Origin of the sequence: Mesorhizobium sp. B2-3-2 (assembly GCF_006442295.1) — a bacterium.
Classification (GTDB): domain Bacteria; phylum Pseudomonadota; class Alphaproteobacteria; order Rhizobiales; family Rhizobiaceae; genus Mesorhizobium.
This window is the reverse complement of sequence record NZ_VFWA01000016.1, coordinates 1-57671: the sequence shown is the minus strand read 5'-3', so window position 1 is coordinate 57671 and position 57671 is coordinate 1. Positions and strand designations below refer to the sequence as shown.

41 protein-coding genes and 2 pseudogenes (1 of these 43 running past the window's edge) are annotated in these 57671 nt (G+C 63.6%); 14 read left to right on the top strand and 29 right to left on the bottom strand.

Features of this window, described 5'->3' with window-relative positions; translation table 11 throughout:
- From FJ964_RS25790 to FJ964_RS25775, 4 genes are all read right to left on the bottom strand, one after another.
- A protein-coding gene (locus FJ964_RS25790; RefSeq protein ID WP_140553063.1) for a beta-ketoacyl-ACP synthase III crosses the window boundary here: on the bottom strand, nt 1-57 show its 5' portion. The gene continues 1065 nt to the left of window position 1, outside the view; 57 of the gene's 1122 nt are visible here — the first part of the coding sequence; it begins with the start codon at nt 55-57; its stop codon lies off the left edge, out of view.
- 207 nt (nt 58-264) lie between these two features.
- Nucleotides 265-1032, bottom strand: a complete 768-nt coding sequence (gene tam / locus FJ964_RS25785; RefSeq protein ID WP_140553061.1) for a trans-aconitate 2-methyltransferase — start codon at nt 1030-1032, stop codon at nt 265-267.
- A gap of 47 nt (nt 1033-1079) precedes the next feature.
- Nucleotides 1080-2729, bottom strand: a complete 1650-nt coding sequence (gene ettA / locus FJ964_RS25780) for an energy-dependent translational throttle protein EttA (protein WP_140495150.1) — start codon at nt 2727-2729, stop codon at nt 1080-1082.
- A gap of 177 nt (nt 2730-2906) precedes the next feature.
- Nucleotides 2907-3914, bottom strand: coding sequence for a ribonuclease (locus tag FJ964_RS25775; protein ID WP_140553060.1), 1008 nt, complete (start codon nt 3912-3914; stop codon nt 2907-2909).
- A 188-nt stretch (nt 3915-4102) separates the two neighbouring features.
- Between FJ964_RS25775 and FJ964_RS25770 the strand changes: the two genes are divergently transcribed.
- The 3 genes from FJ964_RS25770 (at nt 4103) to FJ964_RS25760 (ending at nt 7934) form a co-directional block, all read left to right on the top strand.
- Nucleotides 4103-5035, top strand: coding sequence for an alpha/beta hydrolase (locus FJ964_RS25770; RefSeq protein ID WP_140553059.1), 933 nt, complete (start codon nt 4103-4105; stop codon nt 5033-5035).
- An 80-nt stretch (nt 5036-5115) separates the two neighbouring features.
- The gene (locus FJ964_RS25765; protein WP_140553058.1) at nt 5116-6288 is read left to right on the top strand and encodes a CaiB/BaiF CoA-transferase family protein; all 1173 of its coding nucleotides are present in this window, start codon (nt 5116-5118) and stop codon (nt 6286-6288) included.
- On the top strand, nt 6285-7934 hold the full coding sequence (locus tag FJ964_RS25760; protein WP_140553056.1) for a thiamine pyrophosphate-binding protein: 1650 nt from the start codon (nt 6285-6287) through the stop codon (nt 7932-7934). Before FJ964_RS25765 ends, FJ964_RS25760 begins: the two co-directional genes overlap by 4 nt.
- A gap of 81 nt (nt 7935-8015) precedes the next feature.
- Here FJ964_RS25760 and FJ964_RS25755 read toward each other — a convergent pair whose 3' ends face one another.
- The 6 genes from FJ964_RS25755 to FJ964_RS25730 all read right to left on the bottom strand — a co-directional run bounded on the left by FJ964_RS25755 (nt 8016) and on the right by FJ964_RS25730 (nt 13000).
- Nucleotides 8016-8465, bottom strand: a complete 450-nt coding sequence (locus tag FJ964_RS25755) for a CHRD domain-containing protein (RefSeq protein ID WP_140553054.1) — start codon at nt 8463-8465, stop codon at nt 8016-8018.
- 183 nt (nt 8466-8648) lie between these two features.
- Complete coding sequence (locus FJ964_RS25750; protein WP_140553053.1) at nt 8649-9620, bottom strand: ABC transporter substrate-binding protein; 972 nt, start codon at nt 9618-9620, stop codon at nt 8649-8651.
- A 38-nt stretch (nt 9621-9658) separates the two neighbouring features.
- Nucleotides 9659-10813 carry an ABC transporter permease gene (locus FJ964_RS25745; RefSeq protein WP_140553051.1) on the bottom strand — a complete coding sequence of 385 codons (1155 nt, stop codon included), beginning with the start codon at nt 10811-10813 and terminating at the stop codon, nt 9659-9661.
- Nucleotides 10810-11688 (bottom strand): ABC transporter permease, encoded by an 879-nt coding sequence (locus FJ964_RS25740; RefSeq protein WP_140553050.1) that lies wholly within the window; start codon nt 11686-11688, stop codon nt 10810-10812. The genes FJ964_RS25745 and FJ964_RS25740 overlap by 4 nt, the downstream gene beginning before the upstream one ends.
- On the bottom strand, nt 11689-12216 hold the full coding sequence (locus FJ964_RS25735; protein ID WP_224713379.1) for a DUF559 domain-containing protein: 528 nt from the start codon (nt 12214-12216) through the stop codon (nt 11689-11691).
- The gene (locus FJ964_RS25730; RefSeq protein ID WP_140553047.1) at nt 12209-13000 is read right to left on the bottom strand and encodes an ABC transporter ATP-binding protein; all 792 of its coding nucleotides are present in this window, start codon (nt 12998-13000) and stop codon (nt 12209-12211) included. The genes FJ964_RS25735 and FJ964_RS25730 overlap by 8 nt, the downstream gene beginning before the upstream one ends.
- A 130-nt stretch (nt 13001-13130) precedes the next feature.
- Here FJ964_RS25730 and FJ964_RS25725 point away from each other — a divergent pair, with 130 nt between their 5' ends.
- Nucleotides 13131-13535, top strand: coding sequence for a cupin domain-containing protein (locus tag FJ964_RS25725; protein WP_140553046.1), 405 nt, complete (start codon nt 13131-13133; stop codon nt 13533-13535).
- 23 nt (nt 13536-13558) lie between these two features.
- Here the strand turns inward: FJ964_RS25725 and FJ964_RS25720 are convergent, their stop codons facing one another.
- The 4 genes from FJ964_RS25720 to FJ964_RS25705 all read right to left on the bottom strand — a co-directional run bounded on the left by FJ964_RS25720 (nt 13559) and on the right by FJ964_RS25705 (nt 18105).
- On the bottom strand, nt 13559-13936 hold the full coding sequence (locus tag FJ964_RS25720) for a hypothetical protein (RefSeq protein WP_140553044.1): 378 nt from the start codon (nt 13934-13936) through the stop codon (nt 13559-13561).
- Between the two features lie 2 nt (nt 13937-13938).
- Nucleotides 13939-15390 (bottom strand): dihydropyrimidinase, encoded by a 1452-nt coding sequence (gene hydA, locus FJ964_RS25715; protein ID WP_140553043.1) that lies wholly within the window; start codon nt 15388-15390, stop codon nt 13939-13941.
- A 64-nt stretch (nt 15391-15454) separates the two neighbouring features.
- Nucleotides 15455-16705, bottom strand: coding sequence for a Zn-dependent hydrolase (locus tag FJ964_RS25710; protein WP_140553042.1), 1251 nt, complete (start codon nt 16703-16705; stop codon nt 15455-15457).
- A 71-nt stretch (nt 16706-16776) separates the two neighbouring features.
- The gene (locus FJ964_RS25705) at nt 16777-18105 is read right to left on the bottom strand and encodes an aspartate aminotransferase family protein (protein WP_140521238.1); all 1329 of its coding nucleotides are present in this window, start codon (nt 18103-18105) and stop codon (nt 16777-16779) included.
- Nucleotides 18106-18332: 227 nt separating this feature from the next.
- Between FJ964_RS25705 and FJ964_RS25700 the strand changes: the two genes are divergently transcribed.
- The gene (locus tag FJ964_RS25700) at nt 18333-18968 is read left to right on the top strand and encodes a TetR family transcriptional regulator C-terminal domain-containing protein (RefSeq protein ID WP_140553040.1); all 636 of its coding nucleotides are present in this window, start codon (nt 18333-18335) and stop codon (nt 18966-18968) included.
- Between the two features lie 15 nt (nt 18969-18983).
- Here the strand turns inward: FJ964_RS25700 and FJ964_RS25695 are convergent, their stop codons facing one another.
- Entirely contained in the window at nt 18984-19856 is an 873-nt protein-coding gene (locus FJ964_RS25695; protein WP_140553039.1) for a helix-turn-helix transcriptional regulator, read from the bottom strand.
- Between the two features lie 101 nt (nt 19857-19957).
- Here FJ964_RS25695 and FJ964_RS25690 point away from each other — a divergent pair, with 101 nt between their 5' ends.
- Nucleotides 19958-20797, top strand: a complete 840-nt coding sequence (locus FJ964_RS25690) for an SDR family NAD(P)-dependent oxidoreductase (protein ID WP_140553037.1) — start codon at nt 19958-19960, stop codon at nt 20795-20797.
- Nucleotides 20794-21516 (top strand): SDR family oxidoreductase, encoded by a 723-nt coding sequence (locus FJ964_RS25685; protein ID WP_140553036.1) that lies wholly within the window; start codon nt 20794-20796, stop codon nt 21514-21516. The genes FJ964_RS25690 and FJ964_RS25685 overlap by 4 nt, the downstream gene beginning before the upstream one ends.
- 9 nt (nt 21517-21525) lie before the next feature.
- Here FJ964_RS25685 and FJ964_RS25680 read toward each other — a convergent pair whose 3' ends face one another.
- The 5 genes from FJ964_RS25680 to FJ964_RS25660 all read right to left on the bottom strand — a co-directional run bounded on the left by FJ964_RS25680 (nt 21526) and on the right by FJ964_RS25660 (nt 25751).
- Nucleotides 21526-21903: a DoxX family protein gene (locus tag FJ964_RS25680; RefSeq protein ID WP_140553034.1), complete on the bottom strand. Its 378-nt coding sequence runs from the start codon at nt 21901-21903 to the stop codon at nt 21526-21528.
- 69 nt (nt 21904-21972) lie between these two features.
- Nucleotides 21973-22431, bottom strand: a complete 459-nt coding sequence (locus FJ964_RS25675; protein ID WP_140495113.1) for a carboxymuconolactone decarboxylase family protein — start codon at nt 22429-22431, stop codon at nt 21973-21975.
- A 20-nt stretch (nt 22432-22451) separates the two neighbouring features.
- Complete coding sequence (locus FJ964_RS25670) at nt 22452-22961, bottom strand: Rrf2 family transcriptional regulator (protein WP_140553032.1); 510 nt, start codon at nt 22959-22961, stop codon at nt 22452-22454.
- Nucleotides 22962-23070: 109 nt separating this feature from the next.
- Nucleotides 23071-24384, bottom strand: a complete 1314-nt coding sequence (preA, locus tag FJ964_RS25665; RefSeq protein ID WP_140553030.1) for an NAD-dependent dihydropyrimidine dehydrogenase subunit PreA — start codon at nt 24382-24384, stop codon at nt 23071-23073.
- Between the two features lie 2 nt (nt 24385-24386).
- Nucleotides 24387-25751, bottom strand: a complete 1365-nt coding sequence (locus FJ964_RS25660) for an NAD(P)-dependent oxidoreductase (RefSeq protein ID WP_140553028.1) — start codon at nt 25749-25751, stop codon at nt 24387-24389.
- A 300-nt stretch (nt 25752-26051) separates the two neighbouring features.
- On the opposite strand from FJ964_RS25660, the gene FJ964_RS25655 reads away from it, so the two are divergent.
- The gene (locus tag FJ964_RS25655; protein WP_140553027.1) at nt 26052-26828 is read left to right on the top strand and encodes a VOC family protein; all 777 of its coding nucleotides are present in this window, start codon (nt 26052-26054) and stop codon (nt 26826-26828) included.
- A 72-nt stretch (nt 26829-26900) separates the two neighbouring features.
- On the opposite strand, the gene FJ964_RS25650 is transcribed toward FJ964_RS25655, so the two are convergent.
- On the bottom strand, nt 26901-27389 hold the full coding sequence (locus FJ964_RS25650) for a hypothetical protein (protein ID WP_181172624.1): 489 nt from the start codon (nt 27387-27389) through the stop codon (nt 26901-26903).
- A gap of 197 nt (nt 27390-27586) precedes the next feature.
- Here FJ964_RS25650 and FJ964_RS25645 point away from each other — a divergent pair, with 197 nt between their 5' ends.
- Entirely contained in the window at nt 27587-27979 is a 393-nt protein-coding gene (locus tag FJ964_RS25645) for a DoxX family protein (RefSeq protein ID WP_140516674.1), read from the top strand.
- A gap of 18 nt (nt 27980-27997) precedes the next feature.
- Here the strand turns inward: FJ964_RS25645 and FJ964_RS25640 are convergent, their stop codons facing one another.
- Together FJ964_RS25640 and FJ964_RS25635 are read right to left on the bottom strand one after the other, a co-directional pair.
- Complete coding sequence (locus FJ964_RS25640; RefSeq protein ID WP_140553023.1) at nt 27998-30439, bottom strand: FAD-dependent oxidoreductase; 2442 nt, start codon at nt 30437-30439, stop codon at nt 27998-28000.
- A gap of 64 nt (nt 30440-30503) precedes the next feature.
- Nucleotides 30504-32040 (bottom strand): annotated as a pseudogene (locus tag FJ964_RS25635) (trimethylamine methyltransferase family protein).
- A 217-nt stretch (nt 32041-32257) separates the two neighbouring features.
- On the opposite strand from FJ964_RS25635, the gene FJ964_RS25630 reads away from it, so the two are divergent.
- Nucleotides 32258-32848 (top strand): transglycosylase SLT domain-containing protein, encoded by a 591-nt coding sequence (locus FJ964_RS25630; RefSeq protein ID WP_140553022.1) that lies wholly within the window; start codon nt 32258-32260, stop codon nt 32846-32848.
- Nucleotides 32849-33371: 523 nt separating this feature from the next.
- Here the strand turns inward: FJ964_RS25630 and FJ964_RS25625 are convergent.
- The 6 genes and pseudogenes from FJ964_RS25625 to FJ964_RS25600 all read right to left on the bottom strand — a co-directional run.
- Nucleotides 33372-35573, bottom strand: a pseudogene (locus FJ964_RS25625) (ABC transporter ATP-binding protein); the annotation flags it as partial.
- A 53-nt stretch (nt 35574-35626) separates the two neighbouring features.
- A complete protein-coding gene (locus FJ964_RS25620) occupies nt 35627-36784 on the bottom strand; it encodes an ABC transporter permease (protein WP_140553019.1) in 1158 nt (385 codons plus the stop codon).
- A 12-nt stretch (nt 36785-36796) separates the two neighbouring features.
- On the bottom strand, nt 36797-37831 hold the full coding sequence (locus FJ964_RS25615) for an ABC transporter permease (protein ID WP_140553017.1): 1035 nt from the start codon (nt 37829-37831) through the stop codon (nt 36797-36799).
- Between the two features lie 150 nt (nt 37832-37981).
- Nucleotides 37982-39640 carry an ABC transporter substrate-binding protein gene (locus tag FJ964_RS25610; protein ID WP_140553015.1) on the bottom strand — a complete coding sequence of 553 codons (1659 nt, stop codon included), beginning with the start codon at nt 39638-39640 and terminating at the stop codon, nt 37982-37984.
- Between the two features lie 264 nt (nt 39641-39904).
- Nucleotides 39905-45958 (bottom strand): translocation/assembly module TamB domain-containing protein, encoded by a 6054-nt coding sequence (locus FJ964_RS25605; protein ID WP_140553014.1) that lies wholly within the window; start codon nt 45956-45958, stop codon nt 39905-39907.
- A gap of 2 nt (nt 45959-45960) precedes the next feature.
- Nucleotides 45961-47886: an autotransporter assembly complex family protein gene (locus tag FJ964_RS25600; RefSeq protein ID WP_140553012.1), complete on the bottom strand. Its 1926-nt coding sequence runs from the start codon at nt 47884-47886 to the stop codon at nt 45961-45963.
- Nucleotides 47887-48157: 271 nt separating this feature from the next.
- Here FJ964_RS25600 and FJ964_RS25595 point away from each other — a divergent pair, with 271 nt between their 5' ends.
- From FJ964_RS25595 to FJ964_RS25580, 4 genes are all read left to right on the top strand, one after another.
- Nucleotides 48158-53656 (top strand): alpha-2-macroglobulin family protein, encoded by a 5499-nt coding sequence (locus FJ964_RS25595; RefSeq protein WP_140553010.1) that lies wholly within the window; start codon nt 48158-48160, stop codon nt 53654-53656.
- A 210-nt stretch (nt 53657-53866) separates the two neighbouring features.
- Entirely contained in the window at nt 53867-55960 is a 2094-nt protein-coding gene (gene pbpC, locus FJ964_RS25590) for a penicillin-binding protein 1C (RefSeq protein WP_140553008.1), read from the top strand.
- Nucleotides 55953-56333 (top strand): M15 family metallopeptidase, encoded by a 381-nt coding sequence (locus FJ964_RS31545; protein WP_224713374.1) that lies wholly within the window; start codon nt 55953-55955, stop codon nt 56331-56333. Before pbpC ends, FJ964_RS31545 begins: the two co-directional genes overlap by 8 nt.
- A 211-nt stretch (nt 56334-56544) precedes the next feature.
- A complete protein-coding gene (locus tag FJ964_RS25580) occupies nt 56545-57570 on the top strand; it encodes a sulfate ABC transporter substrate-binding protein (RefSeq protein WP_140553006.1) in 1026 nt (341 codons plus the stop codon).
- Nucleotides 57571-57671: the final 101 nt, after the last annotated feature.

The following is a 57671-nucleotide window of genomic DNA, read 5'->3' as shown; positions in this document are numbered from 1 at the left end:
GCTGATCTCGGGCTCGGGGATTTCGACGCCGATGCCGCTGATGATGACGCGATGCATGTTCAGTCCGTCCCATCCGCAGGCGTTCAGGGGCTTTGATGTGGGCGCTAGGGAGGCCCGGCGCAACCCTTGTCGCATTGAGCCGGTTTATGCCAGCTTAAACCGGTTGCCGCGTCCCCTCACCATGCGCACAGTTTGGTGTTCGTCTGCGGGCTGTTCCAGCATGCGCCGTCGTGGCGGCCGCGCACGAACCGTACCAAGCCATCTTCAAGCCCGCTTGGCGACGATGAAGATGCGGGGAAAACGCAACAGCACCTTGCCATTAGCCGTCCTGGGATAGGCCCTGGCGATCTTGGCCGTGTAGCTGTCGAGGAACATCTTGCGCTCATCCGCACCCAGCGGATCGACAAAAGGTTTCAGGCCCGTCGACTTCACCCATTCCACGATCGCTTCGGCATCGGCCAGCGGATGATTGTAGACCGTGTGCCAGATGTCGAGCCGGTCCGAGAGCGGCGACAACAGATCATAGTAGAACGATACCGGCGGCAGCGGCGCGCGCGCCGCGCCCTTCATCTTGGCTGCGAACGGCATTTCGGCGGCCGTCTCACGCATCAGGCGGTGCGAATCCTCGCCCATGTTGTCGGGCATCTGGACGGCGAGCGCGCCGCCAGGCGCCAGAAACCCCATCAGCCGTCGGAAGACATCAGGATGTTCCGGCAGCCACTGGAACACGGCATTGGCGAAGATGACGTCGACCCGCTTCTCAGGCTGCCATGCGGCAGCGTCCGCCAGATCGAAAGTGACGTTGGGCAGGCGCGTCCTCGCCTTCTCGATCATGTCGGGTGAGGTGTCGAAGCCGCTGACCTCGGCATCCGGCCAGCGCTCGACCAGCAATTCGGTCGAATTGCCAGGCCCACAGCCGATGTCGACGACACGGCGCGGAAAATCCACCGGAACCTGGGCGACCAGGTCCCGCGCCGGCCGCGTGCGCTCGTCCTCGAATTTCAGATATTGGGCGGCGGACCAATCAGCCATCTAAGCTCCTCATATCGTCTTGAGAAATCCGCCGCCTTCGCAAACCTTTACCGCGTCAGCCTCTTATGCGTCATGCGGTGCGGGGCCGCCGCTTCCGCACCCAGGCGGCGAAGCTTGTCCTTCTCATATTCCTCGAAATTGCCTTCGAACCATTCGACATGCGCGTCCCCCTCGAAGGCGAGCATATGAGTCGCCATCCGGTCGAGGAACATGCGGTCGTGGCTGATGATGACCGCGCAGCCCGCATAGGCTTCCAGCGCATCTTCGAGCGCGCTCAGCGTCTCGGTATCGAGATCGTTGGTCGGTTCGTCGAGCAAAAGCACATTGCCGCCGCCTTTGAGCATCTTGGCCAGATGGACGCGGTTGCGCTGGCCGCCCGAAAGGTTGCCGACCTTCTGCTGCTGATCGCCGCCACGGAAGTTGAAGGACGAGCAATAGGCGCGGCTGTTGACCTCGTGCTTGCCGAGCTTGATGACTTCGGCACCGCCGGAGATTTCTTCCCACACCGTCTTGTTCGGATCCAGCGCGTCGCGGCTCTGGTCGACATAGCCGAGCTTGACCGTCTCGCCGATGCGGATCGATCCGGCGTCCGGCTTCTCCTGGCCGGTGAAGGTCTTGAACAGCGTCGTCTTGCCGGCGCCGTTCGGGCCGATGACGCCAACGATGCCGCCCGGCGGCAGCCTGAACGACAGGTCCTCGATCAAAAGCTCGTCGCCGAAGCCCTTGGTGAGCCCTTCGACCTCGATCACAACATTGCCGAGGCGCTCGCCCGACGGAATGACGATCTGCGTGTCGGTGGGCTTGCGGTTCTGCGACTGCTCGACCAGTTCCTCATAGGCCTTGATACGGGCCTTGGACTTGGTCTGGCGCGCCTTCGGCGAGGACTGGATCCACTCACGCTCGCGCCAGATCGACTTCTGGCGGGCGTCGTCCTCACGGCCTTCCTGGATCAGGCGCTTGGCCTTGGCGTCGAGATATTTGGTGTAGTTGCCCTCGTAAGGGATGCCACGGCCGCGATCGAGCTCGAGGATCCATCCCGTGACGTTGTCGAGGAAGTAGCGGTCGTGGGTGATGATCAGCACCGAGCCCGGATAATCGCGCAGGTGCTTTTCCAGCCACGCCGTGGTCTCGGCGTCGAGATGGTTGGTCGGCTCGTCGAGCAAAAGCAGATCGGGCTGTTCCAGGAGCAGCCGGCACAGCGCCACGCGGCGGCGCTCGCCGCCCGACAGATTGGTCACCTCGGAATCGGCCGGCGGGCACTGCAGCGCGTCCATCGCCATCTCGACCTGCTGCTCAAGGTCCCAAAGATTGAGCCGATCCATCTCGTCCTGGAGCTTGGCCGACTCGTCGGCCGTCTCGTCGGAATAGTTCATCATCAATTCGTTATAGCGCTCGATGATGGCGGTCTTCCTGCCGACGCCGTCCATGACGTTTTCACGCACGGTCTTGCTGTTGTCGAGCTGCGGCTCCTGCGCCAGGTAGCCCACGGTCGCGCCCTCGGCCAGCCACGCCTCGCCCTGGAACTCCTTGTCGAGCCCGGCCATGATGCGCAGGATGGTCGACTTACCCGAACCGTTAGGGCCGAGAATGCCGATCTTGGCGTCCGGGTAGAAGGACAGATGAACGTTATCGAGCACCTTCTTGGTGCCGTAGGCCTTCGACAGGCCGGACATGTGATAGATGAACTGGCGTGCCACGCGCGCTTTCCCTGAAAAACTGACTTGTTCGTCGATTTGAATGGAGGTTGGCCGCTATGTAGGCGATGCGGGGCCGAACGGCAATCGCTTTCGCCGCATCGAACCGATCACAGGCCGCACTAACAACGGGCATTGGCGTTGCCCCGGCCTGCCTCCCGGCTGGAATGAGCTCAGGATCTACTGGAACCCGATCGCGTCGACGGTTCCGGTCGGGCAACCGGCCTTGTTGGTTGGCACCGAGGCCAGCAGCAGGTCCTTGAGCGAGCTGTTCGGGCCGATCGGACCGGCGAGGCCGAGCGTCAACTCTCCGATCAGCCGCCGCCCGCTCGACGGATCGATGACGCAGGAAACGCGCACGCGATCGCCGGCGCCGGCGCCGAAAGCCCGGTCGAAGGCGCCGCGTATCTGATCCGCCGTCAGCTTGCCGCCGATGTTCTTGGCGAAGAGGTCGCGCACCGCCGAGCCGTTCACCGCACGCATCAGGCTGAGCGCGTCGGAAAAGTACTCCTGCTGGTTCTTGCCGTAGCAGGTGCCGTGCTTGATCCATTCATGCCGCTCCAACTGCGAAGCAGTGCCCGGCATGACCTTGTCGAGTTCCGTGCGCGTGCCGGCGTCCAAATTGACCGGCGGAAGATCCTTCCAGTGCGCCGGACTGTCGTTGGCCTTGTCCCCGGCCGGTACCTGGCAATAGAAATTCCCGTTCGGCTGCGGCCACAGGCCGTGCAAGGTGAAGTTGCTGGCATCGAATTCGTTCGGGTTTTGCGCCTTGCATTCGCTCTTGCTGGACTTGGTCTCGCAAAAAGCCGGCTGCCAGCTCAGCGCGAAGACATATTCGGGTTTTCCCGACGCCGCCGGCTTGCCCTGCCCGCCGGGGGTCGCCGGCAGCGTTGCTGCGCTGCTGCCGGAGAGATGTCCGCAACTGACCTTCACCCAGCGCCGATCCGGATCCGCGCTCGGTACCAAGATGAGATAATGCGTCGGCGCATCCTTGTTGCCCGCCAGAAGTTGATAGCTCTGGCCGGCATCGGTTGAGACATTGCCGGGATTCTTGCCGTTCTTGATGGCTTGCGTTGCCGGACATGAGGCATCGGCAACAAAGGTGCCGCTCATCCTGACGTCGGCATGGGCCGCGCCCGTCAATGATGCCGCCGAAATTGCCAATCCGAAAACAACAGCAATGCGCATGGGGAATCCCTGGCTGAAAAATGGTGGGCGACAGACTGAAGCTGTCTCCATGTCAGAATTGCGATATTCCACCGGCCAGACGCAAGAAACATCATCGCGAGAAATCCGGAATGGCGGATTGACGCTGAACCGGCCCCGGCGCAAACAAGGCTGGCGCCACCGAGGCGGGCCAGGGTGGAAATCACTGAATGTTATTCAGCCAGCAGCGCATGGTCCGTTCGCCGACCGGCGCCGACCTCAATCTTCTGGTCCGGCAGGCCGACGGCCATCCACACGCCGTCATCCAGATCAATCACGGGCTGGCGGAACATGCGGCGCGCTATGGCCGATTTGCCGATTTCCTGGGCGCGCGCGGCTTCCATGTCTATGTCCACGACCATCGCGGCCATGGCGCGACCAAAGCGCCCGACGCACCGCTGGGCAGGTTCGCGCATGAGGACGGCCCCGCCAAGGTCATAGCCGATGTCGGCGCCATTCATGATCTCATCGCCAGGGAGCAGCCGGGCCTGCCCGTCATCCTGTTCGGCCATTCGATGGGCGCCTCCGTGGCGCTGAACTTCCTCCTGGCGCATTCGAACCGCGTTCATGCCGCCGCCATCTGGAACGGCAATTTTTCGGCTGGCCTGCTCGGGCAGGTGGCACTCGGCATCCTTGCCTGGGAAAGGATGCGGCTCGGCTCGGATGTCCCATCGCGCCTGCTACCGAAACTCACCTTCCAGGCCTGGGGCAAGGCGGTGCCCAACCACCGGACCTTGTTCGACTGGCTGTCACGCGACGAGGCGGAGGTGGCGAAATACATCGCCGACCCGCTATGCGGCTGGGACGCCTCGGTGTCGATGTGGCGCGATGTCGTCCAGATGGCGCTCCGTGGCGGCAGGGACGCAGCTTTTGCCGGCGTTCGGCGCGATCTTCCCGTCAGCGTAGTGGGGGGTGAAAAAGACCCTGCCTCGGATCATGGCAAGGCGATCACCCATCTTGCCCAACGCATGCGCAAAATGGGCTTTTCGAATCTCGTTTCAAAGGTTTACAGCGAAACCCGCCACGAAAGCCTGAACGAGGTGAATCGCGACATCGTCATGGACGATTTCGCGGCATGGGCAGAGACGGTCCTGAAGCGGTGAAGCGTTGGCCCATTGCAAGAACCGTGACAGCGGCAATCTCTGTTGATAGAGGCTTCGGTTCCGACCAATTCTGGTGATCTATGGCTGAGCCCCCGCTGAAAGGCGTCCGCGTCGTCGAACTCGCCCGCATCCTGGCCGGGCCCTGGGCCGGGCAGTTGCTTGCCGATCTCGGCGCCGACGTCATCAAGGTCGAAAGCCCCGATGGCGGCGACGACACCCGCAAATGGGGTCCGCCCTTCGTCATGGGCAAGGATGGCGAGAACCTGTCGGCCGCCTATTATCATTCCTGCAATCGCGGCAAGCGCTCCATCGCCATCGATTTTTCCACGCCGGAGGGCGCCGAAACCGTGCGCCGGCTGGTGGGAACGGCTGACGTGCTGATCGAGAACTTCAAACTTGGCGGCTTGAAGAAATACGGGCTCGACTATGACAGCCTGCGCAAGATCAATCCGCGCCTCGTTTATTGCTCGATCACCGGCTTCGGCCAGGACGGTCCCTACGCGCCGCGCGCCGGCTACGATTTCATCATCCAGGGCATGGCCGGCATGATGTCGATCACCGGCGAGGCCGGACGCGAGCCGCAAAAGGCCGGCGTCGCCATCTCCGATATCTTTACCGGCCTCTATTCCGTCATCGCCATCCAGGCGGCCCTTCGCCACGCCGAAAAAACTGGCGAAGGCCAGCACATCGACATGGCATTGTTCGACACCCAGATCTCGGCGCTCGGCAACCAGAACCTCAACTATCTCGTTTCCGGCAAGTCGCCGGTGCAGATGGGCAACGCGCATATGAACATCGCGCCCTACGAGGTGCTGCCGGTCCGGGACGGCCACATCATCCTGGCGGTCGGCAATGACGGCCAGTTCGCCAGGTTCTGCGCGGTGGTCGGCCTGGACGAATTGCCCGGCAATCCCGATTTCGGCACCAATCCGGCCCGCGTCGCCAACCGGGTGAAGCTGCGCGAGCGGATCGTCGAGGCGCTGAAGACCAGGGATCGCGACCCTCTGCTGGCCAAGCTCGAAGCGGCTAGCGTGCCGGCGAGCCCGATCAACACGATCGGACAGATGTTCGCCGACCCGCAGGCGATCGCGCGCGGCATGCGGCTCGACCTCGACGACGGCCATGGCAATCTTCTGCCCTCGGTTCGCGCACCGATGATCATGTCCGAAACACCGCTCGTCTATGAGCGCCCCTCGCCCCGCCTGGGCGAACATACTGACGAAATCCTTGCCGAACTGGAGAGAGCAAAATGAAAACCGGCGGACAATTGATCGTCGACGCGCTCGAGGCCAACGGCACCGACCGTATCTTCTGCGTGCCAGGCGAATCCTATCTTGCGGTGCTCGACGCGCTGCACGATTCATCGATCCGCAGTATCGTCTGTCGCCAGGAAGGCGGCGCCGCCATGATGGCCGACTGCCAAGGCCGCCTCACCGGCAAACCCGGCATCTGCTTCGTCACCCGCGGCCCCGGCGCCACCAACGCGTCCGCCGGCATCCACATCGCCATGCAGGATTCGATTCCCGTGATCCTGTTCATCGGCCAGGTCGCGAGCCACGCCAAGCAGCGCGAGGCCTTCCAGGAAGTGGACTATGTCAGGTTCTTCGGCGACATCGCCAAATGGGTGGTGGAGATCGACGATGCATCGCGCATTCCCGAATTCGTCACCCGCGCCTTTGCCGTGGCGACCTCCGGCCGCCCCGGGCCTGTCGTCATCTCGCTGCCGGAAGACATGCTGACCAGTGTGGTCGACGCACCGGTCGCGCTCGCCTACACCCCGGTCGAGACCAGCCCCGCCGAAGCCGAACTCGACCGGCTCGAGGCGCTGCTCAATGCCGCCAAACGGCCGATCGCGATCCTGGGCGGCACACGTTGGGATTTCCAGGCTGTTCAGGAAATCACCCGCATCGCCGAGGCGTGGTCGCTGCCGGTCGGCTGCTCCTTCCGCCGCCAGATGCTGTTCGACCATCTGCATCCGAACTATGCGGGCGATGTCGGCATCGGCATCAACCCTAAGCTGGCGACAGCGATCAAGCAGGCCGATCTGGTGCTGCTGATCGGCGGCCGCATGGGCGAAATGCCATCCTCTGACTACACGCTCCTGAAAAGCCCCTACCCCGACCAGATGCTGGTCCATGTCCATGCCGATGCCGGCGAACTCGGCCGCGTCTACCGCCCAACGCTTGCGATCAACGCCTCGCCCGCCGCCTTCGTGCGCGCCTTCGCCAAACGGAAGGGACCGGCATCGCCGGGCTGGGCGGCGGATACGGCAAAGCTGCACGCCGCTTATCTCGACTGGTCGACGCCGCCGGAAAGCGGTCCGGGCGCCGTCCAGATGGGGCCGATCATGACCTATCTCGAAACGGTGCTCCCCGACGACGCGATCCTGACCAACGGCGCCGGCAACTACGCCACGTGGGTGCACCGCTTCCATCGCTTCCGCCGCTTTGCCACACAGGGCGCGCCTACTTCAGGCTCGATGGGCTATGGCACGCCTGCCGCTGTCGCAGCCAAGGCGCTGTTCCCGGATCGCACCGTGGTCGCCTTCGCCGGCGACGGCTGCTTTCTGATGAACGGGCAGGAATTCGCGACCGCCGTGCAGTACGGGTTGCCGATCATCGTCATCGTTGTCAACAATGGCATCTACGGCACCATCCGCATGCACCAGGAGCGTGAATACCCCGGGCGGGTGGTCGCCACCGACCTCAAGAATCCGGACTTCGCCGCCCTGGCGCGTGCCTATGGTGGCCATGGCGAAACGGTGGAGAGGACCGCCGACTTCGCCCCTGCCTTCGAGCGCGCCCGCGCTAGCGGCAAGCCGGCGATCGTCGAGATCAGGCTCGATCCGGAGGCAATCACGCCGACCCGCACGATGACGCAGATAAGAGACAAGGTCTGAAGGTCGGTGTCCGGCAGGACAGAGGGGGCGCTGCCCGCAAAGCTTTCAAGCTAATACGGGCGCCCCCTGAGCGACGGCGCGTTACATCGACGCCGCCGCCTTTTCGATCTGACCGCGGATCTCGCCGTCCTTATGGGCGGCGGTGTGGATGTTGACGTAATATTTGCCGGCCTCCAGATCGGTCACCTGCGTATCCGTCAATGTCGCCGACCCCTTGATCGGGCTCTTGAGTTTTTTGAACGGGATTACGGGGTCCGCATTTTCCCCCATCGCCGCCGGGCCATGAATATGCGCGGCCGTCGCCGGCCCGCTGAGGCCGGAATATTTGACGTTCCAACTGAGTTTCTTCTTGGCGGTGTCGAAGGTGAATGTGGCGGTTCCCTTGCCCTTGGTGGTGACGGGCGGGCTCTGCTGGCTGCCATCGAGCGTCGCCTTGAACTTCACCATGTCGGCTAGGGCTGGCGATGCGAACAGGAAAGCGGTCGAAATGGCCACCGCCGAAAGCATAGGCAAGACGGTCTGTGTACGCATGAAGAACCTCCGTTTGGCTGTCGCATCCGTCGTGGCTCCCCGCACGCGCATGCCTTCGACGCAACGCTCGGCCGCCGCAATGTATCCAGGCACACGCTTTTGTGATTTGGCCACATGAAAAAGGGGCGGTCGCCCGCCCCTCCACATCAGCCATCGAGCCCCGTCACGAGGCCAGTTCGAGGCTTACTTGATCGCCTTGTCGGTGATCGCGGTTGTATAGGCGCCTTTCGGCTCCTTGGTGATGATCTTCTGGTCGAGCAGCGCCTTGGCGGTACGCTCGTAGGTCGCCGGATCGAGCTTGCCGTCGGCATTGTCGATCAGCTTGGCGACTTCGCTCATCATCCGCTTCTGGTGGTTCTCGTCCTGGCCGCCGCCGTCCATGACGATCTCGGCCGCTTCGTCGTTGTGATCGACGGCATATTTCCAACCCTTCATCGAGGCGCGCACGAAACGCACCATCTTGTCCTCGAAGGCCGGATCCTTGAGCTTGTCCTCCGAGGCATAAAGCCCGTCCTCGAGCAGGTCGTTGCCCATCGCCGAGTAGTTGAACACGGTGAGCTGCTCCGGCTTGTAGCCGGCGTCGATCAGCTGCCAGTATTCATTGTAGGTCATGACCGAGATGCAGTCCGCCTGCTTCTGGATCAGCGGCTGCACGTCAAAGCTCTGCTTGAGAACGGTGACGCCGTCCGGGCCGCCATCGGTCTTGAGGCCAAGCTTGTTCATCCAGGCGTAGAACGGATATTCGTTGCCGAAGAACCAGACGCCGAGCGTGTGGCCCTTGAAGTCCGCTTCGGTCTTGATCGGGCCGTCTTTCGGGCAGACCAGTTCCATGCCGGCCTTCTTGAACGGCTGGGCGATGTTGACCAGCGGCACGCCCTTTTCGCGGGCTGCCAGCGCGCCGCCCATCCAGTCGACGATGACATCGGCGCCGCCGCCGGCGATCACCTGCTCGGGCGCAATGTCGGGACCGCCCGGCTTGATGTCGACGTCGAGACCCTCGGCCTCATAGAAGCCCTTCGCCTTGGCAACGTAATAGCCGGCAAACTGGGCCTGCGTGACCCATTTCAGCTGCAACGTTACCTTGTCGGCAGCCATTGCCTGGAACGCGGCCAGCGACATCGCGCCGGCCAGTACAGGAATAAACAGTCTTTTCATTTTTTTCCCTCTGGAGTTAGTGCCCAAACCCACCGCCCCTATCCACCACGGACAGAGGGATGCCAAAACGTGACGGCTCTTTCGACAAGAGCGACCACGCCATAAAAGACCGAACCCGCAAGGGCTGCAACTGCGATTTCGGCCCAGACCATGTCGATGTTCATCCGCCCGACTTCGGTCGAGATGCGGAAGCCCATGCCGACGACAGGCGTGCCGAAGAACTCAGCGACGATGGCGCCGATCAGCGCCAGCGTCGAGTTGATCTTCAGCGCGTTGAAGATGAAGGGAGCGGCGGCCGGCAGCCTGAGCTTGATAAGCGTCGGCCAGTAGCCGGACGCATAGGTGCGCATCAGGTCGCGCTCCATGTGGCCGGAGGCGGACAGGCCGGCGACGGTGTTCACCAGCATCGGAAAGAAGGTCATGATGATGACGACAGCCGCCTTGGACTGCCAGTCGAAGCCAAACCACATCACCATGATCGGCGCCACGCCGATGATCGGCAGCGCCGAGACCATGTTGCCGATGGGCAGCAGGCCGCGCCGCAGGAACGGCACCCGGTCGGCGAGAATGGCCGTGACGAAGCCGACCCCGCTGCCGACGACATAGCCGAAGATCACCGCCTTGAAGATGGTCTGCCGGACATCGGCGCCAAGGATCGGCAGCGAACTGGCGATGCGCGCGGCGATGGCGCTCGGCGGCGGCAGCAGGATGAAGGGGATGCCGGCGCCACGCGTCACCGCTTCCCAGATGATCAGGATCCAGGCGCCGAAGATGGCGGGGATGATCAGGCGTAGCGCAGTGCGCATCCAGCTTTCCGTGGGGTGCAGTCCCGATAGCACCGCGACGCAGCGCCAGCCAAGCAGCCAGGCGGCGGTGAGCAGCAGGAAGTAAGGCGCCAGTGCGGTGCCTTCGAAACCGGCGATGCCCGAGATAAGCAGCCAGGCAGCGAGATGGGCGCCGACGAAAAGCACGACAGCTTCGACGATGGACGGTATTCTGGCCATCGAGATCAAGGCCGAGAGAAGAAGCACGTCGAAGATCAGCCAGCCCGTCGCTGCATAGGGATGCATCAACGTCCCTGCGGGCTGCGCCAGCGGATCCACCTTTGGCGCGGCGATCGCGCCAAGCGCAAGCCCCGCCACGCACAGCACAATGGCCAGCACCGCCTGCCAGGAAGGTTTCAGCCGGTTCATGCCGGCCTCCCGCCCATGGCGCGGTCGACGAGGCGCCCGGCAATGCCGACCACCATGACCAGCAGCGCGGCGACGATCGAGCCGGCGACCAGCGCCGACCAGATATCGATGGACTGGCTGTAATAGGCGCCGGCGAGCAGCTTGGCGCCGATGCCGGCGACAGCACCCGTCGGCAGTTCGCCGACAATGGCGCCGACGAGGCTCGCCGCCACCGCCACCTTCATCGAGGTGAACAGGAACGGCACCGAGGCCGGCACGCGCAATTTCCAGAAGGTCTGCGCACGGCTGGCATTATAGGTGTGCATCAGGTCTAGATGCATGATCTCGGGCGAGCGCAGCCCCTTCACCATGCCCACCGTCACCGGGAAAAACGACAGATAGGTCGAAATCATCGCCTTCGGGATCAGGCCGGTAATGCCGATCGCCGCCAGCACGACGATGATCATCGGCGCCACCGCCAGGATCGGGATGGTCTGCGAGGCGATGATCCACGGCATCAGGCTGCGGTCCAGCGTCGCCACATGCACGATGCCCACCGCGATGACGATGCCGAGCGCCGTGCCGAAGGCAAAGCCGAGCAGCGTCGAGGACAACGTCACCCAGGCGTTGTAGACCAGGCTGCGGCTGGAGGTGACGCTGCGCAAAAAGGTGTTCTCGAAGAAGTTCACCGCCACCTGGTGCGGCGCCGGTAGCGTCGGCTTCGGCTGCGAGAGCGTCTTGCCGATGAATTCTGTCATGCCGGGCGTTTCATTGGCACGGCTGTCGAGATCACGCTGGAACGGCGTGTTGAGGATGACGGCGAAGACGTACCAGAGCACGACCACGCCGGCGAGGATCGAGGTGACCGGGATGAGCTTGGAACGGAAAGTGTCCATCTAGCGGGCCTCGCCAGTTGGGCGCCCTCCTCTCCCCAACGGGGAGAGGGTGGCCGGAGCGAAGCGGAGGTCGGGTGAGGGGGTAGAAATCTTTCCGTCGAGGCAAGCCAAGATCGTATCAAGGACCGCTCGGCGCTCGGCCAAAACCTCATGGTTCCAGAACCCGAGAACCGAATAGCCCTGTCCGTTCAACCAAGCTGTCCTTGCGGGGTCGGTTTGTGAATCCGCATGTTGGCTGCCATCAAGTTCGACAATCAGCCATTCCTTGCGACAAACAAAGTCAGCGAAGAAAGGGCCGAGCGGCATTTGCCGAACACATTTGTAGCCGTTGAGGTGGCGCCCTCTCAACTCGCCCCAAAGCCGGTATTCAGCCCCGGTTTCGTCGAATCGGAGCTGTCGGGCGCGAGCGGTTGTACCGACCTTTCTCTTGGTCGGATCCGTCGGCGCCGCCCCCTCACCCGACCTCCGCTTCGCTCCAGCCACCCTCTCCCCGTTGGGGAGAGGAGGAAACCCGTCCCCCTCAATCATCATAGCTGTGCCCTGCCCTCAAGCCATCGCGCACCCTCGCGGCGATCGCCAGGAACTCCGGCGTCTCGCGGATGTCGAGCGGCCGCTCCTTCGGCAGCGTCGACTCGATGACGTCGCTGACGCGGCCCGGTCGCGGCGACATGACCACGATGCGCGTCGACAGATAGACGGCTTCCGGAATGGAATGGGTGACGAAGCAGATGGTCTTGTTGGTGCGCGCCCACAGTTCCAGCAACTGCTCGTTGAGGTGGTCGCGCACGATCTCGTCCAGCGCGCCGAAAGGCTCGTCCATCAACAGAAGATCGGCATCGAAGGCGAGCGCGCGAGCGATCGAGGCGCGCTGCTGCATGCCGCCGGAAAGCTGCCAAGGATACTTCTTCTCGAAGCCGGAAAGGTTGACGAGGTCGAGCGTGCGCCTGATCCGCTCTCCCTGCTCCGCCCCGGACAGACCCATGATCTCCAGCGGCAGCGCGACGTTGCGCTCGATGGTGCGCCAGGGAAACAGGGCGGCGGCCTGGAAGACGTAGCCGTAGGCGCGTTTCTCGCGTGCCTGTTCTGCTGTCATGCCGTTGACCGAAATGGTCCCCGAGGTCGGCTTCTCAAGATCGGCGATGACCCGCAGCAAGGTCGTCTTGCCGCAGCCCGACGGCCCGATGAAGGAAACGAACTCACCCTTGCCGATGGTCAGGTCGACATTGGACAGCGCCTGTACCGGCCCGTCATTGGTCTGGAAGGTCAGGCCAAGCTTGCTTGCCGCGACGACGGCTGGCGAAATCCCCGTCATCGGCCGCGGCCTGCCTGTTCCTGCCCCTGCGGCGCCTGCCCGATTCCGATTGCTTTTATCGCGATGTTGTTTTCCACTCGCCCAGTCCCATTGGTCTTGTTCCACTTGTTCGACGCCCGGAGTTTCCCCGATGTCGCCTAAACCCACTTGCCATCTTATCCGCCCTGAAAGCTCTTATGAAGGCAAGCAGGGATTGACCTATTTCGCCGGCATCGCCACCGAGTCGGTCGGCTCATCTGGTATCTGCATGCATGTGCTCACCATGCCGCCCGGCGCCCGCGCCAAGGCGCATCTGCATGAGAACCATGAAACGGCGATCTACGTGCTCTCCGGCGAGGTCCATACCTGGTACGGCGACCGGCTTGAGAACCACATCGTCGCCAAAGCCGGCGACCTCTTCTACATTCCGGCCGGCGTGCCGCATCTGCCCGCCAATCTGAGCGGGGCCCCGTCTTCGGCCGTCATTGCCCGCACCGATCCCAAAGAGCAGGAAAGCGTTGTCCTGTTGCCGGAACTGGATGCATTGGTCGCCTGACGCTGGTGGGAAGGGTTTCGGCGTCATCGGCACCGGGAGACTTCTCCGTAGAGCGCGCCGTCTTCGTCGGCGATCACCAGCTTCTTGGCATTCCTGGCGCTGCGCTTGACGGTGAACTGGATTGGCGACTGCCCTTCTTCGCCTTCCGCCTGGCATTGCGCCTTCAGCACCAGCGAGCCGTCGGCCTGCGCCTGCTTGCCGGTAAAGGTGCAGGCGCTGGCGACCGTGATGAACTCCTTGTCGGTCAAAAGCAGCATGTCCTCCGCATAGACCTGCTGGCCGTTGCTGTTGATGCAGCCGGACTTGTTGCCATAGGGCTTGGTGAGGTCGATGCCGGCCGCAGACGCATGGCCGGCCGCCGCCGCGACGACCGACGCGGCGACCAACAGAAAGGGGCGCATGCTCAAACCCCGGTCGCCGGAATGCCTGTCCGCTCCACCTTGCGCGGCGCGGTGATCTCCTTCCAGGTCGACAGTGCCCGATTGACCGCCGCGTTCGGTTCGCGGCTGACGAACTGGCCATGGCCAGGCTTGGCCTTCACCTCGGCCTCTTCGATCGACAATTCGCCACGCGAGAAGACGAAGCGCGGCAGGCCGGTCACTTCGACGCCTTCGAAGACATTGTAGTCGATGACCGACTGCTGCTTCTTCGAAGAAATCGTCTTCTTGCGTTTGGGATCCCACACGATGATGTCGGCATCCGCGCCTTCGACAATGGCGCCCTTTTTCGGGTACATGTTGAGGATCTTGGCGATGTTGGTCGAGGTTACGGCGACGAATTCGTTCATCGTCAGCCGCCCGGTGTTGACGCCCCTTGTCCACAACACCGGCATGCGATCCTCGAGGCCGCCCGTGCCGTTCGGGATCTTCGTGAAGTCGCCGACGCCGAAGCGCTTCTGGTCCGTGGTGAAGGCGCAGTGGTCGGTCGCCACCACCTGCAACGATCCCGCCTGCAGGCCGGCCCACAGCGAATCCTGGTGTAATTTGTTGCGAAAGGGCGGGCTCATCACGCGGCGCGCCGCATGGTCCCAGTCCTTGTCGAAATACTCGCTCTCGTCCAGCGTCAGGTGCTGGATCAGTGGCTCGCCGAACACCCGCATGCCTTTCTGACGCGCCCGGCGGATGGCCTCGTGCGCCTGCTCGCAGGAAACATGCACGACATAGAGCGGCACGCCGGCCATGTCGGCGATCATGATGGCGCGGTTGGTCGCCTCGCCTTCCACTTCCGGCGGGCGCGAATAGGCGTGCCCCTCCGGGCCATTGTTGCCGGCGGCAAGCAGCTTCTGCGAGAGCGCCGCAACCACGTCGCCGTTCTCGGCATGCACCAGCGGCAGCGCGCCGAGCTCGGCGCAGCGCTGGAACGAGGCGTACATCTCGTCGTCGTCCACCATCAGCGCGCCCTTGTAGGCCATGAAATGCTTGAACGAGGTGATGCCCTTGTCGACCACGGTGGCCATCTCGTCGAATACCTGCTTGCCCCACCAGGTGATCGCCATATGGAAGGAATAGTCGCAAGACGCCTTCGACGTCTTGTTGTCCCACATCTGCAAGGCCTCGAGCAGCGACTGCTGCGGCGACGGCAGGCAGAAATCGACCACCATCGTCGTGCCGCCGGCAAGGGCGGCGCGCGTGCCAGACTCGAAATCGTCGGCCGAATAGGTGCCCATGAACGGCATTTCGAGATGAGTATGCGGATCGATACCACCTGGCATGACATAACAGCCGGTGGCGTCGAACTCATGGTCGCCATGCAGGTCGGAGCCGATGGCGACGATCTTGCCGTGCTGCATCAGCACGTCGGCCTTCCATGTGCGGTCGGCGGTGACGATGGTGCCGTTCCTGATGACTTTGGTCATTTTTCTCGTTCCCTTGTTCCTTCGCGCTTCTAGCGAGCAGCGTTTGGAAATCCAGCTTTCCAGCTTACTCCACGATGACCGCGGTCTCCACCACGGCATGGAACAGCACGTCGGCTCCTGCCGCCGCCCATTCCTTGGAGATCTCCTCGGCCTCGTTGTGGCTGAGACCGTCGACGCAGGGGCACATCACCATGGCGGTCGGCGCGACGCGGTTGATCCAGCAGGCGTCGTGGCCCGCTCCCGAGACGATGTTGCGGTGCGTGTAGCCGAGCCGGTCGGCGGCATCACGGATCGCCTTGACGCAGCCCTTGTCGAAGGTGACCGGATCGAAATGGCCGACCTGCTCGATCTTGTACTGAATGTCCAGTGCATCGCATATCGTGTCGATGCCTTCGCGGATGCGCCCGTCCATGGCGTCGAGCACTTCCTTCTCCGGCGAGCGGATGTCGATGGTGAACACGGTTCGCCCGGCGATGATGTTGCGTGAGTTCGGATAGACTTCCATGTGGCCGACCGCGCCGACGGCGTCCGGCTGGTAGTCCATGGCAATCTCGTGCACCAGTTCGATCACGCGCGCCATGCCGAGCCCGGCATTGCGGCGCTTGGGCATCGGCGTCGAGCCGGTATGCGCCTCCTTGCCGGTCAGCGTCACCTGCAGCCATTTCAGCCCCTGGCCATGGGTGACGACACCGATGTCGATGCCCTCGTCCTCGAGGATCGGCCCCTGTTCGATATGCAGTTCGAAGAAGGCGTGGATCTTGCGATCGCCGACCTTTTCCGTGCCCTTCCAGCCGATCCGCTCAAGCTCCTCGCCGAATTTCTTGCCGTTCTTGTCCGTGTGCTCGTAGACATCGGCCTGGTCGAGCACGCCGGCGAACACGCCGGACGCCATCATCGCCGGGGCGAAGCGCGTGCCTTCTTCGTTGGTCCAGTTGGTGACGACGATCGGATGTTTGGTCTTGATGCCGAGATCGTTGAGCGAGCGCACCACTTCCAAGCCGCCGAGCACGCCGAGCACGCCGTCATATTTGCCGCCGGTCGGCTGCGTGTCGAGATGGCTGCCGACATAGACCGGCGGCAGGCTGGGGTCGGCGCCTTCGCGGCGGGCAAACATGGTGCCCATCTCGTCGACGCCCATTTCGAGCCCGGCCGCATCGCACCAGCGCTTGAACAGATGCCGGCCCTCGCCGTCCTCATCGGTCAGGGTCTGGCGATTGTTGCCGCCGGCAACGCCGGGACCAATCTTCGCCATCTCCATGATGGAATCCCACAAACGGTCTGAATTGATTCGCAGATTCTCGCCGGGTGCGGCCATTCAAAGTCCTTCCATTTCATAGTCCGGGCAGGTGGCGGTTCCCATCGCCACCCGCCCAGACAAAGGCAAGCCTAGTCGATCGACCTCAGCACTTCACGCACATGGTCGATCAGTTCGTTGATCTGGCCCTTGGTGATGATCAGCGGCGGCGACAGCGCGATGATGTCGCCGGTGGTGCGGATCAGCGCGCCGCGCTCGAATGCCTTGACGAAGGCCGAGAAGGCCCGCTTGGTCGGGCTACCGGCGATCGGCGCCAGCTCAATCGCACCGATCAAGCCGATGTTCCTGATGTCGATGACATGCGGCTCGCCCTTCAGCGAATGCAGCGCGTCTTCCCAATAGGGCGCCAGTTCCTCGCCGCGTGTGAGCAGGCCCTCTTCCTTGTAGGTGTCGAGCGTGCCGAGCGCCGCGGCACAGGCAATCGGATTGCCCGAATAGGTGTAGCCGTGGAAGAACTCGATCATGTGCTCGGGGCCGGTCATGAAGGCGTCGTGGATTTCCTTCTTCACGAACACCGCGCCCATCGGGATGACGCCGTTGGAGACGCCCTTGGCGGTGGTCATGATATCAGGCGTAACGCCGAAATAATCGGCCGCGAACGGCGCGCCAAGACGGCCGAAACCGGTGATGACCTCGTCGAAGATCAACAGGATGCCGTGCTTGGTGCAGATTTCGCGCAGCTTCTGCAAATAGCCCTTGGGCGGCAGGATGACGCCGGTGGAGCCAGCGACCGGCTCGACGATGACGGCCGCTATGGTCGAGGCGTCATGGAGCGCAACGATGCGCTCCAGCTCGTTGGCGAGTTCCGCGCCATGTTCCGGCACGCCCTTGGAGAAGGCGTTCTTCTCCGGCAGGTGGGTGTGAGGCATGTGGTCGACGCCGCCGAGCAGCGTGCCGAACATCTTGCGGTTGGTGACGATGCCGCCGACCGAAATGCCGCCGAAATTGACGCCGTGATAGCCGCGCTCGCGTCCGATCAGACGGGTGCGCGAGCCCTCGCCCTTCACCCGGTGATAGGCGATCGCCATCTTCAACGCGGTCTCGACCGATTCCGAACCGGAATTGGTGAAGAACACGTGGTCCATGCCCTTCGGCGCAACGTCGACCAGGCGGTTGGCCAGTTCGAACACGATCGGGTGGCCCATCTGGAAGGCCGGAGCGTAGTCGAGTTCGGCCGCCTGCTGCTGGATCGCCTCGGTGATCTTGGGCCGGCAATGGCCGGCATTGACGCACCAGAGGCCGGCGGTGCCGTCCAGCACCTTGCGGCCATCGCTGGTCGTATAGTGCATGTCCTTGGCGGACACGAACATACGTGGCGCCTGCTTGAACTGCCGGTTTGCCGTGAACGGCATCCAGAATGCACTGAGATCGTTCGGCGTGACTTTCAGCCGGTTGGACATGACCAAGACTTCCCCTTGTAACCTGTTTCGGTACGTCCAACGCTTGGTCTTTGCCGCGCTTTCGTGCTACGCAAATTTTTGACCGATTGGACAAACGTTAGCACCGCCTTGTCGGCGGTCAAGGGATTACTAGCGGAAATGCGGCTCCTGAAGTGCGTTCCACAGGCCGGGGAAAAACTGGTCCAGAGAATTGGGCCAGACCGCTTTCAACACGAGGGCGCGCAACGGTGAACACCAGCACGGAAGCCCCTCGCCGCACCCGCATCCAGCAGGAGAAGCGCGAACTCATTCTCGAAGCCGCACTCGAGGTGTTCTCCACCAACGGCTTCCGTGGCTCGACCATCGACCAGATCGCCGAAGCTGCGGGGATGTCGAAGCCCAACCTGCTCTATTACTTTCGCCGCAAGGAAGAGATTCACGAGACGCTGATGCAGCGCCTGCTCGACACATGGCTGGCGCCGCTCAGGGAACTCGACGACATCGGCGATCCCCTGACCGAGCTCAGGAGCTACATCAGGCGCAAGCTTGAAATGGCGCGCGATTTTCCGCGAGAGAGCCGGCTGTTCGCCAACGAGATCCTGCAGGGCGCACCACGCATCATGCCGTTGCTGACCGGCGAACTGAAGACGCTGGTCGACGAGAAGGCAACCGTCATCAAGGGCTGGATGCGCGCCGGCAAGATCGCCAGGACGGATCCTTGGCACCTGATCTTCTCGATCTGGGCGACGACCCAGCACTACGCCGATTTCGACGTCCAGGTCCGCGCCGTGCTCGGCCCGAACCGTGGCGGCGACGGCCGCTTCGAGGACGCAGCGAGGTTCCTGGAGCAATTGTTCCTCGACGGGTTGAAGCCGAAGGCCTGACCCTGCCCTGAAGGCTCAGGCGCTGCGCCGCTCGGCCGGCAGTGCATCAAGCAAGCTCTGGAGCTTGGCGATCGAGTTCTGCTCGGCCAGCGGCGTGTAGACGACCAGCCGCATGTCGGATCCATCGTCGATCGACAGGCTCATATGCTCGAAGGCCATCGCGCCGGCCGTCGGGTGGCGGACGTGCTTCAGACCGGTCAGCTTTCGCGCCACGTCGCGGCGGGGCCACCAATCGCGGAACTCGGGACTCGAGCGCATCATCAGCGCGATCAACCGGTCGAAATCGGGATCGCCGACATATTTGGCGCTTTCGGCGCGAAACGAAGCGAGCACCACGCGAGCAAGCTCTTCCCAGTCGACGAGCAGGCGGCGATGGTGCGGGCTGGTAAACACCATGTGGACGATGTTGCGGGCGTCCCCTTCCAGCAAGCCATAATCGCCGAACACCGCGGCGGCTGCCGGGTTCCAGGCGAGCACGTCCCAACGCCGGCCGACGACATAGGCAGGCTGCAGGACGAGGCTCTCCAACATGTGCAGCAACGGCCCGTCGACCTTTTCGGGCGTCGCCATACGATGCTCCGGCTGCTGGCGGCCAGCGAGGATGAACAAATGCCGCTTCTCGACAGCGTCGAGGCGCAGTGCCTCGCAGAGCGCCGCCAGCACCTCTACGGAGGGTCTGACTTCCCTGCCCTGTTCCAGCCAGGTGTACCAGGTGGTGCCGACGCCGGCGATCAGCGCCACCTCCTCGCGCCGCAGGCCCGGCGTGCGCCGCCGCGCGCCGCAGGCAATGCCGGCGGCCTGTGGCGAAAGCCTCTCGCGGCGCGAGCGCAGGAAGGCGCCGAGCTCGCGCCGGCGGCTGTCTTCAGCGGAATGAGAAGGAGCATCCATGATCTTATTATAGCAGTACCGATACCAGGATAAAGTTTGAACTGTTTGGCGCGCGCCCGCTGCCCCATCTTCTGTCGAGAGCGACGAATGGAGGCTCAAACATGGACCTGAAAGACAAGACAATCCTGATCACCGGTTCGACCGACGGTGTCGGCCGGGTCGTCGCGCAACGGCTGGGCGCAGGTGGCGCCCGGGTGCTGGTGCACGGACGCGACGCAGCGCGCGGCAAGGCGGCGGTCGCGGACATCGAGGCGGCCGGTGGCAAGGCCGAGTTCTTCGCAGCCGACCTCGCCTCGCTGGCCGAGGTGCGCCGGCTCGCCGAGGCCGTGCATGAAAAAATCGCTCGGCTCGACATCCTCATCAACAATGCCGGTGTCGGCACGGCGGGCCAAAACGCCAAAAGGCAGGTCAGCGCCGACGGCTACGAACTGCGCTTCGCCGTCAACTATCTTGCCGGTTTCCTGCTGACATCGGAACTTCTGCCGCTGCTGAAGGCCAGCGCGCCGGCGCGTATCGTCAACGTCGCCTCGGCGGGCCAGCAGGCCATCGACTTTAGCGACGTCATGCTGACCCGCGGCTACAGCGGCGTGCGCGCCTACTGCCAGAGCAAGCTGGCGCAGATCCTCTTCACCGTCGATCTCGCCGAGCAGCTCAAGGGCAGCGGGATTACCGTCAACGCCCTGCACCCGGCGAGCTACATGAGCACCACCATGGTCCGCCAGGCCGGCGTGACACCGTGGAGCTCGGTCGAGACCGGCGCAGAGGCAATCGTCAATCTCGCCACCTCGCCTGACCTCGAAGGGCGCAGCGGCCTCTATTTCGACGGCCTTCGCGAATCCCGCGCCGACGCCCAGGCTTACGACACCACGGCAAGACAGCAACTGCGAAGCCTGAGCCTCGACCTTGTCGGGCAGGCGACATCGAAGGACCAGCACTCATGACCGAGAAGATCGAACACACAGTCATCATCGGCGGCTCGTCCGGCATCGGCTTGGCGACGGCGCGAAAACTGCTCGGCCCGGGCATGAAGGTGACGATCACAGGGCGCAATCAGGACAAACTCATCGACGCCTGGAAAAGCCTTGGCGGCGCCGCCGACAAGGCGACGTTCGATGCGTCAAAGCCGAATGAAGTGCACCAGTTCTTCGAGCGTCTCGGCCCGTTCGATCACCTCGTTCTGGCGGCCAGCGGCGGCAAGGGCCTCGGCCCGTTCCAGACACTCGACCTCGCCGACATCGGTGGTGGCGTCGACGAAAAGGTGCGGCCGCAATTATCCTGCTTGCAGGCGGCCTTGCCGACGCTGGACAAATCAGGATCGGTCACCTTCATCTCGGCGGTGTCCGCCCAACTCGCCACGCCGGGCGTCGCCGGCATCGGCGCCGTCAATGGCATGCTCCTGACGGTGGCGCCGATCCTGGCTGTCGAGCTGAAGCCGCTGCGCGTCAACGTCGTGGCGCCCGGCGTCATCGACACGCCTTGGTGGGACTTTTTGCCGGACGAGCAGCGACAAGCGGTCTTCGCGGAATATGCCGGCAAGACACCGGTCGGCCGCATCGGCCGCGCCGAGGACGTCGCCTCGGCCATAGCCTTCCTCGTCTCCAACGGCTTCATGACCGGCCAGGTGCTGACCTGCGATGGTGGTTTGCGGTTCGCGGCCTAGCTGCAACCGTCAAAGCGACTGGGCGATCAGTGTCAGGAAGCCGCCGCTCAGCGCGATATTGCCAACAAAACCATTGATACGCGATGCACGCTCCTGTCCCTGATGGTCCCAGAAATTGTGGAACATCGGTGTGGCGACGATCAGGAACAGCACCAGCGCCATACAGGCAATCGCGGTCCAGAAGCCTACCATCACCAGCATGCCGGCGACGATCTGCAGGACGACGCCGGCCCAAAGCGCCAGCCGCGCCTGCGGCACGCCTCGCGCGGCCATCAGCCCCGTCAAGAAGCCCGCGTTCTGAATGTTGCGCAGGCCGGCGAAGACAAACCCGCCGCCAAGCAACAGCCGGCCGAGAACCAACAAGGCGGCGGTCAAATCGGCAAGCATCAAACGCTCTCCCTTTGAAATAGTGGGAGCGCCGCCTCCCTCGGCGGCGCTCCGATCGTGATCGAGCAATCAGGCGGCCTTGGCGGCAGGCATCGGATGAATGGCGTGGAACGGAATGCAAAGCCGGTTCCAGGTGTTGATCATGCCCAGCGCCACGGAGAGCTTGACCAACTCCTCTTCCGAGAAATGCTCCAGCGTGCGGGCATAGAGCTCGTCCGAAACACCATTGTTGGCGATCAGCGTCACGGCCTCGGTCCAGGCCAAAGCGGCGCGCTCGCGCTCCGAAAACAGCGGCGATTCCTTCCAGGCCGAAACCAGATAAAGCCGCTGTTCGGTCTCGCCGTCGCGCCTCGCCTCGCGGCTGTGCATCTCGACGCAGAAGGAGCAGCCATTGATCTGTGAGGCCCTGAGCTTGATCAGGTGCAGCAGGCTTTCCTCAAGCCCGCATTCGTCGACCGCCTTGTTGAGCGCCGACACCGCTTTCATGATCTCGGGCGCCTTGGCGAAGAACTGGAGCCTCTGTCTCATCATCTTTCCTTTCATGCTTGCTAGGTTGAACGGGATTTCTGCTGTCGCTGGTGGCGCTCGGTGAAAGCGCAGCTTGCCGCGACCGATCGCGGATCGGCGCCTTTCATGAAGTCCGCCACGATGTCGGACAGCCTGACCTCGGCCAGCGCCGTGCGATAGGCGCGCTCCGCCTTCAGCATTGCAGCATTGATGCCGCACGGCCTGACATAGGCCGACGCATCGAGTTTCGTCGGGCCGCGCTGGCGGATTTCGCCGCAGCGGAAAGCCGGCTCGCGCCCTTCGACCGCCAGCACGATGTCCAGCAGCGTGATGCGTTCGGCCGGCTTCGCCAACCGGTAGCCGCCCGCCGGCCCGGGAACCGACTCCAGGATGCGCGCCGCCGTCAGCATGTTCAGATGCTTCAGGAGATAGCTCGGCGACAGACCGAACGCCTCCGCGAGGGCCGCACCTGGCATGGTGCTGTCGCCATCGACGCCCGCCAGCGTCGCCGCGCAGTGGATGGCCGCTTCGACGCCCTCGCCCAGTTTCATGGTGCCAATCTCCTATACATGGATAATTTGTATCTTGGATATTTATTGTCTGCAATAGGAAAACGAAAACGGCGCCCGAAGACGCCGCGTTTTCCTCGATTGTTCCGCTCTACTCCGCCGCCATCTTGGCCATCGGGTTGTTCGGGTGCGTGGTCCAGTTGGCGTAGACCGGCGACACAGGCATGCCGGTGCGTTGGTCCATCACCCCGGCGGCCAGCGGCTCCATGGTGATGCAGTTGTCGACCGGGCAGACATTGACGCACAGATTGCAGCCGACGCATTCGGCCTCGATCACCTCGAAATGCCTGACGCCGGCGACCACGCTGGTGATCGCCTGATGCGAGGTGTCCTCGCAGGCGATATGGCAGCGGCCGCATTTGATGCAGGCATCCTGGTCGATATGCGCCTTGGCGACATAGTTGAGGTTGAGATACTGCCAGTCCGTAACATTGGGCGTGGCACGGCCGATGATCTCGTCGAGCGAGCGATGGCCCTTCTCGTCCATCCAGTTTTCGAGACCGGCGATCATCTCCTGGACGATCTTGAAACCGTAGGTCATCGCCGCCGTGCACACCTGCACGTTCCCCGCGCCGAGGGCCATGAACTCGGCGGCGTCGCGCCAGGTGGTGATGCCGCCAATGCCGGAGATCGGCAGTCCCTGCGTTTCGGGGTCGCGCGCGATCTCGGCCACCATGTTCATGGCGATCGGCTTCACCGCGGGGCCGCAATAGCCGCCATGCGAGCCCTTGCCGTCGATGGTCGGCATCGGCGCGAAATTGTCGAGATCGACACCGGTGATCGAGTTGATGGTGTTGATCAGCGACACTGCGTCGGTGCCGCCGGCATGCGCCGCCCGCGCCGGCTTGCGGATATCGGTGATGTTGGGCGTCAGCTTGGTGATGACGGGCATGCGCGTGTACTGCTTGCACCAGCGCACAACCATTTCGATATATTCCGGCACCTGGCCGACGGCGGCGCCCATGCCGCGCTCCGACATGCCGTGCGGGCAGCCGAAATTGAGCTCGATGCCGTCGGCGCCGGTCTCCTCGACAAGCGGCAGGATCGCCTTCCAGCTTTCCTCGACGCAAGGCACCATGATCGAGGCGATCAGCGCCCGGTCGGGCCACTCCATCTTGACCTGCTTCATCTCGCGCAGATTGGTTTGCAAGTCGCGGTCGGTGATCAGCTCGATGTTGTTGAGGCCGAGCAGACGGCGGTCTGCGCCCCAGATCGCACCGTAGCGCGGGCCGTTGACGTTGACCACCGGCGGGCCCTCTTCGCCCAGCGTCTTCCAGACGACACCGCCCCAACCGGCCTTGAAGGCGCGCACGACATTGTAGGCCTTGTCGGTCGGCGGCGCCGAGGCCAGCCAGAACGGATTGGGCGATTTGATGCCGACGAAATTGTTCCTGATATCTGCCATGCTCATGCCCTCCCGTTCGAGGTCAGTGCCCGGTGGATGGATTCCGCCGCGTCACGCCCTTGCGCCACGGCCGAGACGGTCAGGTCATCGCCACCGAATATGCAGTCGCCGCCGGCCCAGACCTTGGCCAGCGAAGTGCGCCCTTCCGCATCGACCTTGATGCGCCCGGCCTCGAGTTCGATCGCAGCACCGCTGCCGTTGAGCGCAGCGGGGACGAAACTCTGGCCGATCGCCTTGAATACCTGGTCGGCAACGAGGGTCAGCGTCTCGCCGGTGCCGGCAAGCCTGTCGCCGCTCATGGCGGTATATTCGAGCTCGATGGCATTGACCTTGCCGCCTTCGGCAATCACCCGTTTCGGCTGTAGCCAGTGTCGGATGACGACGCCGTTGGCGGCCGCCAGATCCTGCTCGAATTCGGAAGCATTCATATGTTCCTGGCCGCGCCGGTAGCAAATCGTCACCTCTTCGGCGCCAAGCAGCTTCGACTGCACCGCGGCATCGATCGCCGTCATGCCGCCGCCGATGACGACGACGCGGCGGCCGATCGGCAGGCTGGCCAGATCGCTGGCCTGTCGCAGCTCGGAGATGAACTCCACCGCATTGACAACACCGTCCGCATCCTCCCCATCGGCGCGCAGCGCGTTGACACCGCCAAGCCCCGTGCCCAGGAACACCGCATCATAATTGCGGATCAGGTCGGAAAGCTGATAGTCGCGGCCGAGCACCTTGCCGTTCTGGATATCGATGCCGCCAATCGAGGTGACATAGTCGACCTCGGCCTGGGCGAAATTGTCGACGCTCTTATAGGCGGCGATGCCATATTCATTGAGCCCGCCCGCCTTCGCGCGCGCTTCCAGGATTGTGACGTCGTGGCCATGGCGGGCGAGCCGATGGGCGGCGGCAAGGCCGGCCGGCCCGGCGCCCACCACGGCGACCGCCTTGCCTGTCGGCGCGGCACGTGGATAAAATTGCCTGTTCTCGCTCATCGCGATATCGGTGGCATAGCGCTGGAGCCGGCCGATCTGCACCGGCTTGCCTTCCGCCACCTCGCGCACGCAGACCTCCTCGCACAGCGTCTCGGTCGGGCAGACGCGGGCGCACATGCCGCCCAGAATGTTCTGGTCGAAAATGGTCTTGGCCGAGCCGATCGGATTGCCCGTGGAGATCTGGCGGATGAACAGCGGAATGTCGATCGAGGTCGGGCATGCGTTCATGCACGGCGCGTCGTAGCAGAAATAGCAGCGATCGGATTCGACCAGCGCCTCGTGGTGATCGAGCGGCGGATGCAGGTCGGAAAAATTGTCCGCGTACTGGTCGGCAGGCAGCCGGCCGCCTGCAATGCCTTCCCTGAACTGGCCTTCTGCCATCGTCAGTTCCCCTTGTTTTCGTTTTAGGAAAGGCTAGCACGTTTTATTTTTTTATCAATTGGTCAATTTTCGACATAAGTCGCTGAAAAGGCTCTAATAAAACATGACATTTCAGTTCATGTTTTAAGTCCGTGATGCGCGAATATCGAACCTTCGAGGAAAGGCTTTCCGCAAGGCGGCCGGCGCGGCCACGGCGCGCCTGGGACACGCAAATTTTTCCTCCGCTGTCGGATTTCCGTCTCGAAGATCGTCCTATGATGGATCGGAGGACGATCGACGCAAAAGGTGAGGAGACCGATGATGCCGAAATCCCCAATGCCCTTTTTCTGGTACGAATTGATGACATCCAACCTCGATGCCGCCGAGGCGTTCTATACCAAGGTGGTCGGCTGGACCGCGCAACCCTTCGACAAGGCTCCCGGCATGCCGCGCTACATCGTCATGAATGTCGGCGAGCGTGGTGTCGGCGGGTTGATGACGATGCCCGAGGATCCCGCCAAGATGGGCATGCCTCCCGCCTGGCTTGGCTATATCCACACCAGGGATGTCGATGCTGCCACGGCGTCGCTGCAGAAAGCAGGCGGCGCCGTTCATCGCCAGCCCGACGACATTCCGGGCGTCGGCCGCTTCGCCGTCGTCGCCGATCCGCAAGGCGCGACCTTCATGTTCCTGCAGCCGAACGGGCCCGACCAGCCGGTCGTGCCGGCCAGCACGCCGGGCCATATCGGCTGGCACGAGCTTTACACAACCGACTGGAAGGCCGCGTTCGACTTCTATTCCAGCCAGTTCGGATGGACCAATGCCGGCGATTTCGACATGGGACCGATGGGAACCTATCAAACCTTCGCGGCCGGCCCCGAATCCGGTGGCGGCATCATGAACAAACCCGAACAGATCCCGGTGCCGGTCTGGCAGTTTTATTTCAACGTAACCGCCATCGACGCGGCGGCAAAACGGGTGACCGACAATGGCGGCAAGATCCTGATGGGCCCGATGGAGGTCCCCGGCGGCAGCTGGATCGTGCAATGCCAGGATCCGCAAGGCGCCCATTTCGCCTTGATGGCGCCCGGACGGTAAGGGGCTCAACGTCGCACAGGAGGACGGCCTTTGACCGAAGGATTGAAGGCCGTGTCCCCGCTTGGCGCCGAGCTATTCCGGCGTCAGCACCGCGACTTTCAGGCCTGCCTTTTTTGCACCGCTGAACTGGACGGTGGCCGGGCCGGGGGCAAGCTTGAACCGAACGCTCTTGCGAATGTCCGGACAGGTCTTGACCCCGCTGTAGCCGGCCAATTTCACGGTATGGCCGTCCTGAATGACATCGATCCAGGCTTCGCCCGACAGGCTTATCTGGATGCCCCCTTCCGGCGGCACAACCATGCTGGCGACGGCGCCGAATGTGCCAGGCGCGGGGGCACGTTCGGGCGGGAGGGCGAATTCCGCTGTCTCGGCCGGCACCAGGACCAGATCGGCGGCAGCGCCGATCGCCAGCGTCGCCCCTGACGCGGCAGAAGGAGGCGCGGCGAACAGCGCCTGCTCACGCGTTACCGGCCATTTGAACGCCTCGCAGCCGGCGTCCTCGGCCATTGCGAAGCTGGTGCCGGCAAGGATTGCGAAAAAGCTGATGACGACTTTTTTCATGGCGAGAGACCCCAAACGATTTCGACTATCTACAATCGATACAACCATAGAGATAATAATGCAACCCTAGGAGGAAAATATCGACGCGTTGCGGAACATCTCGCATCACCATTTGTTGATGTTAGGTAGCGGGAAGTGAATGGTCCATCTCAGGACGATAATCTAGGCCGGACCTGGGGGTGAAAACGGAGTTTCAGATGGCGCTTTTCGAAGGCTTGGCCCGATACCAGCCACAGGCGCTCGGCGTTCTGCGCATCATGACCGCGCTGCAGTTCATCGAGCATGGCAGCCAAAAGCTGTTCAATTTCCCGGCAAGCGCCGAACCTCACGCCCTCAGCGGATTGACCCTGACAGCCGGCATTCTCGAGTTCGCCGGCGGCATCCTGCTGGCGCTGGGGCTGTTCACCCGCCCAGTCGCCTTCCTTCTGGCGGGCGAGATGGCGATCGCCTATTTCATGGCGCACATGCCGCGCGGCTTCTTCCCCGTCAACAATGGCGGCGATTTGGCGATCTCGTTCTGCTTTATCTTCCTCTATCTGTTCTTCGCCGGCCCTGGCGCCTTTGCGCTCGACAATCGCCGCGCTGCCTGAGAGCCGGATGCGGATTGTTCACGCCCGCATCCGCTCCAAATTGGCGTCGAACAGCGGTACCGGCTGCATGCGTGCGGCATGGCGCCTGCCGAGGATTTCGATCTCGAAGCCTTCGCTCTCCTCGGCGATCTCCTTCGGCACGTAGCCCATGGCGACCGATTTCCTTGAATGATGCGCATAGCCGCCTGACGTCACCCAGCCACGCACCGTGCCGCCGAACCAGATCGGCTCGTCGCCGATGACATCGGCCTCGGCAGCCTCGACGATGAAGGCCCGCAGCCTGAGCCTGCCGCCCTGCGTGCGCTCTGCCAACGCCGCGGTCTTGCCAATGAAATCGGCTTCCTTGCCATAGGCGACAAAGCGATCGAGCCCTGCCTCCAGCGGTCCGTAGATCGGCCGGTATTCGCGCGCCCACGAGCCATAGTTCTTTTCCAACCGCAGTGCGTTCAGCGCACGGGAGCCGAACAGGCCAATGCCGAACTCCTCGCCCGCCGCCATCAGCGCCTGGAACGCCGCGCGCTGATATTCCGGCGCCACCCAGATTTCATAGCCGAGATCACCTGTGTAGCTGACGCGGCCAACCAGGCAGGGCGCCATGCCGATATCCATCTTGCCAATGGCCATGAAGGGAAAGGCGGCGTTCGAGACGTCCGTCCGCGTGACCTTGGCCAGTACGTCCCGCGCCTTCGGCCCGGCGAGGGCAAGGCCGGTGAGCTTCGCGCCCGATGCCTCGATGCGGACAGAACCATCCGCGGGCAGATGCTTTTCGAACCAGCGCATATGGTACTGCTCGGCAATGCCGGAACCGGCGATGAACCACTCTTCCCCATCTCGATCAAGAGGGCCGAGATTGGCCAGCGTGAAATCGCCGATGAGTTTGCCGTCCTCCTTCAGCATAGGCGCCAGCGTCATGCGGCCTGGCCTCGGTAGCTTGCAGGCAAGCAGCCGGTCGAGCCATGCGGCAGCACCCTCGCCTGTCACGCCATATTTGGCGAAGTTCGAAATCTCGGCGAGGCCGACGCCCCCGCGAACGTTTGCAACCTCCCTGCCGACATGGGCGAAATCGCTCGAGCGGCGCCATGAGAACTCATCCCTGACGCCTTCGGGCGCATACCAGAGCGGCACTTCCAGTCCATAGGACACGCCCCATTGCGCGCCCTTGGCCGACAGCAGGTCGTAGACCGGCGTGGTCTTCAGCGGCCGCCCGGCGGGCAATTCCTCATTGGGGAAGCGGATCGAAAAGCGTCTGGAATAGTTCTCGCGCACCTTGGCGTTGGTGTAGGCCATCGTCGCCCAGTCGCCATAGCGCGCAACGTCCATGGCCCAGATGTCGGCGCCGGGATCGCCCTCGATCATCCAGTTAGACAGCGCGAGCCCAACGCCGCCGCCCTGGCTGAAACCGGCCATGACGCCGCAGGCCACCCAGAAGCCCGGCAAACCGCGCACCGGCCCGACCAGCGGGTTGCCGTCAGGCGCGAAGGTGAAGGGTCCGTTGATGATCTGCTTGATGCCGGTGTTCTGAAAGGCCGGGAAATGCCGGAAGCCGACTTCCAGCGACGGCGCGATGCGGTCGATGTCCGGCTCCAGCAGTTCGTGGCCGAAATTCCACGGCGTCTGGTGCTCGGACCATGCCTTGTTGGCCTTCTCATAGGTGCCCATCAGCATGCCGCCGCGCTCCTGGCGCAGATAGAGCTCGCCGTCGAAATCGACGGCGTGGATGATCTCGGTGCCGGTCTTGGCGTTCCAGGCGGCGACTTCCGGCATATCCTCGGTGATCAGGTACATGTGCTCCATGGCCAGCACCGGCAGTTCGAGCCCGACCATGCGGCCGACCTCCCGCGCCCAAAGGCCGCCGGCGTTGACGACATGCTCGGCCACGACCTCCCCCTTGTTGGTGATGACGCGCCACAGCCCGTCGGGACGCCGCACGATGTCCTCGACCTTGGTGAAGCGCTCGACCTCGGCGCCCAGCTTACGCGCAGCCTTGGCATAGGCATGGGTGACGCCGGAGGGATCGAGATGGCCGTCCTCCTTGTTGCGGACAGCGCCGACGAACTGCTTGGGGTCGAGCAGCGGCATCAGTTCGGCCGCTTCTCTCGGTGAGATTTCTTCGAGATCGATGCCGAGATAGCGACCCTTGGCGACGACGCCACGCAGCCAGTCGAGCCGCGCCTCGGTCGCCGCCAGCAGCACGCCGCCAGTCAGATGCACGCCGGTCGCCTGGCCGGAAAGCTCCTCGATCTCCTTGTAGAGGTTGATCGTGTATTTCTGCAGCTTGGCGACGTTGGGATCGCCATTGATCGTATGCATGCCGCCGGCCGCGTGCCACGTCGAGCCTGAAGTCAGCTCGTCGCGCTCCAGAAGCACGACGTCGGTCCAGCCATGGCGGGCGAGATGGAACAGCACGGAACACCCGACGACCCCGCCGCCAATGACCACGACCTTTGCATGCGATTTCATGTTTCTTCTCTGATTCAACGAGTTGGATGGGTTAGATGATTCAAAACGGGATGTTCGTGGCGCATCACGGCTCGCCCGTGCCAATCGCTTCCTTGCGCTTGGCCACATAGGCCTCCAGCGCTTCGCGCACGGCGATGTCCATCGGAGGCTCGACATAGTCTTCGAGCGCCTTCTTCCACAACCGCGTGGCGCGCGCGGTTGCGTCGAGGCCGCCGGCTTCCTGCCAGGCTTCAAAATTCTGCCAGTTCGAAAGCATCGGCTGATAGAAGGCCGTCGCATAACGTTCCAGCGTGTGTGGCTCGCCGAAGAAATGGCCGCCGGTCGGCACCGCACCCAGCGCTTCGACGGCAAGCTCGGCGTCATCGACGACGATCGGGCGCAAACTCCATCATGTGCTGGATCATTTCGACGTCGATGATGAATTTCTCGAATGACGCAGTCAGCCCGCCCTCCTGCCAGCCGGCGGCGTGATAGACGAGGTTGCCGTGGCCGAGCACCGCGCCCCACAGCGCCATCAGCGTCTCATAAGCGCCTTGCGCATCGGCGGCGTTTGAGGCTGAGCCCGGCGTTGTCCGGTAGGGCAGCCCATAACGCCGGGCCAGTTGCCCCGACGCGATGTTGGCCTTGGTGTTTTCAGGCGTGCCGAAGGCCGGCGCGCCCGACTTCATGTCGACATTGGAGGTGAAGGCGCCATACATGACCGGCGCGCCCGGACGCACAAGCTGCGTCAGCACGACGCCGAACAGTGCCTCCGCATTCTGCTGCGCCAAAGCACCCGCCAGCGTCACCGGGCTCATCGCGCCCATCAGCGTGAACGGCGTCACCGCCACCGACTGGCCGAATTCGGCCATCGTCATCAGCCCCTCGGCCATCATCTCGTCGAAACGCCGCGGCGAGTTCACCGAGATGATGGTGGCGATGGCGGGATCCTCGCGCAACTGATCCAGCGTCAGCCCGCGCGCGATCGCCATCATCTCGATGCCGTCCAGCGCCCTGCCCCGGCCGATCGCTGAGACATGGAAGCTTTTGTCGGTCAGCGTGAGATTGGTGAAATAGGTGTCGAGATGGCGCGAATTGGCCGGCAATTCGACTGGAGCGCAGACCTGGTTGCCGAGCATGTGCACGCAGTTGAAATGCTGTGCCAGCCGGGTCAGATCCGCATAATCGCGCAAATTGCCGGCGCGGCGGCCGCGCTCCATGTCGTGCACATTGGGCGGACCGGCAACGAGCGTGAAATTGATGGTGTTGCCGCCCAGATGAACAACGTTGGCCGGATTGCGCGGTGTAAGGGCATAGTTGGGCCGCGTCGTCTTCAGCGCCTCGTCGACCATGCCGCGGTCGATGCGGACGTTCGCCGACGCGTGGTCCACGCTGGCACCGGCCTGCTCGAACAGCGTTAGCGCCCGCGGGCTCATCACCTCGATGCCGAAATTCTCCAATATATGCATCGACGCCTGATGGATGGCCTCAATCTGGTCGGGCGACAGCAAGGCCATCGGCGGATAGGGATTGGTCACCCGCCTCGCCGGCAGCTGCGGGATGAGGCCTGGCCCCCGGTTGCTGGTGCGCTCGGCGCCGCGCTTGCGTCTTGGTTCGTTCATGCCAGGCATCAAAGCCTCGGCAAACCGCGCCAGCTGTCAGAAATACGCCGTTTGCGGGCGGGATTTTAACCGAGGCGGCATTTTCGAAACAGTGATTTATAAAAAGCGACAAGATATGTCGGACAATCAATATGGCACTTTCCGAACCGCCCGCGTCGGCGACGCGTTAACGGGCGCGGCAAGATTCCCTTTATGATTTGAGCCTATTGCTCTGCCGATGCGTAGGTCGAGTTTTAGTAAAATTGTAGCGGTTGGTATGCTGCTGGCACTTTCGGCCTGCGCGACCGCCCCCAGCCACATCAACAATGTCTGCGCCGTCTTCGACCAGAATGACGGCTGGTTCGACAATTGGCAGTCGGCCGCCGAACGCGCCGAGCAGAAATACGGCGTGCCCGTTCCCGTTCTGATGGCAACGGTGCGCAAGGAATCCGGATTCAAGAGCAACGCCCGGCCGCCGCGCACCAAACTGCTCGGTTTCATCCCGTGGAAGCACGTTTCGTCGGCCACCGGCTTCTCGCAGGCGCTGGACGGTACATGGTCGCAATATCAGAGCGAAACCGGCAACTGGGCGGCGCGCCGGACCAAATTCGCCGACGCCGTCGATTTCGTCGGCTGGTACCATTCCAAGACAGCGGATACTTACGGCGTCGCCCGCAACGACACCTACAATCTCTACCTCGCCTACTATCTCGGCTGGACCGCCTATGGCCGCGGCAACCGTGGCGATGCCGGCGTCCAGGGCTATGCCCGGGCGACCGACAAGATGGCCCGCGACTATGCCCAACAGCTGAGGCAGTGCGGCAGCTGAGAGGCGCGCCGGTGGGTCAGCGCGGCTCCCTGCCGAACACCTTGATGTATTCCGCCTCGCCGCCCTTGGCGAGCGCCTTCGCCTGCTTGACCCAGTCCTCGCGCTCGATGCGGCCTTTGAATCTAAGATAGTCGTCGACCCATTGGCGCTCGGCTTTTTTCCACGCGGCGACCTGGGCGTAGGTGAAGATGCCGAGGTCGTTGAGGATGCCTTCTGTTTTCGGGCCGACGCCCGAAATCAGCTTGAGATTGTCGGGTTTGATCGGCCTGGCGATGCCGGTCGGACGGTTCTTGTCGGTGGCACTTGCGTCGGCCAGCCGAGCCGGCGGGGCAAGCGGTGCAACGTATGCACTCTCGGCCTGCCGGCCGTCACCAAGCGTTCTTGGCGTGAACGGCGCAGAGGTTGCGTTGGCATCCGTCGCCGGACGACCAGTCTCCGAAACCTCGTCGCGGGCCTCATGGCGACGGGCCTTTGAGACGGCTTCGGTTTCCTCTGCGGCCTGCCCCACCGCATCGGCTTCCGTGCTGGTCGTCTTACCATGCGGCCGCTTCGGAGGCGCACCGGCAAAGCCCGGACCGACACCATGCGGCGCGTCGTCCGGCACGCCCTCACGGTCGGCATGCTGTTTGTCGAACTTGATCACCGGCTCCATCGTCGCCAGCACGTCGTCCGACAGCCAGCACAGGCTCATATGGCCGCCGCCGAGGTTCTTGACCGGCGGCACCTTGGTTTCGCAGAGATTATCCGGCACCAATCTCTTGTAGCCGCAGCGCGTCTGGAATGGACAGCCGGACGGCGGGTTCATCGCCGAGGGTATGTCGCCCTCCAGCACGATATGCTTCTTGACCACGCTGGTGTCGGCGATCGGGATCGCCGACAGCAGCGCCTCGGTATAGGGATGATAGGGCGGCGCGAAGATCTGGTCGGTCGTGCCTTGCTCGACGATATAGCCCAGATACATGACGACCACACGGTCGGCGATATAGCGCACGACAGACAAATCGTGGCTGATGAACAGCATCGTCGTCTTGTTCTTGCGCTGGATGTCCATCAACAGCTCAGTCACCGCCGCCTGGACCGACACGTCGAGCGCCGAGACCGGTTCGTCGGCCACCACCACCTTGGCATCGCCGGCAAAGGCGCGCGCCACGCCGATGCGCTGCTTCTGGCCGCCCGAAAGCTGGCGCGGCTTGCGGCTCTCGAAGGCGCGCGGCAGCTTCACCAGGTCGAGCAGTTCCAGCATGCGCTTGCGCCGATCGGCGACGGTCTTGCCGACGTTGAATTTCTCCAGCGTGCGGATGATCTGCGAGCCAACCGAATGGCTGGGGTTGAGCGTATCGAACGGGTTCTGGAAAACCATCTGGATCGACGACACCGTGTCGACGCTGCGGCTCTCGATGCCGGTCGACTGGATCTCCTTGTTGGCGAGCGTGACCCTGCCGGAGCTCGCCGTCTCGAGCCCGAGCAGCACTTTCGCCAGCGTCGATTTTCCGCAGCCGGATTCGCCAACAATGGCGACGGTTTCGGATTCGCGCGCAGTGAACGAAATCGTCTCGTTGGCCTTGACGACGCGGCCCTCGCTCGAGCCGAACACTTCGCTGCCGCCAACCTTGTAGTATTTCCTCAGATCCTCGATCTTGAGCACCGGTGCGCCAGGCACGACCTTCTCATTGACCTTCTTGGCGCCGGGCGGCAGGGCGTCCCAATCGATTTCGTTGAAGCGCACGCAGCGCGAGAAATGACCTTCATGTCCCGCGACTTCGATCATCGGGATTTCGGCGGCGTTGCAGACGCCCTCGACGAAATGGTGGCAGCGCGGGCCGAAATTACAGCCCTTCGGCCGCTCATGCGGCAGGGGCAGCTGACCGGGGATCGAGATCAGCGGCCGCGAGTTCTTGTCGGCGCCCGGCAGCGGAATCGAGCGGAAAAGGCCCTGCGTATAGGGATGGCGCATCCGGTCGAACACGTCCTTGATCTTGCCGGTCTCGACGGCCTCGCCCGAATACATCACCGTGATGCGGTCGCAGGTCTCCAGGATCAGGCCAAGGTTGTGCGACACGAAGATCATCGAGGTGCCGAACTTCTCGCCCAGCCCCTTCACCAGTTCGACGATGCCCGCCTCCACCGTCACGTCGAGCGCGGTCGTCGGCTCGTCGAGGAGAAGCAGCGCCGGCTTCGACAGCAGCGCCATGGCGATGACGATACGCTGCTGCTGGCCGCCAGAAAGCTGATGCGGATAGGAGCGCATCATGCGTTCCGGATCGGGAAGCTTCACCGAGCGCACCATTTCGAGCGCACGTTTATAGGCCTCTTCCTTCGACACCTTGTCGTGGATCAGCGGCACTTCCATCAACTGCTGGCCGATCTTCATCGCCGGGTTCAGGCTCGCCATCGGCTCCTGGTAGATCATGGCGATCTTATTGCCGCGGATGCTGCGCAGCTCCTCCTCGGAGAGCTCGCCCATGTCCTTGCCCTGGAACTTGATCTTGCCGCCGACGATCTTCCCGATGTTGGAGAGATCACGCATGATGCCGAGCGACACGGTCGACTTGCCGCAGCCGGATTCGCCGACAATGCCCATCGCTTCGCCGGGCATGACCGTGCAGGAAAAATCCATCACGGCCGGTATCTCGCCCTTGCGGGTGAAGAAGGAGATCGACAGGTTCTCGATCTCGATGATCGGCCCATTGTTCGGCATGGCCGGATTTCGAACTGCCTCGTTCATGGGTCGCTCCAATCCTTGGTTCTTCCGGGTAAGCAGGGTCGAGGACCCCGCCATCAATCCTTCATCGATTGCTCGCGCAGGGAATCGGCGAGCAGGTTCAGCCCCAATACGAACGACATCAGCGCGATCGTCGGCGGCAGTGCGGGATGGATGAAGGAGCGCAGCAGCCGGCTGGCATCCTTGATCGCGGTGCCCCAGTCGGGACTTTCAGGCGCCAGCCCGAGGCCGAAATAGCCCAGCGTGCCGAGCAGGATGGTGGTGTAGCCGATGCGCAGGCAGGCATCGACGATCAGCGGTCCGCGCGCATTGGGCAGGATTTCCCACAGCATGATGTACCAGGGCGATTCACCGCGCGTCTGCGCCGCCGCAACATAGTCGCGCGTCTTGATGTCCATGGTCAGGCCACGCACGATGCGGAACACGCCCGGGCTCGAGGCGAACACCACCGCCACGAAGATGTTGAGCTGGTTGGGATCGATGTGCACGATCTTCAGCGGATCGGCATCGAACACCAGGCCGGCATAGATCCAGCCGCCGACAACCAGCGTCAGGCCGAGCAGGATGTAGATCCGGTCGGGCCGGTTCTTGTACCGCGTCCAGAACAGCACGCAGAAGAAGATGATCGGGAACAGGAAGAACACGCCGGCCAGCGCGTAGGGGATCGGCGTGTCCATGATGCCCGGCGTCACCAGCAGGTAGAACAGCAGGATGACCGGGAAGGCCAGCACGAGATTGGCCAGGAACGACAGCACGGTATCGATCTTGCCGCCATAATAGCCGGCCGGCAGGCCGAGCGTGATGCCGACCATGAGCGCGAAGCCGGTCGCCGCCGGCGCGATGATCAGCACGATCTGGCTGCCATAGACCATGCGCGAAAAGACGTCGCGGGCGAGCTTGTCGCCACCGAACAGATAGGCGAGGCCCGATTGCGGTTCGATGGCTCCGGGCAACGTATCCTTCATGATGGGAATCTGGCCGAGCGGATCGAAAGGCGAGATGGTCGAGGCGAAGATCGCCGTGAACAGCCAGAACAGGCAGATGGCGACGCCGGCTATGCCAACGCCGCTGTCGAACAGTTGGCCGTAGAGAGCCAGCTTCTTCTTGTAGAGGAAGCTCGCGCCCATGACGATGAAAAGCGCGAGCCAGACCGGCCAGAAGCGCCAGAGCACTTCGAGGACGACGGTGGAGGCGCCGATATATTGGGCTTGCATGCGCCGTCTCCCCTACTGGACCCGAATGCGCGGATTGAGGAACGCGTAGCCGACATCGGAAATGAGCTGCGTGATCAGGACGATGAACACCGAGACAAGCGAGCAGCCGAGCAAAAGATCGATGTCGTTGTTGCCGGCGGCCTCGACCAGCGTGTAGCCGAAGCCCTGATAGCGGAACATCACCTCGACGATGACGACGCCGGTGAGCAGCCACGGAAACTGCAGCATGATCACGGTGAAGGGCGCGATCAGAGCGTTGCGCAGCGCGTGCTTGACCACCACGCTTTTGAACGAGAGCCCCTTCAGCCGGGCGGTGCGGATATATTGCTGCGTCATCACCTCGACCATCGAGGCACGCGTCATGCGCGCGATGTAGCCGATGCCGTAGATCGCGAGCGTGATCACCGGCAGCGTGAAGTTGTAGAAGGTAATGCCCTGGCTTGCCGATGCGGCAGATCCGTTCAGCCAGCCAAGCCAGGAAGCGAAGATGACGGTGAAGATGACGCCCGACACATATTCGGGCGTCGCCGTCGAGGCGATCGAGGCGACAGACAGCACCCGGTCGGTGCGCGACCCCTCGCGCATGCCGGCCAGGATGCCGATCAGCAGAGAGACCGGCACCATCACCGCCAGCACGCAGAACATCAGGATGCCCGTGGCGCCGAGCGCAGGGAACAGCTTGGCCCCAACCGTGGTCTTGAATTTGGTCGAGCAGCCGAAATCACCCTGGAGCACGCCGGAGAACTTCGGCTCGGCCGGATCGTTGCAGAAGGAGAAGCGCTGCGCCGGTTTGCCGGTTGCCGGATCGGTGACCGGCTGCTTGGGCAGGACGCCGAGCCACTGGCCGTAGCGCACGAAGAAGTTCTGCCGGTAGCCGTGATTGACCAGCCAGCTTTCCAGCTGTTCGGCCGAGGTGTGCATCTCGGTCTGGCTGATCGCCAGCTTCTTCAGGTTGGGTTCCAGATTGACGAGGAAGAAGACGACCAGCGTCAGGCACAGCATCGTGAGCAGTATCGTGCCGATGCGTCTGGCGATGAATGAGAACATTGTACCCCCCTGCCGGCCGGGTTGGGGTCAGATAGGTTCAACCCTGTATCAAAAACCTTGTGACGTCATGCCGCCGCTGCATCCAATGCAACGGCGGCGATGCCGCGGGAGCGAAAGACGCTGGCGCCTCCGCTCCCGGCAGGCTGTGGGTCACGCCTGATCGAGCCAGACCTTGCCGAAGTCGTGCTCGTAGGTGGGGTGCATCGAGTGGTTCTTCACCTCCGGCTTGATGTTGATGTAGAGCTTGCGCCAGTAAGGCTGGATGATGATGCCGGAATCCTGCAGCATCTGCTCGATGTCCTTCATCACCACCTTGCGCTTCTCCGCGTCGGCGATCCCGAGCGCCTCGTTGACCTTCTTGTCGAAGTCCGGATTGGCGTAGGCCGTCTCGTTCCAGGCTTCACCCGAGCGGTAGGCGATGGCGATGACCTGGATGCCAAGCGGACGCATGTTCCAGTTGGTTTCCGAGAATGGATATTTCGTCCAGTCGTTCCAGAAGGTCGAGCTCGGCAGCACGGTGCGCTTCACCTTGATGCCGGCCTCGCGCAGCTGGGCCGCGATCGCGTCCGTAGTGTTCTTGTGGTAGTCCTCGTCGTTGCTGATCAGCTCGTGTTCGAAATCGATCACGCCGGCTTCCGTCAGCATCTGCTTGGCCTTGGCGATGTCGCGCTTGATCTTGGGCAGCTCGACATATTCGGGATGGATCGGCGCGACATGGTGGTTCTCGGCCGGCGTGCCGGCATTGCCGTAGCCGAGCTGCAGCACCACCGAATTGTCCACGGCCAGGCACATCGCCTGACGCACTTTCTGGTCGCCATAAGGCTTGGCGTTGACGTTGAAGCGCGACACCACGGTGGCGGCGGTCACGACCTCGGAAGGCGGCGCGCCGACATCTGCGATGATCTTGACGTAGTCGGCGGTCGTCTCATGGTTGGTCTGAACTTCGCCCGATTCGAAAGCCGAGACCGTTGCGGCCGGATCGGTGCCGTAATCGATGAACTCGACGCCATCGAGGAAGGCTTCGCCCTGCCACCACTTGCCGGTCTCGCGGCGCTTGTAGACGACCTTCTGGCCGACGTCATAGGAGACGAGCTCGAACGGACCCGTACCGATCGGGCAGTTCTTGAAGTTAGCGCCCTTCTCGTCGAAGCTCTTGTGCACCACCAATGCCGGATAGTCGGTCAGGTTGGGGATGATGGCGATATCGGGTTTGGTGAGCTTCAGCTTGACGGTCATGTCGTCGACCTTGATGACCGACCCCTCGCGCAATTTCTTTGTGCTGTCGTCGACGAGGCTGCCGAGGCGGCCCGGCATGGAATTGCCTTCCGCGGCCTTGTCGGCCCAGCGGGTGAAATTGTAGATCACGTCGTCGGCGGTGAACTTGTCGCCATTGTTCCACTCGACGCCCGGCCGCACATGCAGCGTGTACTCGGTGGCATCGTCATTGATGTCCCAGCTTTCCAGGAGATAGGGCGCGAATGTGTACTGGTGGGTGTATTTCACCAGCGGCTCGAGCGCCTGCCGCTCGGCGTTGGAGATTTCCGACCAGTCGGCCGTGCGCGGATCCTTGGGATCCTTGACCGACATTGCCACCTTGAGCACGCCGCCTTTCTTTCCCTGCACCTCCTCGGCCTTGGCCGGCGTCGGGGCGGCGAGCCCCAGCAGGCCATAGGCCATGGCCGTCGAAGCGCCGAAGACGCTGGCAAGCGCGAGGAATTCGCGGCGATCGACCTTACCCGACTTGGCTTCTTCGGCCATGGCCAGGATGTGATCCGGAACGCTGTCGCCATTACTCTTGTAGATTGTCATGACTAACTCCCATTGTTGGCTTTCCGCCGATTAACATTCCGCATCCAGGCCATGATGTCAAAGACGGCATGGATTGGGAACATATCGACGAATGTGCAACTTTGGAGGGGGAGCGGTTCGCGTGATAGCGACAGTCTTGGCGCAAAATTGCTAGTGCGCGACGGATTTCCCCTAAATCTCTTCAGGGGAATTAAACTGAGACATTGGCGCGGTTTGCGACAGTGCCAGCCCTCGCCGGGATGAGGGCCAGCCCATGTCCCTGCTTCAATATTCCTTCTCGTAGAAGATGCCGCCCTTGGCTTCGCCGGCGTCCGTTGCCTCGCCGCGCAGTTTGACGCCGCGCCCGACATTGAGGTCGATCATGGCCTTGCCCGAGCCCGGCTTGTCGCCCTTCTGGATGGTTACATAGGTGCGGTCGTTGAGGTACTTGCCGGCAGAAACCGCCGTGCCCCCTTTCTCGTCGGTGGTGACATCGAGATCGTCGACGCCGATCGCGCTGCGCAGGTTTTCGAGCAGCGACGTCGAGCCGCCGACGCCGGCCAACTGTCCGGCGGCTTCGGCCAGCTGCGCGATCTGCAGCGGCGACAGGTTCGACATGGAGCGCCCGAAGATCAGTTGCGCCAGCACTTCGTCCTCGGGCAGCGCCGGCACCGAGGTGAAGGTGAATTTCGGATTGGTCGCCTCGCCCGACACCACGATGGTGACGGTGGCGCTGCTCGTCGTCGTTGTCGCCGTCAGGTTGAGATAAGGCACCAGCGAGCCGGAAAAGCCGACCGTGCCCTCGGTAAAGGTCAGCCGCTTGCCGAGGATCGACAGCCGCCCGCGCTGCAGCGTGAAAGTGCCGACCGCTTGCGGCGAGGAGGCCGGACCGGTCAGCCTGAGCGAGCCGCCGAGTTCGGCGTCCACGCCCCTGCCCTGGATGAAGATCTGGTTCGGCGCGTTGATGGTGACGTCGAGCGCCAGCCCACTGCCGCCGCTCTTGCCGCTGGTCGTGGCCGGGCGCAATGCCTTGTCCTGCGCCCTCACCGCGCCGGGCGCGTTCTTGTGCTTGACGTCGAGAGCCGAGAGCGACCCCGGCAATTTGTCCGGAACGGTGATGACGGTCTTGGCGAGGTTGATGGTGCCGGCAATCACCGGCGCCGACGTCAGCGGTCCTTTGATCGTCAGGTCGCCGCCAAGATTGGCGGTGACCACCCGCCCATCGGTGTAGCGGCCGTCGGTGAGTTTGATCGACAGGTCGGCCGGGAACCCCCGCGCCGGATCGATGCCGACCGTGCCGCTGGCCGACAGGCTGCCGCGCGTCGACAGCGTCCCGGTCAGCCGGTTGATCCTGGCGACACCATTGCCGATCGAGATTTCGGCTGCGATGTCGTTGACGGCAAGCCCGGAACGCGCGTCGAGCAGGCGGGCGCCCGACGTGCTGATGCTGCCGCCGATGACGGGCGATGTCGCGGGGCCGCGCACCTGCACATTGACATTGGCGGTCCCAGTCAGCGACAGGCCTTGCGCAGCGAGCTTCTGACTGAGGATGCCGAACGGCACGGCGCCATTGAAGTCGAGCGCGAGCGCCGGCGTGCCCGATGTCGTCACCGTGCCGCCCCCCTTGAGACCAAGACCGGCTCCATCGCTGACATTGGCGTTGAAGGTCAGCTTGTTGCCGGCAAAGGTGCCCGAGGAAGAAACACTCACTGCGCCGACACCCGCGCCGCGGGTCTGCGAAGTTTGCACACCGGTCGCGTCGAGGTTGAACGCCGCACTGGGGCTGGCTGGCGCCCCGGTGACCTTCACCGTGCCCGAAAGCGAACCGGCGGCATCGAGGCCCGGCGAGAAACTGTTGGCAAGCGAGATCGGCACCCGCGCCAGCGCCGCGTTGATGTCTAGCGCCTGCCCGATCTTGCCGGTCACCGTCGCCGTGCCGCCACCCAGGTTGAGCACCAGCTTGTCCAGCGTCGTCGTGCCATTGGCAATGGTGACGGTCGAAGCCTGCGCGATGGCGGCCTTTATGCCCTGGACGGTCGCCTCGCCGGAAGCAAGCTCTATGGTCGTCGTGCCGTTGGCGGCTTTCACGCGGCCCGCGGCCTTTGCCGGAATTCCTTTCACCGTCGCGCCGCCGGAAAAGCCGGTCCAGTCGCCGTCACGCTTCAGGTCGACGTCGATGCCGCGGATCACCGTGCCGCCCGATGTGACGGTGTCGGCATGGATTTTTCCGGAGATGGCTGGCGCGGCGAGGTAATTGACGATCAAGGCGTCGATCGAAACGGCCTTCGCCCGAAGGTCGCCGCGCGTGACCGAGGCGGTCCTCGCCCTGATGGCGACTTGCGGTGCGGCGCCGTTCTTCGAGAACGCAATCGTGCCGCGCACGTCGCCTTCCGCTTTTTCCAGCGCCAGTGCGGCAAGCGGCCCGATATCGGGCAGGTCGAGCGAGATCGTGCCTTCGGGCACGAATTTGTCGTCCAGCGCCAGGTCGCCGGAAATCCTGTTTTGGCCCAGCGACAAAAGCAGGCCCTTGATGGCGCTCTTGCCGTCCGCAGTCGCCAGCACCGCACTGCCTTGCAGGGGTTGGCCCGCGACATTGCCTGTCAACTGCACATTGGCCGCCGGCTTGGCCGCGTCGGCCTTGCCGGTGGCGGTAAGTCTGAGCCCGGTGATCTCGCGCGATGCCACCGAAAGCTTGTCGCTGTCGACGGTCAGCGACAGATCCGGCGCGGTCGCCGGGCCCTGCGCATTCAGTGCAAAGGCGATAGCGCCTTTGGCATCCTTCGACAGCAGCGAAACGTCGCCCAGCGCTCCCTTGATGTCGGCGGCCACCTTGTTGTCCGCAAGGCTCGCCTGCCCCTGTGCGGTCAGCGCGCCGGAAGCCAGTGTCAATCCGCCTATGGCGATATTGCCGTTGGGCTCGCGCTTCAGCGTGGCGCTCAGTTGCGCCCGTTCGCCGAGCATGCCGCGCACAGCGGCGGGCAGGGCCGACGATGGTGCATCCGCCTTCAGCTTGAGGTCGATGGCGCCGTCTCGCAGCGACACCAGGCCGGCAACCTGGCTGTTCAGCGCATCGCTTCGGAGCGAGCCGCTGTCGATGGCGACAGCGTCGGCTGACAGGCGCCCGCTGAGCGCGGCCGTGACCTTGCCGGCGATCAGCGGCGCGATGGTGGGATTGTCGAGCCCTACCCTATCCACCGAAACCGTGCCCGAAACCGGCCCGGCGCGGTTCTTCAGATCGAACGCATCCGAGTGCAACGCCAGGCTCAGCCCGTCCACCTTCGCCGGTCTCGTGGCGATCGACGGCAGGATCGCGGACATATCCAATCGGGCCCGCGTGCTCTCGCCCGCCACCTTTGCCGACAGCGACCGGACCTCGATCCTGACAGGACTCTCGGCGCTTCCGACCGTGAGCGGCAGACTTGGACCGGACGAGACGAGGTCGAGGGCGAAATCGCTGGCGCCGTTCGGATTGATCGTGCCGGCGGCTTGACCGGAAACCTTGTCACCGGAGAGCGTCGCGTGGTCGAGGAGGACGCCGCCGGCCATGGTGTAGCTGCCGGCCGCGTCGACTGCGAGCTGCCCGAGCCCGGCCTGGCGCGTCTGGCTGGTTTCGGCGCCAGCCAGTTGCACGTTGAACCGGACGTCCGGAGCGGACGGCGAGCCTGTTATCTCGGCACTGCCATCAAGTGTTCCAGCGGCATCGAGGCCGGGCGAAAAGGCGTCGGCAAGGGCAGCCGGCAAGGCGGAGACCTTTGCCGCGAGATCGAGCGTCTGGCCGGCGGTGCCGGACAGCGCCACCAAGCCGCCGCCGACATCGAGCGCCAATTTTTCGATGCTGGTGGTGCCGTCGGCGATGCTGAGCGTCGACGGCTCGGCAATCGCCGCCTTGATGCCGCGAACCGTCCCCTCGCCCGAGGCGATCTCGACGCTGGTGACGCCATCGGCGATCTTCACCCGCCCCGACGCCTTCGCTGGAATACCCGATACGGTGGCGGCACCGGCAAAATTCGTCCAGTCTCCGTCGCGCTTCAGATCGACGACGATGCCGCCGACTTGGGTGGTCCCCGACGTCACAGCATCGGCCTTGATCGAGCCTGAAATCGCCGGCGCCTTGAGATAGTTGGCAATCAACGCATTGACGGCGATCGTGCTCGCCGTCACCTCGCCGCGGGCGATCGACGTGCTCGTGGCGTCGATGGCGACCGAGGGCGCGTCGCCACTCTTGGCAAAGCGAATGGTGCCGTTGATGTCGCCGGTCACCGCCTGGCCGGCCAGCGCCGCAAGCTGATCGATGGCAGGCGCAGCAAGAATGAGCGTGCCCAGCGGCATGAACTTGTCATCCAGCGCCAGATCGCCCGACACCTTGTTGTCGCCCAGAGACACCGAAAAGCCGTTGATCGAGCGCTTGCCTTCGCTCGTCACCAGCGCCGCCTTGATGTCGAGCGGCTGGTCGTTGACGGCGCCGGTCAGCGAGACATTGGCGGAAGGGTTAGTAATGTCGGCCTTGCCGCTCGCGGTCAGCTTGATCGCCTTCACCGTGCGGCCCGAGGCCGTAAGGCTATCGCTGTCGGCGGAGACGGTGAAATCCGGCGCGGTCATGGCGCCGCTTGCCGACAGGGCGAAATCGACACCGCCCTCGACCGGGACGCCGACCGTCGGCGACAGCACCGAAACGTCACCCAGCCTGCCTTTGATATCGGCCAGTATGTCGGTGCCTTGCATGCTGGCGGTACCGCTGGCGCTGAGCGAACCGGACGTGAGTTCGATCGAGTTGGCGGCGAACGAGCCCTGCGGATCGCGCGATGCTGTGGCCGAGAACTTCACCCGCCCGCCGAGCACCGAGGCGATCTGCTGCGGGAAGGCGGTCGCCACGGCATCGGCATTCATCTTGAGCTGCATCGACAGGTCGGCGAGCGCCACGGTCGCCGTCAGCGAGGCATTGAGCGCATCGGACCGGAGCGTGCCCTGATCGATGACAATGGCGTCCTTGCTGAGGGAACCGGCCAGACCGACATCGACCTTGCCAGTGACCAGCGGCGCCAGCGTCGCGACGTCGGTTTTCAGGCCGCCGGCCCCAAGCTTGACGGTAACCGGACCAGTGCGGTTCTGGATGTCGAAACCGTCGGAGTGTATCTGCGCCGCCAGGTCGTCCAGCCGCGTGCCGCCGGCGACGATCGAAACGAAGGAGGCGCCGATATCGACGATCGGCGCCTTGCCGTCGCCGAACGCCCGGGCGGTGGCATTCTTGATCGCCAGCGTGATCGGCTGCGCCTTGCTGCCGACGCTAACCACCACGGGTGGTCCCTTAGCGGCGAGTTCGACCGAAAGGTCGCTGGCTCCGGCGGGATCGACGATACCGGTCGCGGTGCCGTGCATGGCATCGCTATCGATGTTGGCCCGGTCGACGCTGATCCCGCCCGCTGACGTGGCGGTGCCCGCCATATCGAAGCTGGTCTTTCCGGCAAACAATGGTTTCAGGTTCTCCGGCAGGAAGCGGGCGAAATCGCCGTCGCCCTTGGCTTCGAGATAGTTACCTTTGTCGGTGAGCTGATGGCGGCCGGTGAGTTGTGTGACGATCCGGTGATCGACAAGAAAGGTGCCGACGCCACTCCAGTTGGCCAGCGGCCCGGTGCCCGAGACGACGATGTCGACCGGCGGCGTGTCCGGCAGGTTGAGCAGATTGGCGATGATGCCGCCGGCCGGTTCCGACGCCTTGAGGTTGAGGTCGAGCTTGTTGTCCGCTGGCGCGAAATGGATCTGCGCGTCGACGTTGCCCTGTTTTCCGTCATGGCGGGTAATGTTGAGCACCGTCTCGACCGACAGCGGTGCGGCGTCGGCCTTCACCGAGGCCTTGGCGGCGAGTTCGGCGATGCCGCTGCCGGCCAGTTGCTGGCCGAGCGCGACCTCCGGCAGGTCGATCTGTTTGATATCAATGGAAACCGGCAGCGTCGTCGCGCCGCCTTGCGCCGGCTGCTGCGTGCCGGCCACCGGCAGACGCGCAAGTTCGATGCGCTCCGCTGCGATGCGGTCGGCGCTGAAGTTTTTGGACAACAGTGCCAGCGGCGACCAGTCGATGGCCACCTTGCGTGCCACCAGCCAGGCGCCCTCGCGGTCCTCCAGCACGACATGGTCGACACTGAGCGCGCCCGACCAGATACCGTCGATGCCGCTGACGGTGACCTTACGCTCGTCGCTCGAGGCCACGCGCGAAATGATGCCGGCGAGATTGTCGCGTCCACGCTCGGTTTTGGTCAGCACGAAAAGCGCGCCGATGGCGCCTGCTACCACGATCAGCAGCGTGTAGAGAAAAATACGAAGGATGCGCCAGACCGTCTTCATGTTCAAAACGCTTGGCCAATGCCGGCATAGATGCCGAAATGTGGGTCGCCTGGGTCGCGGTTGAGCGGCACGGCGGCGTCGATACGCAGCGGCCCGAATGGCGTCACATAGCGCAAGCCGACGCCGGCGCCCACCTTGACGTCGGAAAAATCGGGGAACGACCTGGTCGATACCGTGCCGGCGTCGACGAACGGCACGATACCGATCGTGTCGGTGATGGCGATGCGCATCTCGACCGAGGTCTCGAAGAAGGAAAGACCGCCGATCGGCTGGCCGGTGAAATCCTTCGGGCCGATGCCCTGATAAGCATAGCCGCGCACCGAGCCGCCGCCGCCGGAATAGAAACGCCGGTCGGCAGGCACGTTCTGCAGGCTGGTGCCGACGATCGAGCCGAGGGCGACACGTTCGGCCAGCACGTATTTCGAAGCGGTATCCAGCGACTGATAGGCCGATCCCTCGCCCTTCAGCTTGAGGAAGGCGGCACCGCTCAATATGTCGTAGCTCGGCTCGGCATAGGCCAACAACCTGAAGCCCTTGGTCGGGTTCAGCCTGACATCCCTGTCGTCGTAGACATATTGCAGCGGGATGCTGGCGATCAGGTATTTATGTTTGCCAAAGGAATCGTGGATGCGTGAATAGTCGAGCGCCACCTCGGCCGATACGGTCTGCTTCTTGGTCAGTTCATAGGACAGGCCGGTGTTGCCCTTGACCGAGAAATGGTCATAGGCGTCGGGATGTTCGAGCACGGTCTTGACGCCGGCAAAGAATTTAGATGCCGGGCCGATCACGCCGGGTTTCTCGAACATGATGCCGGCATTGTAGTTCAATTCGGACAGGTCATTGCTGCCGATACCGCTGATGGCGCCGTCGATGCGCAGCTTCTCGGCCCGGCCGAACAGGTTGCGATGGCCCCAATATCCCTCCAGCCCCAGCCCTTCCGTATTCGAGAAGGTGCCGCCCAGCCCGAAAAAACGCGGCTTGCGCTCGCTGACCTGGACGCCGATCGGAATGTTGCCCTCGGCATCGAGCTTGTCGGCCTCCTTGAAAGTCACGCTGTTGAAGACCTCGAGCGCCAGCAGCCTGTCGCGCGCATCGTCGATCTCCTGCGGCGAGTACTGCCGGCCCCGTTTCAGCCCGGTCATGTATTCGGTGAAGTCGCGGTCGACCTTCTCGGTGCCTTCCACCGTGGTCGCGCCATAGCCGGCGACTGGCCCGGCAGCGACCGTCAGCGTCACGTCGAGGGTCGAGGTGGCATGGTCGGCGACGATCTGCCTGCTGGTCACCTCGGCCAGCGGCCTGCCCTGCTCCTTCAGCGTGCGCACGATCAGCGCCTCGGCCTTGAGCACCGCGCCAGACCCGGCGTCGCCGCCTGATATCAGGCCGAAGTCGGCGCTCATCAGTCCAGCGGCGTCACCCTCCAGCCGGATATCGCCGAGAGTGAATTTGGGACCCGCGGCGATGTTGACGACCACGGGAATGGGCTGCGGACCCTTGAATTCGGCGTCCGGCGGCAATTCGTCCAGCGGCTTGCCTTCGATGGTGATGGTGACGACGCCTTCGTAGCGGGCATCGGCGTAGAGCGCCGCCACAAGCTGTTCTCGATCGCTGCGCGCCTTGGCCATCAGACCGAGCGAACCGGAGACGGGATGGTCTTCGTCGCTCTTCAGCGCCGAGGCGTTTTCGAGCTTTTTTAACAGGTCCTTGTCGGCGTCGGGCGCGGAGATGGTCACGGCATAGCGCATCGGATCGACGATGTCGGCATCCTCATCGCTCGATGAGCCCCACAGCTTGATGCCGAAGATTTCGAAGGCGGCCGCCGGTCCCACCCCGGCGATCAGCGAGCAGCAGATCACGGCCAGAAGCAGCGCGCGCGAAAGCACGCGCCCTTGCGCGGTACCCCCTGACATCTGCCTTTCATACGCCGGCATTACAACAACCTACTTTACAAAACTAAAATTGGAATGAAGTTCTGAAGCGCTCGTAAAGGGGCCACAATCCAATTGTCTGAAATAGGACGGGCTTGGAATTCACACCTTTTGCGTTGCCGCAAGAATGCGTGATCCCCTGTCCTATGGAGGTACTACCGGCTGTTTGCTGGAAAGGAAACCGTTGGCAGGCGGAACCCTGCCGCGTCCTCATGTTGACAAGCCTGACTGAAGCTTGAACATGCCCGGACGTCTGCACTGTCTGGAGGGTGTTATGGCAATGCGCGCGGCTCGTGGTCTGTCTTTCCTGATCCTTCTCTTCTTCGCCTGGGCCAATGTCTTAGCCTCGGGTGTCGTCGCGCAAGCGGCTGAAGTACGGCGAGTCGCAACGACCGACAATTCCGACTATTTCGGTTTCGACCTCCGGTCCGACCAGAATGTTACGCTCGATCAATGCAAGACCACTTGCCTGGGAGATCCTGCCTGCCGCGCCTTCACCTATAACACAAAGGCCAAATGGTGCTTCCTCAAATCCGATTATAACCAGTTGAAGCCCTTCAACGGCGCGGTCGCGGGCAAGATCGTCAATATCGACGGCGACCCCGACATCGGCGCGCCGCCGGAACTCGCCTTCTTCCCCAACTGGATGGCCGACCAGGCCCAGCAATACCGCAACAGGCTGCTTGGCCCGGCCTATGACAGGCCGACCGAGGGCATGGCGGCACTGACCACGGCGGCCGAGCAGGCGGTGCTCACCGGCGATCATCGCACCGCCATGCAGAAATACGAGGCCGCGGTCTCGGTCATGCCCGACGATGGCCAGCTCTGGCTCAACCTGGCGCGCGAAACGCTTGCCGTGCAGCCGGCGGCCAATACATCCGAGGCCTCCACCTTGCCGGCAAACGGCACGTCGGCCGCGTTCAATGCCTACAAGCTGTTGCGTACAGCCAGGACGCGCGCGGAGGCGCTGGCGCTCATCGGCTCCGGCCTCGACAAGCGCGACCTCTATCGCCCCGCGCTGCAGGCTTTTGAAGCCAGTCTTGCCCTGGTGCCCTCGCCGGCGGTCCAGGCCGACTATTCCGATCTCAAGGCTCGCAAGGGTTTCCGCGTCATCGACCACACCGTCGATGCCGACACCAGCGCACCGCGCATCTGCGCCCAATTTTCCGAGGAACTGGTCAAGACCAGCGTCGATTACGCACAATTCGTCACCGTCGACAACCAGCCGCCCAAAGGCGTTGAAGCCAAGGACAAGCAGATCTGCGTCGAAGGGTTGGAACACGGCCAGCATTATGACGTGACCTTCCGTGCCGGCCTGCCGGCCGCCATCGGCGAAGTGACCGCCGCGCCCGTCGTGCTGTCGATCTATGTGCAGGACCGTGCGCCTTCGGCCCGCTTCACCGGCGACAGCTTCGTGCTGCCGGCCGGCGCGCGCCGCGGCATCCCCGTCGTCACCGTCAACATGAACGCCGCCGAGATGAAGCTCTATCGCATCGGCGACCGCTCGCTGGCCCAGCTCCTGTCCGGCTATCAGTTCCTGCATCAGCTCGACAGCTACGACGTCGCAAACATTTCCGAGCAGATGGGCGAGCCGGTCTGGGAAGGCCAGCTCGACATTTCCAACGACCTGAACAAAGAGGTCACCACCTCCTTCCCGGTCGACGAGGCGCTGCCGCGGCGCAAGCCCGGCGTCTATGTGCTGACTGCCCAGGCCGTCAGCGACAAGAGCGACGACTACAACGCGATGGCCACGCAATGGTTCGTCGTTTCCGACATCGGCCTATCGACCTATACCGGCCAGGACGGGCTCAATGTCTTTGCCCGTTCGCTCGGCAGCGCCAAGCCGATAGCGGGCGCCGAACTGACGCTGGTTGCCCGCAACAACGAGATTCTCGGCACCGCGACCTCGGATGCCGAGGGCCACGCCGTGTTCAATCCCGGCCTGACGCGCGGCGACGGCGGCATGGTGCCCGCCGTGCTGATGGCCAGGCAGGGCGACGATGATTTCGTCTTCCTCGACATGGCCCGCGCCGGCTTCGACCTGTCCGACCGCGGCGTCACCGGACGCGCAGCGCCGGGCGCGCTCGATGTCTATGCCTGGACCGAGCGCGGCATCTACCGCGCCGGCGAGGAAGTGCATGTCGCGGCTCTTGCCCGTGACGGCGCCGCCAAGGCGGTTGAGAACCTGCCGCTGACCTTCATCTTCTCGCGCCCCGACGGCGTCGAGGATCGCCGCATCGTCAGCGACGGTGTGTCGGCCGGCGGGCACGCCGTCGATCTGCCGCTCCAGCCGAATGCCATGCGCGGCACCTGGTCGGTATCGATCTACACCGATCCCAAACAGCCGGCGGTCGCCAGCCAGATGTTCCTGGTCGAGGATTTCGTGCCGGACCGCATCGAATTCGACATGAAGGCCGACAAGCAGGAGATCGCGCTGGGCCAAACCGCCAACATCACCGTGGACGGCCGCTTTCTCTATGGCGCACCGGCTGCCGGCCTCGCGCTCGAAGGCGAACTGACCCTGTCGACCGCACGTAACTGGGACCGCTTCAACGGCTATTCCTTCGGCCTTGCCGACGAGCAGTCGTCGGAACCGACCGTCACCCCGCTCACCGATCTTCCGGTGGTCGGCGAGGATGGCAAGGCGACCTTCCCGGTTTCCGTCGTGCAACTGCCGTCGACCACAAAACTCATCGACGCCAAGGTTACGGTTCGCATGCGTGAGACGGGCGGTCGCGCCATCGAGCGCTCGCTCAATATCGGCATCCGCCCGCAAGGCCACATGATCGGCATCCGGCCGGACTTCGCCGATGATGAAGTGCCGCAAGGCGGCGCGGCGAAGTTCAGCCTGATCGCCGTCGACCCCGATGGCAAGCGCGAGGCGCTGAAAGGCGCGCAATGGTCGCTGGTCAAGGTCGAGCGCAATTGCCAGTGGTACCGCTCCAACAACTCATGGAATTACGAACCGGTCACCTTCACCAAATCGATCGCCAATGGCCAGGTCGACCTGAGCGCCGACGGCGAGGCGACGGTGTCGATCCCGGTCGACTGGGGCCGCTACCGGCTCGAGGTCGAGACGGCGGATCCGGAAGGGCCCGCGACCAGCTATGAGTTCGATGGCGGCTGGTATGTCTCCTCCACCACGACCGAAACGCCTGATGGTCTCGAGATCGCCCTCGACAAGGACAATTATGCCGCCGGCGAAGTGGCCAGGCTCAAAGTCTCGCCGCACTTTGCCGGCGAACTTCTGGTCAACATCGGTTCCGACAAGCTGCTGAAGACCGTCACGGCGTCGGTGCCGGCCGGCGGCGGCACGGTCGACATCCCGGTCGGCGACGACTGGGGCGCCGGCGCCTATGTCACGGCAACCCTGTTCCGGCCTGGCGACGCGCAGGAAAGCCGCATGCCGGCCCGCGCCATCGGCGTGAAATGGCTGAAGGTCGACCCGGGATCGAAGAAGCTCGCCGTCACACTCGCCCCGCCGGACAAGACCATGCCGCGCCAGCAGCTGTCGATCCCGGTCGCTGTCGCCGGCGTGGAGCCGGGCAGCAATGCCTATGTCACTGTCGCCGCCGTCGATGTCGGCATCCTCAACCTGACCAACTACAAGGCGCCGGACCCTGAAAACTGGTTTTTCGGCCAGCGCATGCTGGGCATGGAAATCCGTGATCTCTATGGCCGCCTGATCGACGGTTCGCTCGGCACCATGGGCAAGCTCAGGACCGGCGGCGACGGCGCCAACATGCAGGCGCAGGGCAGCCCGCCGACCGAAAAGCTGGTCGCCTTCTTCTCCGGCCTGGTGCAGCTCGATGCCGACGGCAAGGCACGCGTCGACTTCGATATTCCGCAGTTCAACGGCACGGTTCGCGTCATGGCCGTCGCCTGGACCAAGGAAGCGGTCGGTCACGCCCAGTCGGACGTGATCGTGCGCGATCCCGTGGTGATCACCGCCGGCCTGCCGCGCTTCCTGGCGCCCGGCGACGCCGCCGTCATGCGGCTCGACATTGCGGACGCCGACGGTCCGGCCGGCGACTATGCGCTGTCGATCGATACGACGGGCGGTCTCTCGACGGGCGACAAGCCCCTGCCCCAGAAACTGACGCTGGCGCAGGGCAAGCGCCAGACCCTGACCGTGCCGCTGATCGCCCAGACGGCAGGCAATGCCTCGCTCACCATCAAGCTGGCGCACGCCGATGGCACCAAGGTCGAGCAGACGCTCTACGTGCCGGTCCGTCCGGCACAACTGCCGGTCACCACCCGCATGGTGGTCGACCTCAAGGGCGATGGCGGCGCGCTGCGCGTCGACAAGGAGCTTTTGGCGGCAAGCCTGCTCGACGGCGCTTCGGTCAGTGTCGGCGTTTCGCAGGCGGCGGCCTTCGATGTGCCTTCGCTTCTGATGACGCTCGACCGCTACCCCTATGGCTGCGCCGAGCAAACCACCAGCCGGGCGATGCCTCTGCTCTATGTCAACGAAATGGCCTCGGGCGTCGGCATGGAAAGCGATCCCGAGCTGCATGGCCGCATCCAGGACGCGATCTACAAGGTGCTGAGCTACCAGGCTTCGGCCGGCAGCTTCGGCCTGTGGGGCCCGGGCTCCGGCGATCTATGGCTCGACGCCTATGTCACCGACTTCCTGACCAGGGCGCGCGAGCAGAAATACGATGTGCCGGCGCTCGCCATGAACCAGGCGCTGGGCAATCTGCAGAACTCGCTCGGTTACGACCAGAGCGTACAGGACCGCGGCAGCGAGATCGCCTACGCGCTCTACGTGCTCGCCCGCAACAAGAAGGCCTCGATCGGCGATCTGCGCTATTACGCGGACACCCAGCTCGAGGCGTTCACCAGCCCGATGGCCGTTGCCCAGCTGGCGGCGAGCCTGGCGCTGTATGGCGACACGCAGCGTTCGGAAGCAACGTTCAAGACCGCGCTGCAGCTCGCCAAGTCGAGCACCGCCTATGACTACTATCGCTCCGACTACGGCTCGGCGCTGCGCGACGGAGCGGCAATGCTGGCGCTTGCGGCGGACTCGAAGCCGGTGCCTTCGGTCGTACCGGAGCTGATCAAGCTGGTGACCAGGGAACGCGCCGAGGTCCGCTGGACCAGCACCCAGGATGAATCCTGGATGCTGCTGGCGGCCAAGGCGCTGAAGGAGGGCAATGACTCGATCACGCTCACCATCAATGGCGCGCCGCATTCCGGCGGCTATTCCGACAGGATCGACGGCAGCGATCTGGCCGACAGCCCGCTCACCATCGCCAACACCGGCAAGACCCCGCTGCAGGCCGTCGTCACCACCGTGGCGTCGCCGGTGCAGCCCTTGCCGGCCGGGGGTGACGGTTTCACCATCGAGCGCACCTATTACAAGCTCGACGGCACCGAAGCCAATGTGACGGAGGCAACCCAGAACGAACGTTATGTCGTCGTGCTGAAGGTCAACGAACAGAACAACTGGCCTTCGCGCCTTTTGATCACCGACCTGTTGCCGGCCGGCTTCGAGATCGACAATCCCGGCCTGGTCTCCAGCGCCCAATTGTCGAACTTCTCCTGGCTGGCGCAGACCGACGCCGCGCATCTGGAGTTCCGCGACGACCGTTTCGTCGCCGCCTTCAACCCCAGCGACGGCGAGCACGACCACAATCTGACGCTCGCCTATGTCGTGCGCGCCGTAACGCCGGGCACCTACGCCCATCCGGCCGCAACGGTGGAGGACATGTACCGGCCGCAATATTCGGCCCGCACCGCCACCGGCATGATGGAGGTCAAGGCGCCGTAGGCGCCTTGACGGACATGAACGTGAGGTTTGCGCTGCCCCTTATTGCCCTGCCGGGCATTTCTCCCCGTATAGTGACGGGGAGAAAGAGGATTGCATCGACGCTTTCGCCAATGTCCAACGTTGCAGAAAAGGTGCCGACGATCGCGACCGCCCTCTTCTCCCCGTCACTATACGGGGAGAAGGTGCCGGCAGGCGGATGAGGGCAGCGCCATGCTCTCAACAACACTGCTGCGCCGGGCAGCCATCGCTGGAACCTCCTTGGTGGCCGTTATCGCTCTTTCAGCCGCTACCCTGTGGCAGCTCGACCGCGCCTTCCCGCCTCCGCTTCCAGAAAAACTCACCGTCTCGACGGAAGTCCAGGATCGTGACGGCCAGCTTTTGCGCGCCTTCGCCACGCCTGACGGTTATTGGCGGCTTGAGACCCGCCTCGATCAGGTCGACAAGCAGTTCGTCGACATGTTGGTCACCTATGAAGACAAGCGCTTCTGGGACCATAAGGGCGTCGATGTGCTGGCGCTTGCCCGCGCCGCCGGCCAATTCGCCGCCAGTGGCCACATCGTTTCCGGCGGCTCGACGCTATCGATGCAGCTTGCCCGCCTGATCGAGCCGCGCGAGAGCCGCAGCCTCGGCTCCAAGCTCAAGCAGATGCTGCGCGCCATCCAGATCGAGCGGCGGCTGTCCAAGCGCGAGATCCTCGAACGCTATCTGACGCTGGCGCCCTATGGCGGCAATCTCGAAGGCGTACGCGCCGCTTCGCTCGCCTATTTCGGCAAGGAGCCGAAGCGGCTCACCGTCTCGGAAGCCGCGCTTCTGGTCGCCCTGCCGCAACTGCCGGAGAAGCGCCGGCCCGACCGCAATCTCGCGATCGCGCACGCCGCCCGCGACCGCGTGCTGACCCGCATGGCCTCGGCTGGCCTGCTAGGCGAACGCGAGGCCGCGCGCGCCGCGCTCGACGATGTGTCTGGCCTGCGCCATAAATTGCCGGCGCTCGCCGCGCACGCCGCCTATGCGATGCTGCCCAAGGCCGTTCCCGGCCAGCCGCTCAAGCTGACGGTCCGCAAGAGCGTCCAGGAAGGACTGGAACAGGTAGCGCGCGACGCCGCCACCAAGCTTGGGCCGCGTCTCTCCGTTGCCATGGTGCTGGCCGATTCCCGCACCGGCGACATTCTGGGCGAAGTCGGCTCGGCCAATTTCTTCGACGCCAGCCGCTCCGGCTGGATCGATATGACAAAGGTCGTGCGTTCGCCCGGCTCGACGCTGAAGCCGTTCATCTACGGCCTTGCCTTCGAACAGGGACTGGTGGCGCAGGAAACACTGATCGAGGACAGCCCGGCCGATTTCGGCGGCTACCGGCCGAAGAATTTCGACATGGGCTACCAGGGCGACGTCAGCATCCGGCAGGCGCTGCAACTATCGCTCAACGTGCCGGCGATCCGTGTTCTCGACGCGGTCGGGCCCGCGCGGCTGACGGCCCGCTTCCGCCAGGCTGGGGTAAAACCGATCCTGCCGGTTAACGAGGCGCCAGGCCTGGCCATCGGCCTTGGCGGCGTTGGAATTACGCTGCGCGATCTCGTCCAGCTCTATACAGGGCTCGCCAATGGCGGCAAGACGCACACGCTGCATGATGGCACCGAGCCGGCCGATGCCGAGCGCACCACCACGACCATCCTCGATGACCAGGCGAACTGGCAGATCATCGACATCCTGTCGGGCGTCAAGCCGCCCGAGGGTGCGTTGCAGCGCGGCATCGCGTACAAGACCGGCACCTCCTACGGCTACCGAGACGCCTGGTCGGTCGGCTTCGACGGCCGCTACGTGCTGGGCGTCTGGGTCGGCCGTCCCGATGCCGGCGCGGTGCCTGGCCTGTCCGGCTATGTGTCGGCAGCCCCAATCCTGTTCGAGGGCTTTGTTCGCTCGGGTCTCGCCACCGTGCCGCTGCCGGGCAAGCCCCCCGGCGCCTTCACTCCTCGACGCAACGACCTGCCGGTGACGCTTGCCCGCTTCGGCGCCGGGTCCGACGGCCTGGTTCAGGCCTCGACCCCCACAGAGCCCGCGCCGACCATCATCTTTCCGCCCGACGGCGCCCGCGTCGATCTCGCCACCGACTCGGCCGACGCCTCGCCGCTGGTACTGAAGCTGCAAGGCGGGCGCGCGCCGTTCCGCTGGCTGGCCAACGGCAAGCCGCTGACCGGCATCGACCGCCGGCGTACCGCGACCTGGCAACCGGACGGCACCGGCTACTCGACCTTGACCGTGATCGATGCGGCGGGACGCGCGGCAAGTGTGAAGGTGTTTGTTGAATAAGATTGCGCAAGCGATTCAGGGGATTGCGCTTCTTCGCCTGAGGTACAGCGCCTCGCGCCGACCTTCACCGGTAGCGGCGACAATACTCGCAACGCTGGGTTCCTTTACCCGCAATCTCCTCCCAGCCCGCGCCGACGCCCTGCCCGCCGGCTTCGTCCGCCTTGCCGGCCCCCTCGATCCGCCAGGATATCCGTTACGCCGGAACGGACAATTTTCCTGTACCGCAAGCGAAGCGACGGCAAGCCGCAAGCTGCTGCTCCGCGCGATGCACTCGGCCGGATTCAAGAACTATGCACGCGAATGGCGGCACTTCACGCTGAATCACGAGGCCTTCGCCAAGCAGCGCTTCGATTTCCCAGTCCCAGCCGGATAGCGTGTCGACCGAATGCCATAGCCTTGCTTCGGCACCGCTTGTTCCTAGATAGATCGATGGGGATTCGCCAAGGGGACATTTGAGGGAAAATGTTTCTCCGCACCGCGAAATCAGGCCCAAGATTTTCTCCAAAACGACAAAAAAGGCAACATTTAATGCATCTAAATTCTACCAATTCGGTAGATTTGACGTGGGTTCAACGGAGGCAGAAATGACCAAACCTCGTTTCAGGAGACTGCTCGGCGCACTGGTCGCCACGTCCGTCCAGTTCGGCACGCTCGGTTTCGCGTTCGCCGATACCACCATTCTCAACGTGTCGTACGATCCGACACGCGAGCTCTACAAGGCCTATGACGAGGCCTTCGCCGCTCACTGGAAAGCCGAGACAGGCGAAACGGTCACCATACAGCAGTCGCACGGTGGATCGGGCGCCCAGGCCCGCGCCGTGATCGACGGCCTCGACGCCGACGTGGTGACGTTGGCGCTCGAAGGCGACATCAATGCCATCGTTTCCAAGTCGAAGAAGATCAATCCGGACTGGCGCACGAAATTCGAGAACAATTCGGCGCCCTACACCTCGACCATCATTTTCCTCGTCCGCAAGGGTAACCCCAAGGGCATCCACGACTGGAGCGACCTCGTCAAGGACGGCGTCCAGGTGATTACGCCCAACCCGAAGACATCAGGCGGCGCGCGCTGGAATTATCTCGCCGCCTGGGCTTATGCCAACGCCAATGACGGCGGCGACGAGGCCAAGACGAAGGAGTTCGTCGGCAAGCTCTATGCCAACGCCCCGGTGCTCGATACCGGTGCGCGCGGCTCGACGGTGACCTTCGCGCAAAAGGGCCTGGGCGACGTGCTGATTGCCTGGGAAAACGAGGCCTATCTGGCGCTCGACGAGTTCGGTGCCGAAAATTTCGATATCGTCTATCCCCCGACCTCGATCCTGGCCGAGCCGCCGGTCGCTTTGGTCGACGCCAATGTCGATGCCAAGGGCACGCGCAAGGTCGCCGAAGCCTATCTGGGCTGGCTCTATTCCAAGGAAGCGCAGACGATCATCGCCAAGAACCACTATCGTCCGGCCAAGCCCGATCTGGTGCCGGCAGAGGACCTGGCCAAGCTACCGCCGATCAAGCTGGTCACCATCGACGACCCACAATTCGGCGGCTGGAAGAAAGCACAGCCTTACCATTTCGGCGATGGTGGTATATTCGACCAGATCTACAAGCCCCAGTAAGCAGTCGATATTCAGGACGATATGATCACAGCACCCGCTCGGGCGGGTTGGCGGTTTCGACAGCCGAGCGTCATTCCGGGTTTCGGATTGACGCTCGGCTT

Excerpts from the sequence above, each read along its gene's own strand:
- tam (WP_140553061.1), bottom strand. The coding sequence starts at position 1,032 with ATGGCTGATTGGTCCGCCGCCCAATATCTGAAATTCGAGGACGAGCGC.
- FJ964_RS25775 (WP_140553060.1), bottom strand. The coding sequence starts at position 3,914 with ATGCGCATTGCTGTTGTTTTCGGATTGGCAATTTCGGCGGCATCATTG.
- FJ964_RS25770 (WP_140553059.1), top strand. The coding sequence starts at position 4,103 with ATGTTATTCAGCCAGCAGCGCATGGTCCGTTCGCCGACCGGCGCCGAC.
- FJ964_RS25765 (WP_140553058.1), top strand. The coding sequence starts at position 5,116 with ATGGCTGAGCCCCCGCTGAAAGGCGTCCGCGTCGTCGAACTCGCCCGC.
- FJ964_RS25760 (WP_140553056.1), top strand. The coding sequence starts at position 6,285 with ATGAAAACCGGCGGACAATTGATCGTCGACGCGCTCGAGGCCAACGGC.
- FJ964_RS25755 (WP_140553054.1), bottom strand. The coding sequence starts at position 8,465 with ATGCGTACACAGACCGTCTTGCCTATGCTTTCGGCGGTGGCCATTTCG.
- FJ964_RS25750 (WP_140553053.1), bottom strand. The coding sequence starts at position 9,620 with ATGAAAAGACTGTTTATTCCTGTACTGGCCGGCGCGATGTCGCTGGCC.
- FJ964_RS25745 (WP_140553051.1), bottom strand. The coding sequence starts at position 10,813 with ATGAACCGGCTGAAACCTTCCTGGCAGGCGGTGCTGGCCATTGTGCTG.
- FJ964_RS25740 (WP_140553050.1), bottom strand. The coding sequence starts at position 11,688 with ATGGACACTTTCCGTTCCAAGCTCATCCCGGTCACCTCGATCCTCGCC.
- FJ964_RS25735 (WP_224713379.1), bottom strand. The coding sequence starts at position 12,216 with ATGATTGAGGGGGACGGGTTTCCTCCTCTCCCCAACGGGGAGAGGGTG.
- FJ964_RS25730 (WP_140553047.1), bottom strand. The coding sequence starts at position 13,000 with ATGACGGGGATTTCGCCAGCCGTCGTCGCGGCAAGCAAGCTTGGCCTG.
- FJ964_RS25725 (WP_140553046.1), top strand. The coding sequence starts at position 13,131 with ATGTCGCCTAAACCCACTTGCCATCTTATCCGCCCTGAAAGCTCTTAT.
- FJ964_RS25720 (WP_140553044.1), bottom strand. The coding sequence starts at position 13,936 with ATGCGCCCCTTTCTGTTGGTCGCCGCGTCGGTCGTCGCGGCGGCGGCC.
- hydA (WP_140553043.1), bottom strand. The coding sequence starts at position 15,390 with ATGACCAAAGTCATCAGGAACGGCACCATCGTCACCGCCGACCGCACA.
- FJ964_RS25710 (WP_140553042.1), bottom strand. The coding sequence starts at position 16,705 with ATGGCCGCACCCGGCGAGAATCTGCGAATCAATTCAGACCGTTTGTGG.
- FJ964_RS25705 (WP_140521238.1), bottom strand. The coding sequence starts at position 18,105 with ATGTCCAACCGGCTGAAAGTCACGCCGAACGATCTCAGTGCATTCTGG.
- FJ964_RS25695 (WP_140553039.1), bottom strand. The coding sequence starts at position 19,856 with ATGGATGCTCCTTCTCATTCCGCTGAAGACAGCCGCCGGCGCGAGCTC.
- FJ964_RS25690 (WP_140553037.1), top strand. The coding sequence starts at position 19,958 with ATGGACCTGAAAGACAAGACAATCCTGATCACCGGTTCGACCGACGGT.
- FJ964_RS25685 (WP_140553036.1), top strand. The coding sequence starts at position 20,794 with ATGACCGAGAAGATCGAACACACAGTCATCATCGGCGGCTCGTCCGGC.
- FJ964_RS25680 (WP_140553034.1), bottom strand. The coding sequence starts at position 21,903 with ATGCTTGCCGATTTGACCGCCGCCTTGTTGGTTCTCGGCCGGCTGTTG.
- FJ964_RS25675 (WP_140495113.1), bottom strand. The coding sequence starts at position 22,431 with ATGAGACAGAGGCTCCAGTTCTTCGCCAAGGCGCCCGAGATCATGAAA.
- FJ964_RS25670 (WP_140553032.1), bottom strand. The coding sequence starts at position 22,961 with ATGAAACTGGGCGAGGGCGTCGAAGCGGCCATCCACTGCGCGGCGACG.
- preA (WP_140553030.1), bottom strand. The coding sequence starts at position 24,384 with ATGGCAGATATCAGGAACAATTTCGTCGGCATCAAATCGCCCAATCCG.
- FJ964_RS25660 (WP_140553028.1), bottom strand. The coding sequence starts at position 25,751 with ATGGCAGAAGGCCAGTTCAGGGAAGGCATTGCAGGCGGCCGGCTGCCT.
- FJ964_RS25655 (WP_140553027.1), top strand. The coding sequence starts at position 26,052 with ATGCCGAAATCCCCAATGCCCTTTTTCTGGTACGAATTGATGACATCC.
- FJ964_RS25650 (WP_181172624.1), bottom strand. The coding sequence starts at position 27,389 with ATGAAAAAAGTCGTCATCAGCTTTTTCGCAATCCTTGCCGGCACCAGC.
- FJ964_RS25645 (WP_140516674.1), top strand. The coding sequence starts at position 27,587 with ATGGCGCTTTTCGAAGGCTTGGCCCGATACCAGCCACAGGCGCTCGGC.
- FJ964_RS25640 (WP_140553023.1), bottom strand. The coding sequence starts at position 30,439 with ATGAAATCGCATGCAAAGGTCGTGGTCATTGGCGGCGGGGTCGTCGGG.
- FJ964_RS25630 (WP_140553022.1), top strand. The coding sequence starts at position 32,258 with ATGCGTAGGTCGAGTTTTAGTAAAATTGTAGCGGTTGGTATGCTGCTG.
- FJ964_RS25620 (WP_140553019.1), bottom strand. The coding sequence starts at position 36,784 with ATGCAAGCCCAATATATCGGCGCCTCCACCGTCGTCCTCGAAGTGCTC.
- FJ964_RS25615 (WP_140553017.1), bottom strand. The coding sequence starts at position 37,831 with ATGTTCTCATTCATCGCCAGACGCATCGGCACGATACTGCTCACGATG.
- FJ964_RS25610 (WP_140553015.1), bottom strand. The coding sequence starts at position 39,640 with ATGACAATCTACAAGAGTAATGGCGACAGCGTTCCGGATCACATCCTG.
- FJ964_RS25605 (WP_140553014.1), bottom strand. The coding sequence starts at position 45,958 with ATGAAGACGGTCTGGCGCATCCTTCGTATTTTTCTCTACACGCTGCTG.
- FJ964_RS25600 (WP_140553012.1), bottom strand. The coding sequence starts at position 47,886 with ATGCCGGCGTATGAAAGGCAGATGTCAGGGGGTACCGCGCAAGGGCGC.
- FJ964_RS25595 (WP_140553010.1), top strand. The coding sequence starts at position 48,158 with ATGGCAATGCGCGCGGCTCGTGGTCTGTCTTTCCTGATCCTTCTCTTC.
- pbpC (WP_140553008.1), top strand. The coding sequence starts at position 53,867 with ATGCTCTCAACAACACTGCTGCGCCGGGCAGCCATCGCTGGAACCTCC.
- FJ964_RS25580 (WP_140553006.1), top strand. The coding sequence starts at position 56,545 with ATGACCAAACCTCGTTTCAGGAGACTGCTCGGCGCACTGGTCGCCACG.